At 38.6% G+C, this 57,671-nt stretch carries 55 protein-coding genes and 1 tRNA gene; 38 read left to right on the top strand and 18 right to left on the bottom strand.

The genetic code is table 11. The features are described 5' to 3' along the window. The first annotated feature begins 166 nt into the window (after window positions 1-166). Window positions 167-2,563: a penicillin-binding protein 1A gene (locus B3E92_RS09025; protein ID WP_286896327.1), complete on the top strand. Its 2,397-nt coding sequence runs from the start codon at window positions 167-169 to the stop codon at window positions 2,561-2,563. Between the two features lie 68 nt (window positions 2,564-2,631). Here the strand turns inward: B3E92_RS09025 and B3E92_RS09020 are convergent, their stop codons facing one another. After that, window positions 2,632-2,955 (bottom strand): GIY-YIG nuclease family protein, encoded by a 324-nt coding sequence (locus B3E92_RS09020; RefSeq protein WP_112376125.1) that lies wholly within the window; start codon window positions 2,953-2,955, stop codon window positions 2,632-2,634. 102 nt (window positions 2,956-3,057) lie between these two features. Between B3E92_RS09020 and B3E92_RS09015 the strand changes: the two genes are divergently transcribed. From B3E92_RS09015 to infB, 4 genes are all read left to right on the top strand, one after another. Further along, on the top strand, window positions 3,058-3,834 hold the full coding sequence (locus tag B3E92_RS09015) for an XRE family transcriptional regulator (RefSeq protein ID WP_070567758.1): 777 nt from the start codon (window positions 3,058-3,060) through the stop codon (window positions 3,832-3,834). A 237-nt stretch (window positions 3,835-4,071) separates the two neighbouring features. Next, a complete protein-coding gene (rimP, locus tag B3E92_RS09010; RefSeq protein ID WP_075993376.1) occupies window positions 4,072-4,536 on the top strand; it encodes a ribosome assembly cofactor RimP in 465 nt (154 codons plus the stop codon). A 5-nt stretch (window positions 4,537-4,541) separates the two neighbouring features. Next, window positions 4,542-5,783 (top strand): transcription termination factor NusA, encoded by a 1,242-nt coding sequence (gene nusA / locus B3E92_RS09005; protein WP_070567754.1) that lies wholly within the window; start codon window positions 4,542-4,544, stop codon window positions 5,781-5,783. 103 nt (window positions 5,784-5,886) lie between these two features. Next, a complete protein-coding gene (infB, locus tag B3E92_RS09000; RefSeq protein WP_070567751.1) occupies window positions 5,887-9,036 on the top strand; it encodes a translation initiation factor IF-2 in 3,150 nt (1,049 codons plus the stop codon). 65 nt (window positions 9,037-9,101) lie between these two features. Here infB and B3E92_RS08995 read toward each other — a convergent pair whose 3' ends face one another. The 4 genes from B3E92_RS08995 to B3E92_RS08980 form a co-directional block, all read right to left on the bottom strand. Beyond that, entirely contained in the window at window positions 9,102-9,494 is a 393-nt protein-coding gene (locus tag B3E92_RS08995; RefSeq protein WP_070567749.1) for a VOC family protein, read from the bottom strand. 89 nt (window positions 9,495-9,583) lie between these two features. Next, complete coding sequence (locus B3E92_RS08990; protein WP_286896325.1) at window positions 9,584-10,645, bottom strand: NADH:flavin oxidoreductase/NADH oxidase; 1,062 nt, start codon at window positions 10,643-10,645, stop codon at window positions 9,584-9,586. Between the two features lie 120 nt (window positions 10,646-10,765). Continuing rightward, entirely contained in the window at window positions 10,766-11,482 is a 717-nt protein-coding gene (locus tag B3E92_RS08985; RefSeq protein WP_286896324.1) for a 3-ketoacyl-ACP reductase, read from the bottom strand. Between the two features lie 58 nt (window positions 11,483-11,540). Further along, entirely contained in the window at window positions 11,541-12,128 is a 588-nt protein-coding gene (locus B3E92_RS08980) for an NUDIX domain-containing protein (protein WP_236560231.1), read from the bottom strand. Window positions 12,129-12,150: 22 nt separating this feature from the next. On the opposite strand from B3E92_RS08980, the gene pyrE reads away from it, so the two are divergent. Together pyrE and B3E92_RS08970 are read left to right on the top strand one after the other, a co-directional pair. Next, complete coding sequence (gene pyrE, locus B3E92_RS08975) at window positions 12,151-12,801, top strand: orotate phosphoribosyltransferase (protein WP_070567741.1); 651 nt, start codon at window positions 12,151-12,153, stop codon at window positions 12,799-12,801. Window positions 12,802-12,820: 19 nt separating this feature from the next. Then, window positions 12,821-13,219, top strand: a complete 399-nt coding sequence (locus B3E92_RS08970) for an SRPBCC family protein (RefSeq protein WP_070567739.1) — start codon at window positions 12,821-12,823, stop codon at window positions 13,217-13,219. A gap of 53 nt (window positions 13,220-13,272) precedes the next feature. On the opposite strand, the gene B3E92_RS08965 is transcribed toward B3E92_RS08970, so the two are convergent. Beyond that, a complete protein-coding gene (locus B3E92_RS08965; RefSeq protein WP_286896322.1) occupies window positions 13,273-13,989 on the bottom strand; it encodes a superoxide dismutase in 717 nt (238 codons plus the stop codon). Between the two features lie 261 nt (window positions 13,990-14,250). Between B3E92_RS08965 and B3E92_RS08960 the strand changes: the two genes are divergently transcribed. Continuing rightward, on the top strand, window positions 14,251-15,297 hold the full coding sequence (locus tag B3E92_RS08960) for a ferredoxin--NADP reductase (protein ID WP_115050681.1): 1,047 nt from the start codon (window positions 14,251-14,253) through the stop codon (window positions 15,295-15,297). A gap of 122 nt (window positions 15,298-15,419) precedes the next feature. Further along, window positions 15,420-17,348, top strand: coding sequence for an acetoacetate--CoA ligase (locus B3E92_RS08955; RefSeq protein WP_286768588.1), 1,929 nt, complete (start codon window positions 15,420-15,422; stop codon window positions 17,346-17,348). 86 nt (window positions 17,349-17,434) lie between these two features. Here B3E92_RS08955 and B3E92_RS08950 read toward each other — a convergent pair whose 3' ends face one another. After that, window positions 17,435-19,042: an acyl-CoA carboxylase subunit beta gene (locus B3E92_RS08950; protein ID WP_115050685.1), complete on the bottom strand. Its 1,608-nt coding sequence runs from the start codon at window positions 19,040-19,042 to the stop codon at window positions 17,435-17,437. 153 nt (window positions 19,043-19,195) lie between these two features. Here B3E92_RS08950 and B3E92_RS08945 point away from each other — a divergent pair, with 153 nt between their 5' ends. Genes B3E92_RS08945 through B3E92_RS08935 form a run of 3 tightly spaced genes read left to right on the top strand, consistent with a single transcriptional unit; the run spans window position 19,196 to window position 21,978 of the window. Further along, entirely contained in the window at window positions 19,196-20,344 is a 1,149-nt protein-coding gene (locus B3E92_RS08945; RefSeq protein ID WP_286896320.1) for an acyl-CoA dehydrogenase family protein, read from the top strand. A 3-nt stretch (window positions 20,345-20,347) separates the two neighbouring features. After that, entirely contained in the window at window positions 20,348-21,190 is an 843-nt protein-coding gene (locus tag B3E92_RS08940; RefSeq protein WP_286896317.1) for a hydroxymethylglutaryl-CoA lyase, read from the top strand. Between the two features lie 11 nt (window positions 21,191-21,201). Beyond that, window positions 21,202-21,978 (top strand): enoyl-CoA hydratase/isomerase family protein, encoded by a 777-nt coding sequence (locus tag B3E92_RS08935; protein ID WP_286896315.1) that lies wholly within the window; start codon window positions 21,202-21,204, stop codon window positions 21,976-21,978. On the opposite strand, the gene B3E92_RS08930 is transcribed toward B3E92_RS08935, so the two are convergent. Next, window positions 21,979-22,455, bottom strand: a complete 477-nt coding sequence (locus B3E92_RS08930) for a hypothetical protein (protein WP_201638988.1) — start codon at window positions 22,453-22,455, stop codon at window positions 21,979-21,981. It lies immediately after the preceding gene. A 782-nt stretch (window positions 22,456-23,237) separates the two neighbouring features. On the opposite strand from B3E92_RS08930, the gene B3E92_RS08925 reads away from it, so the two are divergent. Genes B3E92_RS08925 through B3E92_RS08910 form a run of 4 tightly spaced genes read left to right on the top strand, consistent with a single transcriptional unit; the run spans window position 23,238 to window position 26,049 of the window. Continuing rightward, the gene (locus B3E92_RS08925; RefSeq protein WP_286896313.1) at window positions 23,238-24,029 is read left to right on the top strand and encodes an ATP-binding cassette domain-containing protein; all 792 of its coding nucleotides are present in this window, start codon (window positions 23,238-23,240) and stop codon (window positions 24,027-24,029) included. After that, on the top strand, window positions 24,013-24,822 hold the full coding sequence (locus B3E92_RS08920) for a hypothetical protein (RefSeq protein ID WP_286768594.1): 810 nt from the start codon (window positions 24,013-24,015) through the stop codon (window positions 24,820-24,822). The genes B3E92_RS08925 and B3E92_RS08920 overlap by 17 nt, the downstream gene beginning before the upstream one ends. A 1-nt stretch (window position 24,823) precedes the next feature. Next, window positions 24,824-25,207, top strand: coding sequence for a GntR family transcriptional regulator (locus B3E92_RS08915; protein WP_070567719.1), 384 nt, complete (start codon window positions 24,824-24,826; stop codon window positions 25,205-25,207). Continuing rightward, window positions 25,204-26,049, top strand: a complete 846-nt coding sequence (locus tag B3E92_RS08910) for a hypothetical protein (RefSeq protein ID WP_286801267.1) — start codon at window positions 25,204-25,206, stop codon at window positions 26,047-26,049. The genes B3E92_RS08915 and B3E92_RS08910 overlap by 4 nt, the downstream gene beginning before the upstream one ends. A 95-nt stretch (window positions 26,050-26,144) precedes the next feature. On the opposite strand, the gene B3E92_RS08905 is transcribed toward B3E92_RS08910, so the two are convergent. The 3 genes from B3E92_RS08905 to prmC all read right to left on the bottom strand — a co-directional run bounded on the left by B3E92_RS08905 (window position 26,145) and on the right by prmC (window position 28,480). Further along, window positions 26,145-27,182: a LacI family DNA-binding transcriptional regulator gene (locus B3E92_RS08905; protein ID WP_112376135.1), complete on the bottom strand. Its 1,038-nt coding sequence runs from the start codon at window positions 27,180-27,182 to the stop codon at window positions 26,145-26,147. 247 nt (window positions 27,183-27,429) lie between these two features. After that, window positions 27,430-27,502 (bottom strand) — tRNA-Lys (locus B3E92_RS08900). A gap of 117 nt (window positions 27,503-27,619) precedes the next feature. Then, the gene (gene prmC, locus B3E92_RS08895) at window positions 27,620-28,480 is read right to left on the bottom strand and encodes a peptide chain release factor N(5)-glutamine methyltransferase (protein ID WP_070567713.1); all 861 of its coding nucleotides are present in this window, start codon (window positions 28,478-28,480) and stop codon (window positions 27,620-27,622) included. 34 nt (window positions 28,481-28,514) lie between these two features. Between prmC and ribD the strand changes: the two genes are divergently transcribed. Together ribD and B3E92_RS08885 are read left to right on the top strand one after the other, a co-directional pair. Continuing rightward, the gene (gene ribD / locus B3E92_RS08890) at window positions 28,515-29,561 is read left to right on the top strand and encodes a bifunctional diaminohydroxyphosphoribosylaminopyrimidine deaminase/5-amino-6-(5-phosphoribosylamino)uracil reductase RibD (RefSeq protein ID WP_286896309.1); all 1,047 of its coding nucleotides are present in this window, start codon (window positions 28,515-28,517) and stop codon (window positions 29,559-29,561) included. 64 nt (window positions 29,562-29,625) lie between these two features. Further along, window positions 29,626-30,909: a DUF2851 family protein gene (locus B3E92_RS08885; RefSeq protein ID WP_286896308.1), complete on the top strand. Its 1,284-nt coding sequence runs from the start codon at window positions 29,626-29,628 to the stop codon at window positions 30,907-30,909. Here the strand turns inward: B3E92_RS08885 and B3E92_RS08880 are convergent. Further along, on the bottom strand, window positions 30,906-31,556 hold the full coding sequence (locus tag B3E92_RS08880) for an ankyrin repeat domain-containing protein (protein ID WP_070567707.1): 651 nt from the start codon (window positions 31,554-31,556) through the stop codon (window positions 30,906-30,908). The two genes, B3E92_RS08885 and B3E92_RS08880, sit on opposite strands and share 4 nt — an antisense overlap. 349 nt (window positions 31,557-31,905) lie before the next feature. Between B3E92_RS08880 and B3E92_RS08875 the strand changes: the two genes are divergently transcribed. From B3E92_RS08875 to B3E92_RS08835, 9 genes are all read left to right on the top strand, one after another. Beyond that, a complete protein-coding gene (locus B3E92_RS08875) occupies window positions 31,906-32,475 on the top strand; it encodes a UbiX family flavin prenyltransferase (protein WP_070567704.1) in 570 nt (189 codons plus the stop codon). A 215-nt stretch (window positions 32,476-32,690) separates the two neighbouring features. After that, window positions 32,691-33,959, top strand: a complete 1,269-nt coding sequence (locus tag B3E92_RS08870) for a dihydroorotase (RefSeq protein WP_286896306.1) — start codon at window positions 32,691-32,693, stop codon at window positions 33,957-33,959. Between the two features lie 4 nt (window positions 33,960-33,963). Further along, on the top strand, window positions 33,964-34,638 hold the full coding sequence (locus B3E92_RS08865) for a hypothetical protein (RefSeq protein ID WP_286896303.1): 675 nt from the start codon (window positions 33,964-33,966) through the stop codon (window positions 34,636-34,638). A gap of 5 nt (window positions 34,639-34,643) precedes the next feature. Then, window positions 34,644-35,246, top strand: coding sequence for a DUF4199 domain-containing protein (locus tag B3E92_RS08860; RefSeq protein WP_112376141.1), 603 nt, complete (start codon window positions 34,644-34,646; stop codon window positions 35,244-35,246). A gap of 98 nt (window positions 35,247-35,344) precedes the next feature. Continuing rightward, entirely contained in the window at window positions 35,345-36,295 is a 951-nt protein-coding gene (locus B3E92_RS08855) for a glycosyltransferase family 2 protein (RefSeq protein WP_046674669.1), read from the top strand. Between the two features lie 6 nt (window positions 36,296-36,301). Continuing rightward, window positions 36,302-37,429 (top strand): glycosyltransferase, encoded by a 1,128-nt coding sequence (locus B3E92_RS08850; RefSeq protein WP_286896300.1) that lies wholly within the window; start codon window positions 36,302-36,304, stop codon window positions 37,427-37,429. Between the two features lie 86 nt (window positions 37,430-37,515). After that, window positions 37,516-37,788 (top strand): hypothetical protein, encoded by a 273-nt coding sequence (locus B3E92_RS08845; protein WP_070567695.1) that lies wholly within the window; start codon window positions 37,516-37,518, stop codon window positions 37,786-37,788. Continuing rightward, window positions 37,785-38,552: an MBL fold metallo-hydrolase gene (locus B3E92_RS08840; protein WP_070567693.1), complete on the top strand. Its 768-nt coding sequence runs from the start codon at window positions 37,785-37,787 to the stop codon at window positions 38,550-38,552. The genes B3E92_RS08845 and B3E92_RS08840 overlap by 4 nt, the downstream gene beginning before the upstream one ends. Window positions 38,553-38,630: 78 nt before the next feature. Next, the gene (locus B3E92_RS08835; protein WP_104382583.1) at window positions 38,631-38,786 is read left to right on the top strand and encodes a lmo0937 family membrane protein; all 156 of its coding nucleotides are present in this window, start codon (window positions 38,631-38,633) and stop codon (window positions 38,784-38,786) included. 4 nt (window positions 38,787-38,790) lie between these two features. Here the strand turns inward: B3E92_RS08835 and B3E92_RS08830 are convergent, their stop codons facing one another. Then, a complete protein-coding gene (locus tag B3E92_RS08830; protein WP_112376142.1) occupies window positions 38,791-39,474 on the bottom strand; it encodes a 2-C-methyl-D-erythritol 4-phosphate cytidylyltransferase in 684 nt (227 codons plus the stop codon). 84 nt (window positions 39,475-39,558) lie between these two features. After that, entirely contained in the window at window positions 39,559-40,608 is a 1,050-nt protein-coding gene (gene queA, locus B3E92_RS08825; RefSeq protein ID WP_070567689.1) for a tRNA preQ1(34) S-adenosylmethionine ribosyltransferase-isomerase QueA, read from the bottom strand. 185 nt (window positions 40,609-40,793) lie between these two features. On the opposite strand from queA, the gene B3E92_RS08820 reads away from it, so the two are divergent. The 3 genes from B3E92_RS08820 to B3E92_RS08810 are packed head-to-tail and all read left to right on the top strand — an operon-like array spanning window position 40,794 to window position 43,598. After that, entirely contained in the window at window positions 40,794-42,038 is a 1,245-nt protein-coding gene (locus B3E92_RS08820; RefSeq protein ID WP_175442026.1) for an ABC transporter permease, read from the top strand. A gap of 7 nt (window positions 42,039-42,045) precedes the next feature. Further along, complete coding sequence (locus tag B3E92_RS08815; protein WP_286896294.1) at window positions 42,046-42,687, top strand: DUF2306 domain-containing protein; 642 nt, start codon at window positions 42,046-42,048, stop codon at window positions 42,685-42,687. After that, window positions 42,684-43,598 carry a YARHG domain-containing protein gene (locus tag B3E92_RS08810; protein ID WP_286896291.1) on the top strand — a complete coding sequence of 305 codons (915 nt, stop codon included), beginning with the start codon at window positions 42,684-42,686 and terminating at the stop codon, window positions 43,596-43,598. The genes B3E92_RS08815 and B3E92_RS08810 overlap by 4 nt, the downstream gene beginning before the upstream one ends. Before the next feature lie 93 nt (window positions 43,599-43,691). Here the strand turns inward: B3E92_RS08810 and hisD are convergent, their stop codons facing one another. Together hisD and hisG are read right to left on the bottom strand one after the other, a co-directional pair. Next, entirely contained in the window at window positions 43,692-44,981 is a 1,290-nt protein-coding gene (hisD, locus tag B3E92_RS08805; protein ID WP_112376145.1) for a histidinol dehydrogenase, read from the bottom strand. 22 nt (window positions 44,982-45,003) lie between these two features. Further along, complete coding sequence (gene hisG / locus B3E92_RS08800) at window positions 45,004-45,855, bottom strand: ATP phosphoribosyltransferase (protein WP_070567679.1); 852 nt, start codon at window positions 45,853-45,855, stop codon at window positions 45,004-45,006. Window positions 45,856-46,434: 579 nt separating this feature from the next. Between hisG and B3E92_RS08795 the strand changes: the two genes are divergently transcribed. The 3 genes from B3E92_RS08795 to B3E92_RS08785 all read left to right on the top strand — a co-directional run bounded on the left by B3E92_RS08795 (window position 46,435) and on the right by B3E92_RS08785 (window position 49,503). Next, on the top strand, window positions 46,435-47,025 hold the full coding sequence (locus tag B3E92_RS08795; RefSeq protein ID WP_286896284.1) for a phosphatase PAP2 family protein: 591 nt from the start codon (window positions 46,435-46,437) through the stop codon (window positions 47,023-47,025). Between the two features lie 18 nt (window positions 47,026-47,043). Next, on the top strand, window positions 47,044-48,120 hold the full coding sequence (locus B3E92_RS08790; RefSeq protein WP_070567675.1) for a Gfo/Idh/MocA family protein: 1,077 nt from the start codon (window positions 47,044-47,046) through the stop codon (window positions 48,118-48,120). Window positions 48,121-48,255: 135 nt separating this feature from the next. Continuing rightward, window positions 48,256-49,503 (top strand): hypothetical protein, encoded by a 1,248-nt coding sequence (locus tag B3E92_RS08785; RefSeq protein WP_286896282.1) that lies wholly within the window; start codon window positions 48,256-48,258, stop codon window positions 49,501-49,503. Window positions 49,504-49,596: 93 nt separating this feature from the next. Here the strand turns inward: B3E92_RS08785 and B3E92_RS08780 are convergent, their stop codons facing one another. Beyond that, window positions 49,597-50,220, bottom strand: coding sequence for a 7-carboxy-7-deazaguanine synthase QueE (locus tag B3E92_RS08780; RefSeq protein ID WP_046674459.1), 624 nt, complete (start codon window positions 50,218-50,220; stop codon window positions 49,597-49,599). Between the two features lie 630 nt (window positions 50,221-50,850). Here B3E92_RS08780 and thrS point away from each other — a divergent pair. The 5 genes from thrS to B3E92_RS08755 all read left to right on the top strand — a co-directional run bounded on the left by thrS (window position 50,851) and on the right by B3E92_RS08755 (window position 54,731). Further along, a complete protein-coding gene (gene thrS / locus B3E92_RS08775; protein WP_070565657.1) occupies window positions 50,851-52,776 on the top strand; it encodes a threonine--tRNA ligase in 1,926 nt (641 codons plus the stop codon). Window positions 52,777-52,787: 11 nt separating this feature from the next. Then, window positions 52,788-53,348, top strand: a complete 561-nt coding sequence (gene infC / locus B3E92_RS08770) for a translation initiation factor IF-3 (RefSeq protein WP_083295912.1) — start codon at window positions 52,788-52,790, stop codon at window positions 53,346-53,348. 39 nt (window positions 53,349-53,387) lie between these two features. Further along, window positions 53,388-53,588, top strand: coding sequence for a 50S ribosomal protein L35 (rpmI, locus tag B3E92_RS08765; protein WP_002993964.1), 201 nt, complete (start codon window positions 53,388-53,390; stop codon window positions 53,586-53,588). Between the two features lie 98 nt (window positions 53,589-53,686). Next, entirely contained in the window at window positions 53,687-54,031 is a 345-nt protein-coding gene (rplT, locus tag B3E92_RS08760; RefSeq protein WP_046674462.1) for a 50S ribosomal protein L20, read from the top strand. 250 nt (window positions 54,032-54,281) lie between these two features. After that, window positions 54,282-54,731 carry a DUF3060 domain-containing protein gene (locus tag B3E92_RS08755; RefSeq protein ID WP_286896280.1) on the top strand — a complete coding sequence of 150 codons (450 nt, stop codon included), beginning with the start codon at window positions 54,282-54,284 and terminating at the stop codon, window positions 54,729-54,731. Window positions 54,732-54,801: 70 nt separating this feature from the next. On the opposite strand, the gene B3E92_RS08750 is transcribed toward B3E92_RS08755, so the two are convergent. Then, window positions 54,802-57,543 (bottom strand): DUF3857 domain-containing protein, encoded by a 2,742-nt coding sequence (locus B3E92_RS08750; protein ID WP_286896277.1) that lies wholly within the window; start codon window positions 57,541-57,543, stop codon window positions 54,802-54,804. Window positions 57,544-57,671 lie beyond the last annotated feature (128 nt).

Raw genomic sequence — 57,671 nt, 5'->3', positions numbered from 1 at the left:
ACAGTTGTTTGGCAGGTGTTTTTTATTGTTAAAAAATGTAAATAGTTGATTACAGCGATTTATTTAGTTGTATATTTAGCCCCTGAAAATAGATAAAAAGGCATATTGGACAGGTGTAAAACCTTTTGCTGGTCGGATGTGTTGAATATAAGATAAATTTCCATTTATGTTTAAACGTATTAAGAATAGGATTCTTCGTTATCTTGTTATAGCAGTATATTTTATCATTATATTGGTGTGTGCTATACAATTGAATTTTTTGTGGCTCTTTGGTTATTCTCCAACAAAAAAGGATATCGTTATGCCTAGTGTTAATATCTCTACGGAATTATACACGGCAGATAGTGTTTTAATTGGACGGTATTTCGACGAGGACAGAAATCCAATTCCATTTGATAGTATTCCGAAGTCTGTTACTAATGCGTTGATTGCAACTGAGGATGTTCGTTTTTATAGCCATAATGGTGTTGATTTTTTTGGTCTAGGATCAGGTATTATCTCTACATTAAAAGGGGATAAACGAGGCGCGAGTACAATTACGCAACAGTTAGCTAAAAATCTTTATCGTACTCGTTATAATAAGGCCGGTGGATTGTTGACGCGTCTTCCCGTGGCGGGTCTAGTGATCACGAAGTTTAAGGAGTGGATGACGGCTTATAAATTGGAGCAACGTTATTCCAAAAATCAGATATTGGAGATGTATTTAAATACAGTATCCTTCAGTAATAATGCCTATGGGATTGAGACTGCTGCAAAGCGCTATTTTTCGAAAGGAGCGAATCAATTGAATCAGACCGAAGCTGCTGTTTTGATTGGCATGTTAAAAGGTACGACTTTATATAGTCCTATTCGTAATCCCGAAAATGCTTTTGTGCGAAAAAACACCGTTTTAAGTCAAATGTATAAAGGTGGTTTTCTGAAAAAAGAAGAGTATGATAAACTGGTTAAGGAGAAGATTGTTTTGAATAAAAATAGTCAAGATCTTAATGCGGGTGGAGATTCTTACTTACGTGCTGCAGTAGCTAAATGGTTGGAAAAATGGTCTGAGGATAACAATTATGATATCTATACAGACGGTTTGAAAATTTACACGACGATAAATTCTAAACTTCAAAAGCATGCTGAAGAGGCTGTGGCGAAACAAATGATTGAATTACAGCAACGTCTAAATAACACCTGGGAGGGCCAGGAGCCTTGGCGTGATTTATCAGGTAAGGTTATACCCAACTTCTTGGATAATTTGGCAAAGAAAACTCCTTATTATGCTTTTTTGAGTAAAAAATATGCGAATACCCCTGATAGCATCAATTACTTCCTAAATAAAAAGAAGAAGATCGAAGTTTATAATTGGAAGGATGGTGGTAAGATCCAAAAGGATATGTCTACAATGGATTCTTTGAAATATTATGCCATGATGTTAAATGCAGGCATGATGTCTATGGATCCGTACTCGGGTGAAATTAAAGCATGGGTGGGTGGGATCAACCACCAATATTTTAAGTATGATCACGTGATGCAGGCGAAGCGACAAGCGGGGTCTACATTTAAACCTTTTGTATACTTGGCTGCTTTGGAGTCAGGGATGTCTCCGTGTGATAAGATTACGGATAAACCTGTTACGATCAAGATTGATAAAGGAGATTCTGTTGAGGTTTGGGAGCCTAAAAATGCAGATTGGAATTTTTCCTATCGTGAAATGTCGTTGCGTCATGCGATGGCGCGTTCCATTAATTCGGTTACGGTTCAGTTAACTGATATGGTTACGCCCGCGAAAGTTGTTGATGCGGCACATCGTTGTGGTATTACAAGTAAATTAAATCCTGTTGCCTCTGTGGGGTTAGGACCTAATGATGTTTCTGTTTTTGAAATGGTGAACGGGTACTCGACGATGATGAATCACGGTGAGCGTGTCTCACCTTTATTGGTGTCTAAGATCGAGGATCATGATGGTAATGTTATTGCCACTTTTCAGGCGGAGCGTAAACAAGTGGTGGATAAACAAGATGCCTGGTTGATGACGTATATGCTGCGGGGTGGTATGGAAGAACCTGGAGGTACATCTCAGGGATTGTGGGAATGGGATTTATTTGATAAGGAAAATGAAATCGGAGGAAAGACAGGTACTTCTTCCGAATATGTAGATGGTTGGTATATGGGAGTGACTAAAGATTTGGTGACAGGTGTTTGGGTTGGCTGTGACGAACGGAGTATTCACTTTAAAAATTCTCATTCGGGAGAAGGTTCTCGTACAGCATTACCAATATTTGGGGTGTATATGGAGTCTGTTTATAAAGACAAACAATTGGGGTATACGCAAGGTAAGTTTCCTAGTCCTACTGTTGAAATTACGAAATCTTACAAATGCGAAACTCCGCGTTATAGTGATCCGGAACCAGAGCAAAGTGATTCGACACAAGTAGAAGAGCCCGCTGATGAAGGATTTATCGGGCCTGAGGAAGAGGGAACGGAGCATCCTGTTGAGCGTAATCATACTGAAGGTGCTGATAGCGGAACGAGTAGCGTGGGGTCATCCTCGTTGGAGGAGCTTGGTAGTCAAAACTGATAATAGTTAAAGATATATCTAAAAAATAAAGATGGCCGCCTAGTTTAACTAAGGTGGCTTTTTTTATGCTAGGCTGCGTGGTTGGAATCTCTCTTGGTGAACGTTTGGTGTTGCTGAGGGAAAAGATTATTCCAATTAGGATTATATTTACGGATGAGCCTTTCGACTTGCATGGTTGTAAAATGTTGCAGTTCACTTATTCTCTTATTGGCGGTCTCCGAATTTGTGAAAGATTCTGTGTAGATTATTCGATTTAAGCTAGGGCCCTGGTTGAAAATAAAATTATTGGACTGCTGTAGTTCCATTACTGTACTAAAGATGTTGGAACTGAGACCGATTTTAAAGTGCTTCCGATTGTTGTCAGTTGATATATATACAATAAAATTGTTCATAATGCTAAATTATTTGGACGTTTAAAATATATTTACTAATTTTATTGGCACAATATTACTAATAAAATTAGTTTTTGCAAAATATTTTTTTGAAAAAATAATATGTCAAATATTTCGTCCAATCTGAAATTCCTTCGAAAAGGAAAAAAAATCACCCAGCAACAATTTGCTGATCTTATGGAAATTAAGCGTGCGTCTGTCGGTGCATACGAGGAAGATCGAGCAGAGCCTAAATATGAGTTATTAAAGAAGATTGCCGAATTCTATGGTTTGACTATGGATGAGTTGGCAAACGATGTTATTGATGACAAATGGAAGCCGGTTCCTAAAAGCAATGCCTCAAATTTAAGGGTGCTTAGTGTGACTGTGGATGCAGATGATCGTGAAAATATCGAACTTGTTCCGGTTAAGGCTAGTGCGGGGTATTTAAATGGATATGGTGATCCAGAATATGTTGCTGAGTTGCCAAAGTTTTCGCTACCTATGTTTGGTCAGGGGACATTTCGTGCTTTTGAAATAAAAGGGGATTCGATGTTGCCTTTACCTTCTGGTTCTATTATTGTGGCCGAATACGTAGAAAATTGGCATGATATTAAACCAGGAAGTACCTATATTGTCGTGTCGAAAGAAGATGGTGTGGTGTATAAACGCGTTGCTTTTAAATTTAAAGAGGATAAAGGTTTGAAGCTTGTTTCTGATAATAAGACCTATGAGCCTTATTGGGTAGAGACTGCTGATATTCTTGAAGTGTGGAAGGCTAAGGCTTTTATCAGTACACAGCTGCCCGAACCTACTCCGGAGCCAACCATAGAAACCCTGACAAGCATGATGGCGCAAATGCAGAAGACGATTAATGCAGTGGTGGATGGTTCTAAATAGTGGAGAATTATCTACGTATTTTTATTATTTAGTCACGCTGTGAAGATGATTGCAAGGACTGAGGAGCGATCGATAGCTTATTTTTATAGGGACTGTAGGTATATTGAATATAAAAACAATCTATCTGAGTTTGTTTTTTATTTTATAAAATGCTATATTTGCATATCTGAAAGGAAGGGGGCTCGTATAGCCCCCTTTTTTTAATTCAATTAATTTAGCATTTCTAGAAACAGAACAATGCAGCATATAGAAAAGAGAGTTATTGAACTCATCGCGGAAAAAATTGCAGATCGCGAGGATTTGTTTATCGTCAGTGTGAAGATGCGCCCAAATAAAATTCTCGAGATTCTTTTGGACGGAGATAATGGTGTGAATATTGATGATTGCGCACAGGTGAGCCGTCATGTTGGTTTCCACTTGGAGGAGGAAAATGTAATTGATGATGCTTACCGTTTAGAGGTTTCATCTCCAGGTATTGATGCTAATTTTGTTAATATCCGACAGTATCAAAAGAATATAGGTCGTACAGTTCAGGTAAAGTTGAACGATAATACAAAAGTTGAAGGTACATTATTGACCGTAGACGAGATGAAGATCAATGTTCTTCAAAAGATAAAAGAAAAAGGTAAAAAAGCACAAGAGGTAGAAAAAGAACTTCCTTTTGATCAAATAAAAGCAACAAAAGTGGTAATTTCATTTTAATAATAATGAGTAACAGCAACATCAATCTGATAGACTCTTTTCAAGAGTTTAAGGAGTTTAAGAATATCGATAGACCTACTGTTATTACAGTATTGGAAGAGGTTTTTCGTAGTATGATCCGTCGTCGTTTTGGTACGGATGAAAATGTGGATGTTATCGTGAATCCAGATAACGGAGATTTGGAGATTTGGAGGACGCGTGTCGTTGTTGAAGATGAGTTTTCAGAAGATGATGACCTTGAAATCGAATTAGCGGAAGCTAGAAAGCATGATGAAGATTTGGAAGTAGGTGATGATTTTATTGAACAGATCACATTGGAAAGCTTTGGTCGTCGTGCAATTTTAGCGGCACGTCAGACGCTTGTATCTAAGGTTTTGGAATTGGAAAAAGACGAGGTCTTTAAGAAATATAAAGATAGAGAAGGAGAGTTGGTCATTGGTGAGGTCTATCAGATTTGGAAAAAGGAGATCTTGGTATTGGATGAGGACGGGAATGAATTAATTCTTCCTAAATCAGAGCAAATCCCAGCTGACTATTTCAAAAAGGGAGATGGCATTCGCGCAGTTGTGCATAAAGTAGATATGATGAATAATAATCCGAAGATTATTATTTCACGTACTGCACCTGCGTTCTTACAACGTTTATTTGAACTTGAGGTTCCTGAGATTTTCGATGGTTTGATTACGATCAAGAAAATCGTTCGTGAGCCAGGGGAAAGAGCAAAGGTTGCTGTTGAGTCTTATGACGATCGTATTGATCCTGTAGGAGCTTGTGTTGGTATGAAGGGGTCTCGTATTCATGGTATCGTTCGTGAGCTGCGTAATGAGAATATTGATGTAATTAATTTTACAACAAATCATTCGTTGTACATCGCTCGTGCTTTGAGCCCTGCAAGAATTAGCTCAATCAAAATCGATGAAGAAAATAAGACTGCGGCTGTATATTTAAAATCGGATCAAGTTTCTTTAGCCATTGGACGTGGGGGACATAATATTAAATTGGCTGGTAAATTGACTGGTTATGAAATTGATGTTTATCGCGAAAATGACGAGTTTGATGAAGATGTCGATATCGAAGAATTCAGCGATGAGATTGAAAGCTGGGTTATTGATGAATTGAAACGTGTCGGCTTGGATTCAGCGAAGTCGGTGTTGTCTCTTAGCGAGGAAGAGCTGGTTAGACGTACCGATTTGGAAGAGGATACTGTTCGTGAGATTGTACGTATTTTACAAGCTGAATTTGAATAAAATTCAGCTCGTTAATTTTTTTCTATCTAACATTCGGAATAAATTGTTTATGGATGGAAAAAAACATATTTTTGTAATTATATTAAAATAGTTTATATTATAGATGACTGAAGGAAAAGGAACAAACTTGCTTAAAGCAGCAAAGGAACTCAACATCGGGATACATACCGCCGTGGAATGTTTAGTGAAAAAAGGATATGATGTAGAAGCAAAGCCTAACACTAAATTGAGCGGAGAGATGTATGGTGTGCTGTTAAAAGAGTTTCAGGGAGACAAATCACTGAAAGATGAAGCTAAACAAATTGTGATTGGCAAAATTCGTCGTGAGGAGTCGCCGTCCTCTTCTCCTAAGGAATCATCTAAGAATGAGGATTTCGAAGATCATGATGAATCCAAGGAAATCTTGGTCAAGAATACAGTAGAAATCCCTTCTGTTAAGGAAACTACTCCTGCAAAAGTGGAGGAGCCCGTTCATCAAGGTGGTATGAAGGTGGTTGGTAAGATTGATCTTGACGCATTGAATAGAGGCGGAAGTAAGGTCAAGAAGGAAGAACCTGTTAAGGAGGAACCAAAAACCATTAAAGAAACGCCTGTAGAGGCTAAAGCTGAAGCTAAGGTGGAAGAAAAGAAGGAAGCCGAAGTCAAAGCGCCTATTGTTGAAGCGAAAAAAGAAGAACCAAAGGTTATTGAAAAGAAGCCGGAAGTTGTTGTACCAAAAGCTGAAATAGAAAAACCCGAAGTAAATAAAACTGAAGTAAAAGCAACTCCGGTTGTAGAGACAAAAACTGAACCTGTGAAGGTAGAAGACAAGAAAAAAGAAGAAACAGCGCCGAAAGCTGTGCCAGTAACTCCAATAGTGGAGCCTGCGAAAAAACAAGGAGATGAAATTATTTCTGCTCGTGCGGAAAGATTGACAGGTCCTAAAGTCATTGGTAAAATTGAATTACCATCTGCTAGACCTTCCCACAAACCAGTGGCTTCATCTTCAAATGCTGGAAATAATAATGAGAAACGTAAGCGTAAGCGTACGAATCCAAATGGTCCAGTAAACCCAAATGCGGGGCAAGGTCAAGGTCATAATAATCAAAACCGTGGACCGCGCGATGGTAACAATCCCAACAACCGGGACCAACAAGGAGGTAACCGAGGTGGGAATCATGGTCCTAACAACAACCCGAACAATCGTCAAGGGCAAAACAACAACCAACACCCAGGTAGACCGGGACAAGGAGGTAACAACCAACACTCAGGTAGACCAGGACAAGGTACGAGACCGCAACACGGTAATCGTTTTGACAATAGAGGTAAGGGAAGACCTGTTGAGAATAAGGAAGAACCTACTGAAAAGGAAATCCAAGATCAAATCAAAGCAACACTTGCTCGTTTGAGTGGTGCAGGTAAATCTGGTAAATTTGCGCAACGTGCCAAATTGAGACGTCAGAAACGTGATGATGTTGCTCAACATGCGGAAGAAGCTGCAATGGAGCAAGAAATGATGGCAAAAGTATTGCGTGTTACAGAGTTCGTAACTGCAAACGAATTAGCTAATTTGATGGACGTTCAGGTAACCCAAATTATTGCAACTTGTATGAGTTTGGGTATGTTCGTGTCAATTAATCAGCGTTTAGATGCGGAAACTTTAACCATTGTAGCGGATGAATTTGGTTATCAGGTAGAGTTTATCAAACCTGAGGATGAGGAGACTGCTGAATTGGAAGAACCGGATACAGAAGAGAACTTGATTTCAAGAGCGCCTATTGTAACGGTCATGGGACACGTCGACCATGGTAAGACCTCTTTACTGGATTATATCCGTAAGGCGAACGTTACTTCTGGTGAGGCGGGTGGTATCACCCAACATATCGGTGCATACGCGGTGAAATTGGAGGATGGTCGGAAGATCACTTTCTTGGATACTCCTGGTCACGAGGCTTTTACAGCGATGCGTGCCCGTGGTGCCAAAGTAACAGATATTGTTATTATTGTTATCGCAGCTGACGACGCCGTCATGCCGCAAACAAAAGAAGCGATCAACCACGCGCAGGCAGCAGGAGTTCCAATCGTATTTGCATTTACTAAAGTAGATAAACCGGGAGCAAATCCTGATAGAATCCGTGAGCAGCTTTCTGCGATGAATATCTTAGTTGAAGACTGGGGCGGTAAGTTCCAAGCGCAAGAGATTTCAGCAAAAACGGGGGAAAATGTTGACCTATTATTAGAGAAAGTTCTATTGGAAGCTGAGATGTTAGATCTAAAAGCTGATCCGAAAAAACGTGCTGTTGGTTCAGTAATTGAAGCAGCTTTGGATAAAGGTCGTGGTATCGTGACAACGGTGTTGATACAAAGTGGTACATTACGTGTTGGAGACCCTATTTTAGCGGGATCGCATTCAGGTAAGGTGAAGGCTTTGACTAATGAAAGAGGTGAACGTGTTAAAGAGGCAGGACCTTCTGTTCCAGTGCAAATCTTGGGTATGGCCGGCGCACCAACAGCAGGGGATAAGCTTTATGTTCTTGAAAGCGAGTCTGAAGCTAGAACTGTAGCTAACAAACGTCTTCAGTTACAACGCGAGCAAGGCATGCGTGCAACTAAACATATTACCTTGGATGAAATCGGTCGTCGTTTGGCTATCGGTAACTTTAAAGAACTTAATATTATCGTTAAAGGTGATGTGGACGGTTCTATTGAAGCATTATCAGATTCATTATTGAAATTGTCTACTGACGAAATTCAGGTTAATATCATTCACAAATCAGTGGGTGCAATCTCTGAATCAGATGTATTGTTAGCTTCTGCTTCCGATGCGATTATCATAGGTTTCCAAGTACGTCCAACACAAAACGCACGTAAGTTGGCAGAGAACGAGCAAATTGATGTACGTTTATATTCGATCATCTATGATGCGATTGATGAAATCAAATCTGCGATGGAGGGTATGTTGGCGCCGAAATTTGAAGAGAAAATCGTTGCTGAGGTTGAAATCAGAGAAACCTTCAAAATTTCTAAAGTGGGTACGATTGCCGGATGTATGGTTAAAGAAGGTAAGATCAATAGAAATAATGATATCCGCATAATCAGAGATGGTGTTGTAATTCATACTGGTAAACTGGCATCGTTGAAACGTTTTAAAGACGATGTGAAAGAAGTTTCAATGGGTTATGAATGTGGTTTGAATATTGACCGTTTCAACGATATTCAAGTAGGAGATATTGTTGAAGCTTACGAACAAGTTGAAGTGAAACGTAAATTGTAATCACTTAGTGGTACACTAATAAAAACAGAAAGCGGCATTGATTTTAATCAATGCCGCTTTCTGTTTTAACGTTCGTATAGTTCTATTGGAACCTGATCAGGATCAAAGAAGAATGTAAAGCGTTTATTTGTTAACTCGTCTATTCTGATCCCTTCATGTGATACACCTGCTTTTTCGAGCTTATTTAATTCGATGTCGAGATTATCGACTTCGAATGCAAGATGTCTTAAACCGGCAGCTTCTGGAAAGCTGAGCCGATTAGGCGGTGATGGGAACGAAAAAAGTTCTATAATGTAATGATCGTTGAGTTTGAGGTCCAGTTTGTAAGAATCACGTTCCGCACGATAATATTCTCTAGCAATCTCCAGGCCCAGTATGCCCGTGTAGAATTTCTTTGAACGTTCATAATTGCTACAGATAATGGCAATATGATGTATCTTGTTGAGGTTTAATTTCATCTTTAAATACTTATCTCATGGCATTTGTTATATCTTTTGTCCGTTTAGGATATGGAGCATATACAGACTATTTTACCATGTCTCTCCTATTATTTTGCTCTTTCATATTGTTTAGGCCAAGGAATTTCAGCGTCTAATTCTTTGGCAAAATGTAATGGAAGGTGTGGATCATCAAGAAATCCCCGTGCGATTAAGATTAAATCTGCTTGCTTTCGCGTAATGATCTCGGATGCTTCAATAGCAGTTTTAATTAAACCTACAGTGGCAACGTTATTCTTGGTATTCTCCTTAATAGCGGTGGCGAAAGGGAGCTGATATGCTGGTCCTACATCTATTTTTTGATAGGAGACCAATCCTCCACTTGAAACATCAATCAGGTCTACCCCCAATGCATATAGCTGTTGTGATAAGGCTATGGATTGCTTTAAGTCCCAGCCGGCTTCGGCCCAGTCAGTTGCTGAAATACGTACCCATAAACTTTGGCTTGTTATTTCTTGTTTTACTCTTTTCACAATTTCAATAAGAAAGCGTATTCTATTTTCAAAGATCCCGCCGAAAGTGTCTTTTCGTAAGTTGCTCAGTGGTGAAAGAAATTGATGGATCAGATATCCATGTGCTGCATGGAGTTCAATAATTTCATAGCCGGCTTGGATTGCTCTTTTCGTCGCTGTTCCAAATTGTTCAATCAGATTTTCAATGGCGGAAACATCAAGTTCCTGTGGTTCATAATCTCCTGCATGGAAAGCTATTGCAGATGGAGCAACTGTTTGCCAGCCCTGAAGGTCCGTTGGTGAAAATTGATTCCTGCCAAGCCAAGGTTTATTGCTGCTTGCTTTGCGGCCTGCATGGGCAAGTTGTATGCCAGGTATGGAATTATTTGCTTTAATGAACTCGGTTATTTCTTTTAATTTTTCGATATGCTGGTCGTCCCATAAACCAAGGTCTCCATCACTGATTCGACCGTCAGGGCTAACTGCTGTTGCTTCTTGTATTACTGCTGCAGCTCCGCCGATTGCAAATTGGCCCAAATGAACCAAATGCCAGTTATTTGCAAAACCATCTTTTGCCGAGTATTGACACATTGGGGATACAACCAAACGATTTTTCAATTGTAAATTTCCGATGTTTACTGATGAAAATAATTGACTCATAATTGCTTGTTTATAGAAGATAGGAGCAATGAAAGCTCCTATCTTAATCAATTTCTTTGTATCATAAAAGAAAGCTATTAAAAGGGCTGTATTTGATCCTGATGAATAGCTATTCGATTATTAGGGATTTGTAGACCATAAAGAAGCTGATTTTAACATGGCTCTTCTTGGTAGTTTTAAATTAGCAATGATCAGCTCCGCGAAATCTTCAGGCTGAAGAACTTTTTCTGGATCACCATCGGTAAGTCCAAGATCTTTGGACATATCCGAGGCAATCGTACTAGGCATAAGTGTACATACCCGAATATTGTTTTTCCGTACTTCACGCATTAAAGAATCGGCGAAGCCGATGACGCCAAACTTTGATGCACTATAAGCGGAAGTGGTGGCTGCGCCATTTAATCCGGCAGTCGAAGATACCATAATGATATCGCCTTGATTTTTTTCAATCAGTTGCGGAAGAATAGTTTTTGTAACAAAATATGTACCCAGGAGATTCGTTTGAATGATCGATGTCCAATCGGCAACATCCATGTCGAGCACAGTGGAAAACGATGCTACTCCCGCATTGTTAACTAATATGTCAAAGCTACCGAAGGTATTTTTCAATCGCTCGATCTCCTCCTGTACTGCACTATAATTTGATACGTCAAAGACGGCATAAGTGACCTCAGTGCCCAGCTCGGCAAGTTCCGTGGCCGTATCCTCTAAAGCAGCTTCATTTCTACCGGTAATCGCGATATGAACACCTTCTTTCGCTAATGCATAGGCAATCGCTTTCCCCAATCCTCGCGCACCACCCGTAATTAAGGCTCTTTTTCCTGTTATATTTTCCATAATATAAAAATAGGCATGATCTTTTTTATTCCTGTCAGATGATCCTAAGAAAGGCAATTTATTTTGCCTTTTTTAGGATATTTTCGATAATGGGGTAAGTATTGTTGCGTATGTCTTCAAATTGGTCCACATGACGCCATTCTGCTTTTGTGATATCTTCTGCAGTTTGCGGAATCAATTTAGGGACTTTGTTGACTCCCATTTCATACCAGTTCGTTGCTTTTAAGACGAATTCTCCATTTCGCAAAAAATAGGTATGGTATGATGTGGTGATTTTTTTTCCTAAGTAGTTGATTTTGATGCCACATTCCTCTTCAACTTCGCGTACAGCTGCTTCCCGCATTTTTTCATTTTCTTCCACTTTACCTTTCGGAAGATCCCATTTTCCTAATCGGTAGATAAAAAGATAGTCTCCATCACCATTTTTCACCAGCCCACCTGCAGCTTTAATGAGCTTAATTTTATTTTTTAAGTTTTGAAATACGGTTTCAAAATCCTTGTTGATGTAGAGATATGTTTTTGGAACTTTATCAATTTCAGATTGTTTGAAAAGTTTTTGGAGGTCAATCTCTTGAAAACTAATTGTTTGTGGGTTTTTGATTTTCGATGGAACAAAATCTGCTAAAATTAGCACGGTTTCGTTCATATAAATTTTATAAATTTGCGCCATGAATAATTTAAATGAGGTTGAACAAAAAGTTGCTGAATCCTTATTGCAAATTAAAGCAATAAAATTGCAACCTAAAAGTCCTTTTACATGGGCGTCGGGTTGGAAGTCTCCAATTTACTGTGATAACCGTATCACTTTATCTCATCCTGCGATTCGTACATACATTCGTCAAAAGCTTTCTAAGCTTATTCAAGAAGAGTTTGGATCAGTGGATATGATTTCTGGAGTTGCTACGGCAGGTATTCCACAAGGCGTTTTGGTAGCACAGGATTTGGGACTACCATTTTCTTATGTCAGAAGCTCAGCTAAGGATCATGGTCGTCAGAATTTAATTGAAGGTGAAGTAGTTAGCGGTCAACGCGTAGTTGTAATTGAGGATCTAATTTCGACAGGTAAGAGTAGTTTAGTGGCTGTAAAGGCGTTACGTGAGGCTGGCTGCAATGTTGTTGGCTTGGTGTCTATTTTTACTTATGGATTGCAACAAGCTACTGATAATTTTGCTGATGCAAAATGTCCTTATTTCAGTCTATGTAATTATGATGCTTTGATTCAGGTCGCTGCTGAAAATAGTTATGTATTGGAAGAGGATATTGAGATCTTGAAAAAGTGGCGATTGAACCCGGCTACTTGGGGCGACAATTTTCAATAAAGAGGATTAATTTATCGTTATGACTACTATTCAGAATACAACAGAAATCAACAAAAATGTCGGCGAGGTGTATGCGTTTTTGGCGGATCTCAACAATCATGAGCAGTTGATGCCTGAAAATATCTACAATTGGTCTTCGACTACGGACGAGGCGCGATTTACAATACAGAATATGGCGAAATTGGCTCTTCGCGTAGAAGAGCGTGTTGAGAATCATCTTATTAAGTTGACTCCTTTAGAGAAGGCACCTTTTGACGTAACTCTTCGTTGGGAATTGCAAGTTATTGCTGATACAGTGACAAAGGCGACCTTTATCATAGATGCTGATCTCAACATGATGATGAAAATGATCGCTTCTGGGCCGCTTCAAAAATTGGTTGACTTTCAGGTCAACAAATTAAAAGAAAAGCTAGGGTAGGTTGGTTCATAGCGAATATAAAAAAAGCTCGATTAGTAATAATCGAGTTTTTTTTATGCTAGTCTTTCATTGACTTTTTTCCAATTCACAATATTCCACCAATTTTTAATATAATCAGCTCTTTTGTTTTGATAGTGCAGGTAATAAGCATGCTCCCATACATCAAGACCTAAAATGGGAATACCTTTTACCTCTGCAACATCCATTAAAGGATTGTCTTGGTTTGGAGTAGAGCTAATTTTTAAGTTACCTGAGTCATCCAAAAGCAACCAGGCCCATCCCGAACCGAATCGTGAGGTTGCTGCAGCGGCAAACTGTTCTTTGAATTTGTCTAGAGAACCAAATGTCTTATTGATCATAGTCAATAATTTTTCGGATGGCTGGCTCGGCTTATCAGACAGACTTTCCCAAAAAAAGTTATGGTTCCAGGCTCCTCCAGCATTATTCCTTGCTTTTGGAGAGTACTTAGATATGTTTGCTAGAAGTTGCTCCTCTGAGGCTTCCTTGATGTTTTCAGCAAGAATGGCTTCGTTAACGGCATTAATATAGGCCATATGGTGCTTTGTATAATGGATTTCCATCGTCAACGCATCAATATTAGGCTCCAAAGCGGCATAACTGAATGGTAATTTTACTTGGGAAAACTTTAAGGTAGCGGCATGTAATTCAGTAGCTTTCGCGGAAGCAATATCTTGTAATATTGATCCACATACAGCGATGCCTAGCGTAGCTTTTGCTGCATTTTGAAGGAAGTTTCTGCGTGTTTGCATATAATCTTATTGTGATTAGTTTTGATATAAATATAACGTGAAATTTTGCAAATATTGTCCAAGAATTGTCTGTTAATTGTAATACAACAAAATTGTTATAAATTCATCTGTAGAGCAGCATGCTTTGTTTCGAATTTTGATGTACGGTAATTTCGCTACCCCTAATTTCTATTGTTTTAAAGGCATTTCATGGCAGTTATAGGACAGGTTGGCTAAAGAATTATAATTGTTTATAAAATCAAATTTAGCTAAGTTTGATCTATGTATACATTAAGGATTTCAAAAATCATCCCCCAACCTAATAATAACCTTACTTTTCAGCTTGAGTCTATAGCAGGAGACTATCCTTCCTATAAAGCTGGGCAGTTTATTACGCTTTCTTTTGTGTTTGGTGACCGTGAGGTACGTCGTTCTTATTCTTTTAATAGTTCGCCGGATAATAATGAGCCCTTAAGCATCACTGTTAAGCGTGTCGAAAATGGGGAAATATCTCGACTGCTCCACCATACTATTGTGGAGGGGGATATCGTCAACGCGATGGAACCTCAGGGTTTGTTTGTATATGAACCTGAACCGGAAAAGATTCGGACCTTATTTTTGTTTGCTGCTGGAATTGGCATCACACCCTTGTACGCTATTCTTAAAACAGCGCTTCTCGCAGAAAGTAAGTCTAAAATAGTGTTAATTTACAGTAATAGTACGCTGGAATTAACACCGTTTCGATCCGAATTGGAGGGTTGGGCAGACCGATTTCCTGATCGTTTAACAATTGTGTGGATTTACTCCAATAGTAAAAACTTGATGAAGGCCAGGTTGAATAGAGATTATATACATGCTATTGTTAACGATCATTTGTTTGGAAATAAGGAAGATGCCTTGTTTTATACCTGCGGTCCTGTGATTTATATGGATCTATGTCGTTTTACCCTTTTGGGGATGGGATTTGATTCCAATCAGATAAAACGAGAGACATTTCTATTGCCCGAAAATGAAGAGGATGATGATGACGAGACCGAAAAGGAAGTTGATACAACGACCTATGCTATCGAATTATATTTTCAAGGCAAAACCTATAATCTTGAAGTGCCATATAACAAATCTATTTTGGACATCGGGCTGGAACATAAAATTAAGTTGCCGTATTCTTGTAAATCCGGTATGTGTAGTACCTGTATTTCACAGTGTACAAGAGGTAAAGTAAGAATGGATTATAATGAGGTTTTAACAGATCGCGAAGTTGAACAAGGAAGGATACTTTTGTGCACGGGGCATCCGGTAGAAATGAATACGGCTATTGAAGTATTATAATTTAACATCTGTATTTAATCCGAAAATACAGTGTGTTGTTATAGGGCGTTATAGCTATTTAAAATTGCATATACACGTAAATTTACCTAAGTTTGAATATAACCGTTTTATAGCTAACTATTATGGGAAAATTACTCTGGAGCCCAACAGAAGAGCAAAAATCTCTAGCTGAGATCAATAAGTTTAAACAATATGTGGAGAATGAGCATGGCTTATTCTTTCCATCCTATCAGGACCTTTGGGCATGGTCAACGACGGAACTGGCTAATTTTTGGAAGAGTATAGCCGCCTATTTTAATTTAAAATTTCATTCAGCTCCTACAAACATTGTCGAGTTACCGGCAGATTCCACAAGCTTTATTGGGACAAAGTGGTTTAGTGGGGCTACTTTGAATTATGCTGAACACGTATTTCGGAACACAACGGAAAAGCGTCCTGCATTAATCTTTCAATCTGAACAGCATGCTAAAAGAGAGGTGTCATGGACTGAGTTGGAATCCATGGTTCTCAAACTCCAAGTCTATTTGAAAGAATTAGGTGTACAAAGTGGAGATCGTGTAGCTGGTGTATTGATTAATGGCATCGAAGCAGTTGCGTTATTTTTGGCTGCTAATTCCATCGGTGCGGTTTGGTCCTGTTGTTCGCCCGACTTTGGGGAGGCAAGTATTCAGGAACGTTTTGAGCAGATTGAACCCAAAGTACTCTTCGCAAATTCCAGTTATTACTATAATGGACGTCTTTTTGAAAAGGCGGAAAGTATTCAGCAACTTTCGCAGCGGCTACCATCATTAGTGGCTTGTGTTTTGATTGATGATCCTATTTGGGAAGAGATTCTGAAAAAGGATCTTACACAAGTTAAGCTCCAATTTACGGCAATGCCTTTTGATGCTCCAATATGGATTTTGTATTCTTCGGGAACTACCGGGAAGCCTAAAGCCATTACACATGGAGTTGGTGGTATGCTGCTGGAACATATGAAAGCACTTGGACTGCATCAAAATGTGCAAGACGGCGATCGATTTATGTGGTATTCTACTACAGGATGGATGATGTGGAATTATGCGCTTTCGGCCCTTTTAATGGGAAATACATTGTGTATATATGATGGAGCTACGAATTATCCCGACAAATTGAGTTTATGGAGGTTTGCACAAGAAAGTAAGGTGGATCATTTTGGCGTTGGGGCTGCTTATCTCATCTCCTGTCAAGATCAAGATTTAAAATCCATGGCTTATCAGCCGAAAACAATAGGGTCAACAGGCTCACCACTTCCGCCAGATGTGTTTGAATGGCTAAATGTACAGTTTCCAAAAAGTCAAATTGTCTCATTAAGTGGTGGTACAGACGTTTGCAGCGCCTTTCTTTCGGGGTGCACTTTGCGTGATGTTTATGCAGGAGAGATTCAATGCCGCACCTTAGGAGCTAAGATAGAAGCATTTGATGAGAATGGTCATCCACTTTATGGGGAGGTTGGAGAACTCGTTATTTTAGCTCCCATGCCCTGCATGCCCATCTATTTTTGGAACGATGGGGCGAATAAAAAATACTTCGATAGTTATTTTGATAAATATAGCGGTGTTTGGAGTCATGGTGACTGGATTAAGATTACTGACCATGATGGAGTAATTATGTACGGGCGTTCAGATGCCACTCTGAACCGTGGCGGCGTACGTATTGGTACTGCGGAGATCTATAATGTTTTAAATAGAACCGAGGGGGTCTTGGATAGTTTGGTTATTTGCGTAGATCATGAAAATGGATCATCTGATATGTTGCTTTTTGTTCAATTGGACACTGGCTTATTGAATGACATGTTAAAAGGTGAGATTAAACGGGTGCTTCGGCAGCAATATAGTCCGCGACATGTGCCTGACGATATTTTTCAAGTAGCGGCTATTCCTTATACGTTAAGCGGCAAAAAACTGGAGCTGCCTATTAAGAAAATCTTTTCGGGGATACCCGTAGAAAAAGCGGTGTCAGTAGACATTATGCGGAATCGAGAATCTTTGTTGGACTTTGAAGCGATTAGCAAAATCTGGAGAAGATCCTAAATATAGCTATAAAATAGCTAATTTAAAAACCCCTCAGATGACGAAGTTTGCCGTTTGAGGGGTTTTCGAATTTAACTTTACTCCACTCAGACCTGTATAACACCTACATTATACCGGTCTAAGATAGGTTTTTCGTTGGCAGCTTCAATTCCCATGCTGATAACTTTTCGTGTTTCTTCAGGTGCTATAATTCCATCAACCCATAGTCTTGCAGCAGCGTAATATGGGCTCAATTGCTCGTTGTACCGGTCTTCGATGGATTTAAGGAGGTCGTTTTTCTCTTCTTCATTAATTTCTTGACCTTTGGCCTTTAAAGCTGATTCTTGGATTTGAAACAGTGTTTTGCCTGCTGCGGCACCGCTCATGACTGCCATTTGGGCGGTAGGCCAAGCGTAGATTAGTCGTGGGTCATACGCTTTTCCACACATTGCATAATTTCCTGCGCCATAACTGTTTCCGACAATAAATGTAAATTTTGGGACTACGGAGTTGGCCATTGCATTGACCATTTTTGCGCCGTCTTTGATAATCCCCCCTTGTTCAGATCGGCTCCCTACCATAAAACCAGTGACGTCCTGAAAAAAAACAAGTGGAATGCGCTGTTGGTTGCAATTCATGATGAAGCGCGCCGCTTTATCTGCTGAATCACTATAGATGACTCCGCCCATCTGCATTTCCATGGTGTTGCCAGGTTTTTTGGCTTTAATGATCTCGCGTTGATTAGCAACGATCCCGACAGCCCAGCCATCTATGCGGGCGAGGCCGCATACAATGGTTTTCCCATAATCTGGCTTGTATTCTTCTAAAGTCTCTGCGTCTACAATTGCATTCAGGATATCCTGCATGCGATAAGGTTTTGTCCTGTCTTCGGGAAGAATCTCTACTATTTTACTCGGATCAGTTTTTGGGGGTAGGCTTATCTTTCTATCGAAATTAGCTTTTGGATTTCCACCGATTTTATCGATAACATTTTTTATAGCATCTAAACAACTTTGGTCGTCGGGAAATTTATTGTCTGTTACGCCGGATATCTCCGAATGGGTAGAAGCTCCGCCGAGTGTTTCTGCATCTACAGTTTCACCTATCGCAGATTTGACCAAGTAAGGGCCGGCTAAAAATACAGATCCCGTTCCTTCGACGATAAAGGCGTAGTCGGACATAATAGGTAAATAAGCGCCACCTGCTACGCAACTTCCCATAATTGCTGCAATTTGAGGTATCCCCATGGAGGACATTCGGGCATTGTTACGGAATATACGTCCAAAATGTTCTTTGTCTGGAAAGATTTCATCTTGTAGCGGTAAAAATACACCGGCGGAATCTACTAAATAGATAATTGGCAAGTTGTTTTCCATAGCAATTTCTTGTGCGCGTAGATTTTTCTTGGCAGAAATTGGGAACCAAGCCCCAGCTTTGACAGTCGCGTCGTTGGAGACAATGACGCATAGTTTGGATTTTACATAACCCAGTACCGCTGCGCATCCTGCGTTTATGCATCCACCATGTTCTTTGTACATTCCTTCGCCGGCAAACATGCCTATTTCAAGATACTCACGGTCTGGGTCCAGTAGATATTCTATTCTTTCCCAGGCTGACATTTTGCCTTTTTCTTTCAGTTTTTTTATTTTATCGATGCCGCCACCGAATTTTAAATTTTCTCTTTTTTGGCGAAGTAATGCGAGTAGCTCCTTCATAATTTATAATCTTGGTTTTAAAAACTGTTAAATTAAGAATTTCTTATTTTTAGATAAATTTAAAATAAAATTTTAAAATATTTGCAATTTTATTCCTAAATATTTTGATATATTTGAATTGAATTACCGATTGTAAATTTAATATTCATGCTTATGTTTATTGAAAATAAACAACAAATGGATATGATCAGACAAAGTGCACGAGATTTTGCACAGTATCATATCAAACCTTATGTGATGGAATGGGACGAAGCCCAAATATTTCCAATAGAAGTTTTTAAAAAGTTAGGCGAACACGGTTTCATGGGAGTAATCGTTCCTGAAGAATATGGCGGATCAGGGCTCGGGTATCAGGAATACATTACCGTTTTGGATGAAATCTCCAAGGTATGTGGTTCAATCGGGCTTTCTGTGGCGGCGCATAATTCCTTGTGCACAAATCATATATTAAGCTTTGCCAGTGAAGAACAGAAGAAACGTTATCTTCCAAAGTTGGCGACAGCTGAATGGATCGGTGCCTGGGGGCTTACAGAAACCGGTTCCGGTTCTGACGCCGGCGGAATGACGACATTTGCGGAGAGAGATGGTGATCATTACATGTTAAATGGTTCTAAAAATTTTATCACGCATGCCATCAGTTCTAGTGTTGCTGTCGTTATTGCACGAACTGGGGCTAAGGGGGATAAAAAAGGGATGTCGGCTTTCATTGTTGAGAAAGGTACACCTGGATTTACTGCGGGAAAGAAAGAAAATAAATTGGGGATGCGTGCCTCAGAAACTGCCTGTCTTTTTTTTGATAATTGTCGGATTCATCGGGATCAACTCATCGGTGAGGAAGGACAGGGCTTTGTACAGGCTTTAAAATTATTGGATGGCGGACGTATTTCGATTGCGGCACTTTCTTTGGGTATTGCCCGCGGAGCTTACGAGTGTGCGCTGAAATATGCACACGAGCGTGAGCAATTTGGGAAAAAGATTTACGAATTTCAGGCAGTTTCTTTTGCACTTGCAGATATGGCTACACAAGTAGAGGCAAGCGAATTGTTAACGAGGCAGGCGGGCTATTTAAAGGATCATGGGGACCGTGTTTCTAAAATTGGAGCGATGGCTAAACTTTATGCGTCGGAGGCTGCTGTTAGTGTCTCGAATGAATCTGTGCAGATCTTTGGTGGTTATGGATTTACAAAGGACTATCCTGCCGAGAAGTTTTTTAGAGATGCTAAACTATGTACCATAGGTGAAGGGACTTCAAGTATTCAGAAAATGGTGATCGCCAGAGAGATTGAGAAAGATATTTTATAGCATATGATGAGGGATCAAGTTGTATTGGTTGATTGCCCAAGAGACGCTGTTCAAGGGCTTCATAACTTTATTGAGACAGATAAGAAAATTAAACATATCAATACGTTAATCGAAAGTGAGCTGTTTGATGTTATTGATTTTGGATCTTTCGTTTCGCCGAAAGCAGTTCCGCAGTTGGCGGATACAAAAGCAGTCCTGGAAGGAATCAGAAAGAATGAAAAAGTGAAGTTATTGGCGATTGTCGCCAATCTTCGGGGAGTAGAAGAAGCCGTTCTAGAGGAAAAAATCGACTTTTTAGGGTATCCATTTTCAATATCGGAAACATTTCAACGTCGAAATACCAATATGGGCTTGGCGGCTTCTTATCAGCAAGTAAAAGAAATGAAACTTTTGGCAGACGCTAATCATAAATCTTTAGTTATTTATATTAGCATGGCTTTTGGGAACCCATACAAGGATCAGTGGTCCCCACTTTTGGTAGAAGAATGGATTGGGAAATTATACGATCTGGGTATCCGGGAATTTTCTTTGGCAGACACAACTTCAGAAGCCGATGCGAATCAGATTTCAGCATTATTCACTTTTGTTAAAGCCAGTTTTCCAAAACTGGAAATAGGTGCACATTTTCATGCGAGGCAAGCGGAGAGTCTTGCTAAGATTGAAGCCGCTTATCTCGCAGGTTGCCGTAAATTTGAAGGCGCATTGCTTGGTTATGGCGGTTGTCCATTTGCAAAAGATGATTTGGTTGGCAATATACCTTCAGAACTCTTGTTGCGTTATTTTGGACGAGGAACTGATGCTGAAATACTCGGATTGGAGCATAGCTTCAGGCAAATGATTTTGTAGGGATTTTTGAGATGGAAAAACTGAATTTTATAAAGGTGCACGTTGAGCAGCATGTGTTCAATTTGACGCTAGCTCGTTCGGATAAAAGAAATGCTTTTAGTCCGACTATGGTGAACGAAATTGCCTATGCATTGAATCTGGCAAATAGCAATCCCGATATTCGTTTAGTACAAATAGAGGCTGAAGGTCCGGTGTTCTGTGCGGGTATGGATCTTAAAGCTTTTGAGGATCCTACAGTAGATATTGGTAATCCGGCAATTCCAAAGGTTGAAAAGTCTTTGGCAGAAATATTTGCCTGTTTAGATAAGCCTTCAATCTGTGTTATTAGGGGAGATGTTATTGCAGGTGGTTTTTTGATTGCATTATCTTGCACTTATTTGTTTGCACTGCCACATGTACGTTTTTCTTTGCCAGAAGTAAAAATCGGACTCTTTCCATTTCAGGTGTTGGCCTTGCTAATGGAATATATGCCTGAAAGAAAAGCGATGGATCTTTGTATCAGGGGAGATTCTTTTTCTGCGGGAGATGCGCTGGATAAGGGTATTCTGTCCGGAATTTTGGATGTTGAAGAAACTGCCTTGGTTGAATTGAGAGAAACTATTCTTAAAAATGCTCCTTTGGCTATATCGAGAGGTTTTGTTGCACTGCGAAGGCTAAAAGAGCAAGATTATGATGATAAGTATAACTTTCTCTTAGAGAGCTTGGCAGATTTGCGTAAAACCAATGATTTCAAGGAGGGAATGGATGCCATGCGTAATAAAAGAAAAGCCAACTGGAAAAATAGCTAATTAAAATGATCGAAAACTCGGTCTGCTTGTCAAGGGAGAGAATTCCCAAGGAATAGAACTAAGGATAATCAGTAAAGCTAGTCCAAACCAGATTAATAATGTTTTAAAACGTCGATCGTTTGTATCGGCGTTTTTGCTTTTATGGGCACCCAATGTCAGGCAAATTGCAGCCATAATCATCATGCTACTGTGCTCCATACCGAAGAAGCGAATTTGCCTCAGGTGGACTGCTTCGTCGAAATGTCGTAGGAAGTACTGTGTGATGGGGCTCAGTATATAGAGATTAATACCTAAAACTAGCTGAATATAGAAAGAAATAACCGTGGTTTTTACAAGAAATTGATCGATAGGGGAGAATAGAAGCTGCTGTTTTTTCTTATAAAAAAAGGTTGAAAGACTAATTGCTAGTATAATCAGTACTTCCCATCTCCATAAAGAATGCATCGCTAGAATGAAGGGATAAATGTAATTCATCATGAAAACAAAGATGGTAATAAAATAGATTTAAAGCTATCTTAAACTATACCAGCTTATAGAATAGATGCTGGTTTTTCATTAATTGTCTACGTCTTCTGATCAAAGGGACTTGTATTTATATGTATTTTTACTTTATATAAGCACTTTATTGTTTTGGTTATTAGGTAGCTTTGTATTGTTTTTAACTCTTGGTTAATGCTGTTGTTATGTGTAATTCGCCGTTTATCTATCAGGCGGAGAATAACGATTAGCTGGACCAAATAGGCCGTCCAAATGATCGAGAACGAAGGTATTCGCTTGTGAATAACTAAAGATCGCTTGTATGCCTTATTTTTAGTTGTTTTTAGCCTCTCTGAGGTGATGTTTGTCATTCCCGAAGGGTTTGTGTGGTTTTGATTTGTTTTAGCTGAGAATGCGGCTATTCCGGGTTTTTGAAGGTGGTTGCGATTTGCGTGTTGTTTTTAAGGATAACGCACATCGATAAAAATGATGTTTTATTTGATTACGAATTTCATAATTTATTATAATAACAATTTGTTTATCATAGTATTATGTTTGTTATATAAATTGAATGTATATGTTTTATTATGTCCGATCTGCGCTATTAAATTAAAATAATGCCTGAGCGTAAGTAAACCTCTGCCTGTATTTTTTTTTAAATATTTTTGGAATTATACAAAATCCGTTTCTATATTAGTGTATTAATTAAATAATACAGTAGTATGGTTACTATCCAAAATCTAAATTTCAGCTATAGTAAATCAAGGCCCCTTTTTCTTCATATGGATCTTGAATTCAAGCAGGGGCATATCTATGGCCTATTGGGAAAGAATGGTGCTGGCAAATCAACTTTGCTTAAGAATATTGCCGGTTTGGTATATCCTGTTTCGGGGCAAGTTGATGTGCTGGGGCATAACCCTAATCGAAGGGAACCTTCCTTGTTAAGGGAGATTAGTTTTATTCCGGAAGAGTTTTATCTCCCTGCCGTAACATCAGAACAGTTTCTGAAGGCTAATGCAGGGTTCTACCCCAACTTCGATCAGGTATATTTTGATCAGCTTATTCGTGAGTTCGATATTCCCATTGAGCAAAAATTAGCAAGCATGAGTTATGGACAGAAAAAGAAATATATTATTTCTTTCGGTTTAGCGTCCAACACAAAAGTGATCATCATGGATGAGCCAACGAATGGTTTGGATATTCCTTCTAAGGTTCAGTTTCGAAAGATCATGGCTTCTGCCATTACTGATGATCGATGTGTAATTATCTCCACACATCAGGTGCGTGATCTGGATAATCTTATTGATGCTGTTATTTTACTTGATGATCATAAGGTTGCACTCAACGCTCCGATGCATGTGATTACTGATCGCTTATGCTTTAAAAAAGTAAGAGAGTTGCCTTTGGATACCCTCTATTCCGAAGAAGGAGTAGGCGGTTTTAATGTTATTCTCCCAAACTCGGCGGCAGAAGATTCGAAACTGGATTTGGAGTTGCTATTTAATGCAGTGTTACAGTGCAAGGAAAAAATTACGGACCTTATTAAACATGATGAATATGTCAAATCTATTTAATGCTACGCGTTTTTTTGGACTGATTCGAAGACAATGGATTGGTTTTGGGCGAATTTATCTGATGTCAATAGGGATTATTGCCGGGGTAATTTTTGGTTTTTATGCAGTTAATTTGGGATCAAATTATGATGATATCAAAAAGAATACTGTTTATTCGTTGCTAAATTTCAGAGCACCGTTGTTTTGTATCTTGGGACTCTTTTTTGTAACGGTTATCTCGAGCAGTTATTTTGCTGATTTAGGGAAGAAGACCCGGGCGATTTTTGAGCTGATGATCCCAGCGTCACAATTGGAAAAGTTTCTGGTCAGCTTATTCTATACGGTTGTCGTGAGTATTGGTTCATATTTATTGGTCTTTTATTTGATCGATTTGGCATTTGTTTCTTATTTGAGGAGCGTTGGTTCTGTGGTTGTAAATGAAGTACAGCCATCAGGAGAGACGGTCAGTGTGGATCTATGGCAGTACTTTTTCAAGGTTCAATATCCTGAACCGGCTTATTATTTTTGTTTTGTACCAATTCTTCTGAATGCAATTTTCTTACTTGGTGGGATCGTCTACCAAAACTATCAATATGTAAAGACGGCTATTTTTCTTGTGCTTTACTGTGTAGTTTGGATGTGTCTTTTTGTTTACTTAATGAAGACTCAGACCCAGGATACCGTAGGTACAATGGATAATAACTATTGGTCTGATTCAAATCATATTTTTGCATTGATCGGCGCTGTAGGAGTGTTGCTTGCCATAATGATTTGGGCGGTTGCTTTTTTAAGGTTGAAAGAAAAGGAGATTTAATATGGAGTTCAATGCAAATAAAGCCATTTACCTTCAGATTGCTGAGTACGTATGTGATCATATTTTGCTAGCGACCTGGAAAGTGGATGAAAAACTCCCCTCAGTAAGGGAATTGGCAGTTCAGATGGAGGTTAACCCCAATACTGTTATGCGGACCTATGATATGTTGCAGCAAAAAGAAATCATAGCTAATAAGCGCGGGATCGGTTTTTTTCTGACACAAGAATCGGTGAAGAATGTGAAGTTATATAGAAAGGCAATTTTTCTAGAAGAAGATCTTCCCTTGTTTTTTCGTAATATTTATTTATTGGAAATCGGTCTGGATGAGTTAGAGCAACGTTATAGACGGTTTGTAAGTCAGAATTTTAATCAAAATGAGTCATGAAATTAAGTACAAAAATAATAATGGGATTAGCAATAGGCTTATTCGCGGTTCCGATGCTTGTCGCGTCCTACCTTGTTCGTATAAATCGAGTGGATGCGAAAAAATATAATGCTGATGTTGAGCAGGAGGTATCCAAGCCAGGTGCAAAGGATGTTTATTACCGGTCGTTCCCCTTGGCAGCTTTCGATAAGCTTTATATTGTAGGTACCAATGCAAGCGGTGTAGGGTTGTATTGGGTGAAAAGCGATAAGTTTATGGTTAAAGTTAATAAAAGTCAAGCCGACTTTGTGAAAGCGAATGTCGATCAATCTGGCAATCTTACCTTAGATCTTTTATCAGGAGGAGAGGGGGGGTATAAGTCAATCTATATTTTTTCACCTGATCTTAGGGTTTTAAAATTAAAAAATGCGGGTATTAACGAGTTGTCCGCCAGGTTGAACGAATTGACTGTCGTAGGTGATAGCGTTGAGGTATTTTCCCTTGCGGAGAAATCCGTTATAAATACATTGAATCTGAACCTGACAAATTCCACTATTGATGATCTTGGCGGGACGGACAGTAAGGGGAATTCTCTTGTCGGTCGTTTATTTGTTAACACAACGAATAGTGTTTTGGGACTTCCGCGTACGAATTATCAAAGTGCAGATATTGTGGCAAACAATTCAGAAGTTTATTTCAATAGGAAGGGACCTGAAGCCAAAGTAGGTCTTCTGAATATCAAAACTGAAGGAAAATCATCTGTCCGTTTAGATAGTTTGCAATGGGGAACATTGAACGGGAATCTATCCAATGATACTAAAATAGATTTGCCTGTCCATGCATTGCGATCATTGATTAAGTAAGGTTTAATTGGTGGATGTTGCAGTCGATCGTTAATAGTAGAGATCGGTATTTTCTGAAAAGGTCAAAATTCCTTAGTGGGGTTTTGACCTTTTCTTTAAAGGGATGATGTAGATTTTCGGTGTTCGATACTGCAGTCCAAAAAATACGTCTCGAATTCGAAATAATTCTTTTTGTTTTTTTTCTTTAACATCTGCAAGAGAAGTTCTACCGATTTTTCTGCCATAAGCTGTGTTGGCTGGGTGATTGTTGTTAAAGATGGGTTGAGACTGTTGGCAAAAGGGGTGTTGCTAAAGCCAATTAAGTTCATGTCATCAGGAATTTTCACCTCTAATTTATTTAATATGTGCAAAACTTTTAGCGACAAGGTGTCTGTCGTTGAGAGGAGTGCATTTGGAGCGGAGGGCTTATTTAATAACGTGTTTATTTTGCTTTCCAGTTCGTCATCGATATTATCTTTGGGGCTTGAGTAGGATATTTCAACAATATTTTCTTCTTTAAAAGGAATAGAGGCATTAAAGAGGGCATCTTTATATCCTTTTATTCTGCTTACATTTCCACCGATATCTTTGCATAATAAAAGAATGATATTTTCGCGTTTGTTTTTGATCATTTCTTCTGTTGCCTGATAGATGACTTTGTTGTTTTGGATTCCGATTTTAAAGGTGTCGAGTTGATGGTTTATCCGGTCAAAAATAATCACAGGGCAGATCTGTTCCATGATATAAAACAAGAGTGATAAACTTGAATCATTTTTTACAGGAGAAATGATTATTCCTTCGATATTGCTTTGTATGCAAAGTTCCAGTGCTTCCTTTTCTTTTTTCTCATCGTTAAAAGTCTGCAAGAGGATGAGTTTATAATTCGTCTGCGATAGAATGAGGGAGATGTCTTCGTAAAAATCAAAGAAAAAAGAGCTTGAGATAAATGGAACAATGATCGCTAGGGTGTTTGATCGCCCCGTTTTTAAGCTTTTTGCGGAGAAATTTGGTATATAATTAATTTTCTGCGTGAAATCTAAAATTAACTTTTTTGTTTCTGCGCTTATTTCATGGCTATCGTTTAGTGCTTTGGAAATGGTTCCTGGAGATAGGTTTAACTGTTGGCCAATCTCTTTTAACGTAAATCTCTTCATGTGCTCGATCCTCTTTCATTGATTGTAATTTGTTCTAGCGTCAATACGATGGTAGGTAGCGCTAGAATTATTATTATATTATCGGTTAGTGTTTTTAATGTATTAAGCCCGAAAATTCTTGAAATTATAAAGATAAGATAAAAAACATGTTTTCAAATGGAGATCAAGAAAAGCGTTGTTGATGAAAAAGAAGTTTTCCGCAAGTGTTAAACAAAAAAAGCTAATCCTGCGATTAGCTTTTCTTTAGTGATCCCGCTGGGATTCGAACCCAGGACCCATACATTAAAAGTGTATTGCTCTACCAGCTGAGCTACGGAATCCTTTCTGTTTTTGAAAGTGATACAAAGGTAGAATTTCTTTTGATATATGCCAAATTATAGCATGCAAATTTTGACGAAAAGGCCTTAACTGCTTAATAAATAAACGGATTATTTTTTTTATCGCGCTTTTTTTGCATGGATTATTCGGTCTGCTCCATTGATATCTTTTATGAGTTTGACCTGTTCAAATCCTTTTTTGACCATAAGTTCCTTCATTTCTGGACCGAGATATTGATTGATTTCAAAATATAGATCTCCATCTGGGGTTAAATGTTTCAAAGCAAAGGATGAAATAACATCATAAAAAATCAATGGAGCGCTTTCTTCAATGAATAATGCGAGCTCAGGTTCATAAGCCAATACGTTTTGATTCATGTGCTGCTTTTCTCCCGGGGTTATATAGGGCGGATTGGATACAATGATATTATAATGTTGGTCGGAGAAAATGTATTCCCATTCAAATATATCCGCATTGATAAATTGAACCTGAGTTTTTAAATTCTTAGCATTTTCTTGTGCTGTTTTTATCGCCTCTTTTGAGATGTCTATCGTTGTTACTAGGGCATTATTGAGATGCTTTGATAGGGTGATCGGGATGCAGCCAGAGCCAGTTCCGATATCTATAATTTTTAGGTTTTGAGAAGATTTGTGGTTTTTGATGATCAGATCGACAAGTTCTTCAGTTTCCTGGCGTGGAATGAGGACCGATTCATTGACCTGGAAAACTTCACCATAAAAATCTGCTTTATTGAGTATGTACTGTATAGGTCTATGCTTTTTTAGATTCTGAAGGATGCTAAGTACTTCAGCCTTATCCGCCTCCTTGACGATATCTGTTTTTCTCAATTGATAATTGGTTCTATTTAACCCAAACTTTTCGGCAACAACCACTAAGAATATTGCTTTTATTTCATCCTCATCATATAACCCCTGAAGCTCATGTTGAAATAATAATTCGAAATCTTGAAGTATTTTCATGTGTCAAAGGTACGATTTTCATAGATTTGTATCCATGGATATGCACAAGCAATATATGCATCGTTGTTTGGAACTGGCCCAAATGGGCGCAGGTTCAGTGAGTCCCAATCCAATGGTTGGGGCTGTCATTGTTTTGGACGGTAAAATTATCGGTGAAGGATATACTTCTCCATATGGTGGACCACACGCTGAGGTCAATGCGGTACAGCAGGTTGTGCAAAAGTATGGGGAAAAAGCAAAACGGCTTATCGAGGGAAGTATTTTTTATGTTAGCCTTGAGCCTTGCGCGCATTATGGAAAGACACCGCCATGTGCCAATATGATTGCAGAGCTAAAACCCTTAAAAGTCTATATCGCTTGTTTGGACCCTTTCGCCAAGGTGAATGGCAAGGGAGTTGAGATACTACGCGAAGCAGGTATTGAAGTTGAAATTGGTTTACTGGAAAAAGAGGCAGTATGGCTCAACCGTCGGTTTTTTACACGTATTGGTCAATTCCGCCCCTATGTTATTCTAAAATGGGCGCAGTCGAAGGACGGTTTTATGGGGATGCAAAATAAACAAATTTGGTTAAGCAATGCTGCTGGCCGACAGTTGGTTCACCGCTGGAGATCAGAGGAAGATGCTATTTTGGTCGGTACAAATACCGCAGTTGTAGATAATCCCAGTCTGACCGTAAGAGAATGGCAGGGTAACAACCCATTGCGTATTCTTTTAGATAGAGATCTTGCCATTCCACTAGATGCCAATATTCTAAATGATCAAGCTGATACAATCGTCTTCAATGCTAAAAAGACAGATTGGACAGCAAATGTTAAGTATATTGAGCTTGAAAATTACGGGTTGTATCTGCCGCAGAATATTCTTTATCAACTATATTTAATGGATGTTCAGTCAATCATCATAGAAGGAGGACGTGCTACGCTGCAAATGTTTATCGATGCGGATCTCTGGGATGAGGCGAGGGTGTTTGAAACCGAAACAAAGCTATTTAATGGAATTACAGCTCCACAATTTAGTGGACAATTGCTTGAAAGTAAATTGGTTTCCAATGATCTTTTAAAGATCTATAAGAAACAGTGATTATTAAATTGTATATTTAGGGAATTAAGCCATAGCCGGTTAATTTAATTCTTAAATTACAATTATGTTAGTTACAGAAAACTTAATGCAGTTTATCTGGAAACTTCGGCTATTCCGTGCAAATGGGTTGCATTCTACGGATGGTGAACCCTTGGCCGTTGTTCATGTGGGGCAATACAATACAGATTCGGGCCCCGATTTCCTCATGTCACATATTAGGTGTAAAGATAATGATTGGTTTGGTCATGTCGAGATGCATATCCAATCTTCGGATTGGGATCGACATTGTCATCAAGAAGATGCCGTTTATAATAACGTTATCTTACATGTGGTTTGGAGAAACGATAAAGTTATTTACCGAAATGACGGTACATCAATACCGACATTGGTGCTTTCGGAATATGTCGAACAGCATCTGTTGGAACGGTATTCAACGATGATGAACGCAAAAAGTTCGATACCTTGTGAGTTTCAGCTTGGTTCAATTGATCTTTTAAAAAAATCCATGTGGCTGAGTACTTTAGCTGTTGAACGCCTAGAAATGAAGGTTCAACAAGTTTTGGTGATTTTAGATCAATTTAATACGGATTGGGAAAAAACGTTATGGGTATGGATTTGCAGATGTATAGGATTAAAAGTTAATGCCGATACATTTCAGGAGCTTGGGGAGAAATTACCTTGGAACATTTTACAAAAATATCGTTCAAACCTATTTAAAATAGAAGCTCTTTTCTTTGGTGTTAGTGGGTTGTTAATTCAGGAGTCAGGAAGCGAGTATATGAAGCAGTTAGCCGGTGAATTTGAGTATCAAAAGCATATACACGATATAGAGGTTGTTTATGGGGTTTGGAAGAGGATGAGAATGAGACCTTATAATTTTCCCGAACGGCGAATTGCTCAATTAGCTGTCTTGTTTAGCAAGAACGAGTTGGGCGTTGCTAAGATTTTGGCTGTCGATGATTTGGAAAGAGCTCGAAAATTATTTAAGATAGCGTCTCTAAGTGATTATTTTGACGGACATTTTTCCTTTGGTACAAAAACGAAGATAAAAGAAACACTTCGGTTGGGTAATGAAACTATTGACACGCTTGTTATTAATGTGATTATTGTTTTTCTTTTTTCATACGGTAAATATTTCAGTATTCAGACCTATATTGATAGGGCCCTAACTCTTTTGGAGCAGCTTCCTTCAGAAAAAAATATGGTTGTGAGACAGTTTGCCCAATATGATTGGCAAGTTCAAAGCGCATTGCAAAGTCAGGGGATTTTACAATTAAAGAGATTTTACTGTGATCGGAAACGCTGCCTTCATTGCAGAATCGGATGCGAAATTTTAAAAAGAAATTAATTTTTTAAGATCTCTGCGATCTCTTTATGGCCTTTTTCAAAGGCCAGGTCCATTGGAGCTAACCCTGAAATATTGATGATTCTGGTGTCGGCTCCATTTTCGAGTAAGGCAACAATAAAATCGATATTACCATATTGGGCAGCGAAATGAAGTGGGGTTTCGCCAGTCGCTTGAATGGCATTGACATTAGCATTGGCCTCGATTAGCAACTTACCGATCTCTTCATTGTTGTTTGCAGCGGCAATATGTAGCGCAGTGGTGAGTTGTTCATTTTTGGTTACGACATTCGGATTGACTTTTTTGGACAGTAAAAGACGTACAATATCTGTTTTGTTGAAATATGTTGCTAAAGTTAATGGCGTAAAGCCCTGTGACGACCATTCATTGACAACAGATGGTGCTTGCGAAATAATGGCCTCCAAGTATGAAGTTAACCCAGCCGCGCAAGCCTCATGGATAGTCATGGATTTGGTGTGTTGTAAAAGTATCCGTATGATCTGGGGTTTGTTGTAATAGCAAGCCAATAGTAGGGGAGAAATTCCATGACTCGTTGTTTCTTGTAAAAGTTCGGGATTCCCAATCAATAATAAGTCGATATCATGGCTTTTGCCTTCTTCAATATATTGTTCTAAAACGGAAAGGTTCATGTCTTAACAAATTGTCTAACGTTGTTACTAAAATAGACTTTATTGATGAGAATAAGCGTTTGATTTGCGAAAATATTTGTATTTAATTTTCCTTTGGATTGAACTGAAATTTGGAAGAAGTTTTTTTTTGCGGGGTGAATTGGATCTTAAAATCTGGGAAAAAGGAATTTTTAGGGTATTTTATATACACAAATGTGTAGTAATGCGCATAATGTTTTTGTAAATTAAAAAGTAGATGTACTTTTGTTAAGCCCCTCCCAAGGGCATGTTTTTCATAGGTAGATGTAGGGTCGGGTGTTTCTCACTACGACCCTTTTTTTATAGCTTTGTTTTTATTATTTTAAAAGAGATGTCTAAGAGAAAAATTGTTGTTGCCATTACTGGAGCTAGCGGCTCAATCTATGCTAAAGTTTTACTTAAAAAACTATTGGTATTAAAAACACAGATCGCAGAGGTTGGGATTGTGATGTCGAATAATGCGAAGGATGTATGGCGTGCGGAGTTGGGCGATGAGAGTTATCAGGATGTGCCGTTCAAGTTTTATGACAAGGGTGATTTCTTTGCTCCTTTTGCATCAGGATCGGCTCGCTATGATACGATGATTGTCTGTCCGTGTTCAATGGGGACATTATCAAGGATAGCCCACGGTGTGTCTTCTGATTTGACAACCCGAGCGGCCGATGTCGTGTTAAAAGAGCGACGAAGATTGATTTTGGTTACCCGTGAGACACCACTAAGTATTATACATATCCAGAACATGAAATTGGTGACAGAGGCCGGAGGTATCATTTGTCCGGCATCACCTTCATTCTATAGCTTACCAAAGACTTTGGACGAAGTCGCAGAAACCGTGGTTGATCGGATTTTGAGTCTTGCTGGGTTTGAATTTAAACATTATCAGTGGGGAGAAAATGCCTAGTTATTCCTCGTTGAAATCTATTTTTAATGTTCTATAATAAATTTGTATTTTGTAACTTTGTTTCTCGAAATGAAGCAATCACGAGCATCACGCGAAAAAGTTATTTATAGCTATATGATTTATAGTGATAAAGCCACTGTCTGTCCATTCTTACTGCGCACGCTACCCGCTTCGATAAATAAGTTGTATCCTTTTAATTTCAATCACATTCATATATGAAAAGCTTATTGATTACTTCTGTTAAAGTAATTTTACCTGGTAACGAATTTCATCAGCAGCAAGTTGATGTATTTATCGAAAAGGGAAAGATTGCACAGATTGGAAAATCTGTCAAAGTAGCTGATAAAAACATAGAAACCTTAGATGGTGCCGGAAAAGTTTTAGCGCCAGGTTTTTTTGACCTACATGCCAATTTTGGAGAACCTGGATTAGAAACCAAAGAAGACATCGTTAGTGGAAGCGCAGCAGCTGCTGCTGGTGGATTTACTGGAGTAGCCGTAATGCCTAATACCGAACCGGTGATTCAAAGCCGTTCCGAGGTTGCACTTATTGTCAATACAGCGAAAGGAAATATTGTTGATGTACATCCAATTGGAGCGATCAGTAAAAAGAGAGAAGGGAAAGAACTGGCCGAGCTATTTGATATGAAGCAAACGGGTGCTGTCGCTTTTAGTGATGGAAACAGGAGTGTACAGCAGGCGGGATTAATGAGCAGAGCGTTGTTATACGCTAAGGGATTCGATGGATTGATTTTTTCACATGCTGAAGATGAGTCTATGGCAGGTGGAAACAAAATGAATGAAGGTGCGATGAGTACTTATTTGGGAATGAAAGGTATTCCTAACCTGGCCGAATCGTTAATGGTTTCTCGTGATCTGTATTTAGCGGAATATACTGGAGCTCCAATTCATTTTGCATCCATCAGCACTCCAGAAGCTGTCGATCTGATAAAAAAAGCGAAAGCAAAAGGTCTTCCAGTAACATGTGATGTTGCTGCACATCAATTGGTGTTTACTGATGATGATATTGTCGGTTTTGATAGTAATTATAAGGTAAGCCCCCCATTACGCACAAAGGCAGATCTGAAGGTATTACTTAAAGGCGTTAAGGACGGTACTATCGATGCTGTCGTTTCGCAACACACACCGCATGAAATAGAATTTAAGAATGTTGAATTCCATATTGCAAAAAATGGAATTATTGGACTGCAGACCGTATTACCACTCTTGGTTCGTGCTGGATTAAATGAAGAACAAATTGTCAATAGTCTTTCAGTTAGACCCCGGCAGATTCTAGGACTTGAAGTTCCTCTTATTGAGGAGGGAGCAATAGCCAATCTTGTCGTATTTGACCCTGTGAAGACTTGGAACTTCGATGAAACAACAAATAGATCTAAATCTAAAAATTCTCCATTATTTGGACAGACTTTAAAAGGTGCTGTCGAATTGATCATCAATAATAATCAAATCATAAAAAACGATTAAAACCATGGAAGCAAATATTAAAGCAGCCGTTGAGGCAGGTATATTAAATTATGGCAAGGTTGATGGGATCTCGACTGCCCCGGAATTTCTTGAAAAGATTATTGCCGTATTCAATACGGAAGCAAATTATTTAGAGAAATTAGAACTGTTGGATCAATCTTTTGATGATTATCCACTTTTTGATGAGTTGCGTGAGGTTTATGTAGACCTTTTACTCATGAACTTTTTCTCCAATGATGTTTTAAAGCTTGAAGATGACTATTTGGATTCCGAGGAATGGGAGGCTATAGAAGATGAAACTATAGATAGGGGAACAGAATTGTTGAATATTTTTCTTTATTTAGGGGAATGCAAGGACGATGAGATTGAACCTGAATTGGATGATTTCTTAAAGGAATTTTTATTAGTTGATGAAGATGAATTTCAGGATGAGCATGAAATTTATGAAGATATCATTGCCAATCAAATTGTAGTAGATAGCCCGTATGCTGAAATTGCAAAAGTAGGAAAAGGATTGAATCCGAGAAGTGAAGTCTACGAACTTTTTTATCCTATTATGAGCTTCTTTAGTGAGTTGAAACCATCTGAAAAACAATTTGAAGAGTATGCAGAAGCGTCTTCCAATAAGGCATTTGATATTGCACTTTACCAAATAATTAGTACTTACTATAACAAATAATTTTTATGGCAGATTCAATCAACCAAAGTAATGTAGGATTTGATGCGGTAATTGACAAAAAGAAAAGTATTATCTACGGTGTTATCCTGGGAATAATTTCTTTCATTCTCGGATTAGTCGTCTTGTTTGTTGTCAAAGACTTAAATTCCTTTTGGGGGGTAATGTCGATGTCATTTATTGTTAATACTGGTCTTTTTGTTATTATTTCTGCGCTTTTCGCTTTCTCTCTTAGGAAAGCAAATGGCGGATACTGGAATTTTTCTATAGCATTAAAATCCATATTTATGATGCTTGCTATTTCCACTATTATTTCAACAATTGGGACACAGGCGTATGTTAATTTCATTAATCCAACTTTACAAGAAAAGGTGGTGACACATACAATTAATGTTACAATTGAGTATATGGAGAAGAACAATGTGCCGGATGAGGTTATCGATTCAAAAATCGCGGAACTTGAAAAGCAAGTTGATGCTATTGGAAAGATAACGTTAGGGCAGGTGCTCAAAGGGTTGGCCATCACGCTGATGTTTCAATTTGTTTTTGCATTACTATTATCAGCCTTGACAAAACGAGAAAAATTGGTGATCAAACAAGAGACCAATTAGTGTTTAATAAAATAAAATTGACCCTATAAGGTATTACTGAAAAAGTAATACCTTTGTTGGTATTATAATACTACATTTTTAGCATGATTAACATTCACATGGATATTTCTGTTGTTGTTCCTTTATTTAATGAAGAAGAATCCTTACCCGAATTGACAGCTTGGATCGACCGCGTTATGGCGGCCAATCATTTTTCCTATGAAATTATTTTAGTTGATGATGGGAGTAAAGATAATTCTTGGAAAGTTATCGAAGAGTTGAAGTTAAAGAACACGAATATTTCTGCGATAAAGTTCCGACGCAATTACGGAAAATCTGCGGCTTTAAATGTAGGCTTTGCTGCTGCACAGGGAGATGTGGTTATTACAATGGATGCAGATCTACAGGATAGTCCAGATGAGATTCCTGAACTGTATGATCGGATCGTGAATAAGGGAGCGGATTTAGTATCGGGTTGGAAGCAAAAACGCTATGACCCATTGACCAAAACAATCCCAACCAAATTATTCAATGGGGTGACAAGATCGATGTCTGGAATTTATAACCTGCATGATTTTAATTGTGGTCTTAAAGCTTATAAGAAAGATGTTGTCAAAAACATCGAAGTTTATGGCGAGATGCATCGTTACATCCCTGTTATTGCAAAATGGGCAGGATTTACCAATATACAGGAACAGGTAGTACAGCATTACCCACGTAAATATGGTACCACCAAATTTGGCCCGGGTCGTTTTGTGAAAGGTTTCTTAGATTTATTATCCATATTTTTTGTCGGGAAATTTTCGAAAAGACCGATGCACTTTTTTGGTGTTATGGGCGTGATTAGTTTTCTTGCAGGTTTATTTATCTCCATTTATTTAATTTGCCACAAATTGATGAGTATCGCCAGCGGCACACCATTTAGAGATATAACAGATCAACCTTTATTTTTCTTTGCGCTGACAGCGATTATTTTGGGAACACAATTATTTCTGACTGGTTTTTTGGCTGAGTTAGTGTCTAGAAGCAGCTCCGATCGGAATGATTATCAAATTGAGAAAGTCATTTAATTAATTATGCGAATTGTGATTTTAGGGTCCGCTTATCCGTTAAGGGGCGGTGGGATAGCATCTTTTAATGAACGATTGGCATTTCACTTTCAGGAAGCAGGGCATGAAGTGGACATCTATTCTTTCAGCTTACAGTATCCTAATTTCCTTTTTCCCGGAAAGTCTCAATATTCGGATGAGCCAGCACCAGCTGGCCTTCATATTAAGACCACGGTCAATTCCATTAATCCATTTAATTGGATTAAGGTAGGTAAAGAACTAAAAAAGGCAAATTATGATTTGCTTATTGTACGATTTTGGATGCCGTTTTTTGGACCTTGTTTGGGAACAATTCAACGACAAGTTCGAAAAAATAAACATACTAAGATTGTATGCATCGCTGATAATATCATTCCTCATGAACAACGGATAGGGGATAGCTTATTGATTCGTTATTTTTTAAAGTCTGTTGATGCTTGTCTCACCATGAGTAAAAGTGTGCTGGCAGATCTGAAAATGTTAAGCCCGAAAATGCCAGCGGTATATACGCCGCATCCACTCTATGATAACTATGGTGTACATCAGAGTAAAAAGGAAGCACGTCGATTACTTAAGATTGCCGAGGGGGATAAAGTCGTATTGTTTTTTGGTTTTATTCGTCAATACAAGGGTTTGGATATCCTCCTGGAGGCATTGGCTGATCCCAGAATACGTACCCTTGGGGTGAAATTGCTGCTCGCAGGAGAATTTTATGGTGACCCTGCTCCTTATTTGAACCTTATAAAAAAGTATAAACTGGAAGAGTTTATTTTTATGCATACTGATTTTATTCCTAATCAGGAGGTCGGAAGGTATTTTTCAGCGGCAGATTGTGTGGTCTTGCCCTATCGGAGTGCTACACAGAGTGGAATTACGCAGGTTGCTTATCATTTTGATTTACCGATGATTGTCAGTAACGTTGGGGGATTGCCTGAATTAGTTCAGCATGAGTATGTTGGTTATGTCGTGGAACCTGATGCCCGTCAAATGGCCGACGGTATTTTTTCATTTTACCACTACAATAAAGAAGAGCAATTTAGAACAAATATTATTGACGAGAAAAAGAAATATAGCTGGGATACTTTTGGCAATGAACTCCTTAAGTTGGTCGATTGATTGACATTCGTGATTTTATTTGTATATAAAATCAAATTTATCTAAGTTTGGGAGACTGAGGTAGAAATTTAAAAGGAGGAGAGATTTTGTTACCGTTTACACAAAGCAGTTTAACGAAAATAGAGGAGTTTTTCAAAGAGCAGGGGTATAAAGTGAGGTACGAGAAAGGTTCCTTTCGTACCGGTGCCTGTATGTTGCAGACGACAAAAGTGGTCGTAGTCAATAAGTTTTCGAATCTTGAAATAAAAATCCAGTCACTGTGGAATATATTACTGGATATTGATATTGATTCGGAGGTTATTTCTGAAAAATTTCTTCCACTATATGAAGATGTGTTGAAATCAAAAATTGTAGCTTGAGAATAACATTTTTAGGAACCGGAACATCACAAGGGGTGCCAGTAATAGCATGCCAATGTCAGGTCTGTCAATCTGAAGACAAACGTGATAAGAGATTACGTTCTTCTATTCTTATTGAATACAATCAGCATACATTGGTTGTCGATACCGGTCCTGATTTTAGATACCAGATGCTGCGCGAGAAAGTTATGCATTTGGACGCCGTATTAATGACGCACTCACATAAAGATCATATTGCGGGACTGGACGATGTTAGAGCGTTTAATTATCAGCAGCATAGTTCTATTTCAATTTATGGCACCGAAGCACTTCATGAAGCACTAAAGCGTGAATTTTATTATGCATTTACGGAAATTAAATACCCAGGAGCGCCTAGACTGGATTTGGAAGAGATAAAGGCTGGTGTGCCATTGTCTTTATTCGGAAAGGAAATTATGCCTATCGAGGTCCTGCATTATAAAATGCCTGTGTTGGGCTTTAGAATTGGAGATTTCGCCTATATTACTGATGCGAAGTTCATTTCTGACGAATCAAGAAAATTATTGGAAGGAGTAAAGATTCTTGTCGTAAATGCTTTACAGAAGGAATCTCATATTTCACATTTAACGTTGGAAGAGGCGATTGAATTTGCCGATGATATTCATGCCGACAAAACCTATTTTACACATATTGGGCATCGAATGGGATTGCATGAAGTTGTTTCAGGAGAATTGCCCGAAAATATGTTTCTAGCCTATGACAGATTACAGTTGGATATAACCTAATCTATTTAATATAAAACTATAGTCCTTTTTTCGTTGTTATACCTATAAAAAATAAATTAGGTATTAAATTATAAGGAAATGGGAAATTTACTGTACATCATCGCCGTTATTTTAGTTATCATTTGGGCGATAAGCTTTTTTGGAGGTTATGCGGCTGGAAATAATATCATCCACATTCTTTTGGTGATTGCAATTATCGTTGTATTACTACGTGTTATTCGTGGCAATGCTTAACCATTTAAATTAGTTTTAAATAAAGTTGGGCAATTTGTAAGTCTTGGGGATAGGTGATTTTTATATTCTTAGAATCACCTTCAACAATATAAATACTTTTGCCCGTTTTTTCGACCACTGAAGCATCATCTGTAAAAAGTGGATCTTCATCTTGTTGGTAGGATTTTAACAACAATGTTCCGAGGAAGACTTGTGGAGTTTGTATCAGCCAAATCTGATTTCTATCTGTGGCGGTATTTGTGGATATATTTCCTAAACGCACCGATTCAACACTCTTTTGTGCCAATACAATTGCTTGGTGTTCGTAAGCTCCCTGAAAAGCCTTTCTAATTAAATCGTCCGAAATAATCGGACGAGCTCCATCGTGTACGGCGATGTAATCTTTAGGACCAATGTCGAAGTTTTGTTTAATGTAGTCTATACCGTTCTTTACGCTTTCGAAACGAGTTTTTCCGCCAAATGCAATATGTATTGGTCTGTCAAACTGATACTTTACACATAACTGGTTCCAATAGCTTTCCATTGCTTCACTGATTACCAAGATAACTTCTGAAATGGTGTTGGATTGATAGAAGCGATCAATAGTATGCATCACGATCGGCAGCCCATCCAAGTTAAGAAACTGCTTTGGAAGATCGCTTTTCATCCTGTTTCCGATTCCTGCAGCAACGATTATGGCAAAATTCATGGTATTATTGAAGGGTTTTTATTTAAAAAAAACGTGGATAGTTATGAAGCCATCCACGTTTTCTGTTTTTGTTATATCAAATCATTAGATAATTAACATGGCATCACCATAGCTATAGAATCTGTATTTTTCTTTTACTGCAACTTCGTATGCATTCATGACGTTTTCGTAACCAGCGAAAGCAGCAATCATCACCAAAAGTGTAGATTCTGGCGTGTGGAAGTTTGTAATCATCGAGTTTGCAATACTGAAATCGTAAGGAGGGTAGATGAACTTACTGGTCCAGTCAGAAGCCGCTTTTAAGTGATGGTCTGCAGAAACAGAAGATTCTATTGCACGCATAGAAGTCGTTCCTACAGCACACACACGACGTTTGTTATCGATAGCTTTATTAACAACGCGCGCAGCCTCATCAGTGATGATAAACTGTTCGGAATCCATCTTATGTTTGGTTAAATCTTCGACTTCAACGGTACGGAAAGTTCCAAGCCCAACGTGAAGAGTAACTTCTGCAAAATCAACGCCTTTTAGTTCCAAGCGTTTCATTAACTCTCTGGAGAAGTGAAGTCCCGCTGTAGGTGCAGCGACAGCCCCTTCATTTTTTGCATAGATTGTTTGATAACGGAATTTATCTTCCGGTGTAGCTTTACGCTTGATATATTTAGGAAGCGGAGTTTCACCTAAGATTTCGATATTACGGCGGAACTCTTCATCGGTACCGTCAAATAAAAATCTAATTGTACGACCACGAGAAGTTGTATTGTCAACCACTTCGGCAACCAATAAATCATCATCACCGAAATATAATTTGTTGCCTACACGGATTTTACGCGCAGGGTCTACCAATACATCCCAAAGACGAAGTTCATTGTTCAATTCACGCAACAAGAAAACTTCAATCGTCGCTCCAGTTTTTTCTTTATTACCGTAAAGGCGCGCTGGAAAAACTTTAGTATTGTTTAAGATCATGACATCCTTGTCATCGAAATAATCCAATACATCTTTGAAAATTTTGTGTTCAATTTTACCAGTATCTCTATGTAGGACCATCAAGCGTGATTCGTCACGATTTTCAGAAGGTTCAGAAGCAAGTAATGATTCTGGTAAGTTGAATTTAAATTGAGATAACTTCATCTTTAATAATAGTATATATTAATATCTGCCTTTCAGTGCATTACAGTGCACCAAATACCAGGCTGCCAAAAGCATACAAAGTTATAACTTTTTCGGGTATGGAAGAGCCATATTTCTAATTAATGTATATATTTTTGGGGATTTTGACATTAAATCAAAACTATATTGTATTTTAGAATACAATTATGCTATTTTTTAGATTGATATTGGAGAGTTGTCAGTTTGCTTTTTCGGCATTGAAAGACAATCGTACTCGCACCTTACTTTCGCTGCTGGGTGTGACCATCGGTATTTTTACGATTATTGGTGTATTTTCTGCAGTAGATACCCTACGGAATAATATAGAGGAATCAGTCAAGAAGATTGGCAGCAAAACACTGTATATCGAAAAATGGCCCTGGGATGGCGGCCCAAATTTCCCTTGGTGGAAATACTTGAATAGACCCGAACCCACATACAATAATTACCTGGATTTAAAAAGCCGGATGACGACGGCTGAGTATATGGCGTATATGATCAATATCGGCAATACGACTATTAAATATAAAAATAATTCGGCCCAAGGCTCATCGGTTAATGCTGCGACTTACGAAAATCTTTACATTCAAAATTTGAATATTATAGATGGTCGTTACTTTGCTGAAAGTGAGTCGAGGGGTGGAGCTCTTGTAACTGTGTTGGGCGCAAATATTGCAGAGGGGCTTTTTCCTAATGAGGAACCAGTTGGCAAATATATCAATATGTTAGGCCGAAAAATTCAGGTTATTGGTGTATTAAAGAAAGAAGGAAATGGTGTATTGATTAATACCTCTCCGGATGATACAGCCTTTATTCCGTTTGAGCTGGCTCGGAATTTGGTCAACTATGATAATTTCTCACCGAGTATAGCGATGGTTATTAAATCGAACTACACGCTTGGCGAGGCTGAGAGCGAAGCGAAAACACTTATGCGGTCGATTCGTCGTATATCACCACAACGGGAGGAGAATTTTTCCATTAACCAGACAACAATGATCACAGGTGCATTGGATCAGCTTTTTGGTATCATTAATCTGGCGGGTTTTTCAATTGGTATTTTTTCAATTTTAGTCGGCGGTTTTGGCATTGCCAATATTATGTTCGTAAGTGTCAAAGAACGTACACATATCATCGGAATTCAGAAAGCGCTAGGAGCTAAAAATTTCTTTATTCTTTCACAATTTTTAGTAGAGTCTATTGTACTTTGTTTGTTGGGTGGAGGGATTGGTCTCGTTGTCGTCTATTTTTTGGCTTTTGTGGTACAAGCTGCGACTGGCGTTGCTATTGTGGTCAGTTTGAAAATGGTAATGCTTACTGTTTCACTTTCTACTTTTATTGGGTTAATATCGGGCATTGTTCCAGCTTTAATGGCTTCTCGACTGGATCCGGTAGAAGCGATTCGGAGTAAATAAAAAAGGTATGTTTAAAAGGGCTCAATTTTCGATATTACATGGATTTTGGCTTTTAATCTTTGCTTACAGCTGCCTGTTGATGGCTGAAATTACTTTTCGCTATCGCGGCTTCTCTCTCGATGCTAATTTCTTGATGATTAAGCAGACCGAAATAGAATCACTTTGGTGGTATCGCTACGTGTTTTATATCCATGTTTGCACGGCTATCTTTGCCTTGCCTGCCGGCTTTACGCAGTTTAATACTTATCTATTGAATAAATATCCGCGAGTCCATCGAAGTATCGGGTATTTATATGTATTCGCCATTTTGGTTTTTGCCGCTCCTTCAGGTTTGCTTATTGGATCCGTGGCGAATGGCGGGTTAACCGCTATTATTGCCTTTGAATTATTGGGGCTTGGATGGTGCTATTTTACATGGCGGGCAGTTCGTTTGGCGAGTCAGCGAAAATTTGATAAACACCGTGATTTTATGATCCGTAGTTTTGCATTAACCTGCTCGGCATTGACCCTACGTTTTTGGAAGGTTGCTTTAGTATACTTCTTTCAGCCCAATCCCATGGATGTTTATCAAATTATTGCATGGCTGGGATGGATACCTAATTTGTTGCTGGCGGAATTTATTATTTATCAAAAAAATCATAAATTATGAAGAAAAACCTTTGTTTACTGTTATTGCTTGGAGCAGTCCTTGGTTGTAAGGATGGGAAAAGTAAAAAGAATGAAACTGCCGAAATAAAAGATACTGTTGCCGTCGAGCGTGAGGCCCATCAGGAACTTTACGGTAATTGGGTTGGCGACTTTGTCGTTGATGAAAGTACACTTGGAGAAGATGAGGGTTTGCCAACAACGGATTACGCTCCGAAGATAAATCTGACGATAAAGAAAATTACCGATAAAGGAGGTGTTTATGGACAGAATGTTGTAAAGGGGAATCTGCGCTCTTTTGTGGGGAAGTTGGAAGAAAACGGTGCTGATATTCGCTTATTATTGGATGAACCTGGAGACAGAAAATCCGACGGGCGTTTTGAAATTAAGCTTAATCATGACACGCTAATTGGTAACTGGTCTGCGTATGACCAGGGTGTAAAGATCAAAAAGCGAAACTTTAAATTGTTGAAAAAACAATTTGCCTATAATCCAAATCTGATGCTTAAAAATCAGGATGGAGAGGAGGGGACGTTGGTTGACTGGATTAATGAAAAAAGAAAAGAGGAAACTGACGTGGATGGTGACTCAACGTATACATACATTATACAATATTATAGATCTGCATCTCCCGCAGTCTTTACTGTAAATGCGTCTAAGCAAAAGTTGACAGAGAAAGATCTGAAAAACCTCAAGAAATTAGATTTGGAAATTATTCGGAATACCATTTTCGCCCGACATGGCTATGCGTTTACTAAACCCAGCATTCGCCAATTTTTTGAGCCTGTAGATTGGTATGTACCTATTTCAAAAGATGTGAGTGCAGACTTAAGTCAACTGGAAAAAGATAATATAGCCTTGCTGACTAGGTTTGAAAGATATGCAACAGATAATTATGACACCTTTGGAAGATAATCCAGTTGGCATTACGAGACAATATTTATGCGATCAATCACACAAAAAAGGCTTTACATTGTAAAGCCTTTTTTGTGTTTTCAATAGGGATTTTTATCCTTTCTTCCGAATGGAAATCGCATTTTTATGCGCCTGTAGTCCCTCGAGTTCAGCGAGTATTTCAACCACTGATCCGATTTGTTGAAGTCCGGTTTCGTTTATATGTTGAAAGGTAACTTTTTTAACAAAAGAATCTACCGATACGCCTGAATAGGAGCGTGCATAACCTGATGTCGGTAGTGTGTGATTTGTACCTGAGGCATAATCTCCTGCGCTTTCAGGTGTTAAGTGTCCTAAAAAAACAGAACCAGCATTGCTGATATAGCGTGTTAAGGATTCCCATTGGTCCGTCTCCAAAATAAGGTGTTCTGGTGCATAATCGTTTGAAAACTGTATGGCCTCCTGAAGCGTCTCAACAGTTACTGCATAGGAATTTTCAATCGCTTTTGAAGCGAGTTCCTTGCGTGGCAAAACCGCTAACTGGGCTACAAGGGCTGTGTTGACTGCATCAACTAGCGCATTGGATGTTGCAACCAGGACTGCTTGACTGTCGGCTCCATGTTCAGCCTGTGCCAAAAGATCTGCTGCCACAAATGCTGGGCTTGCCGATTCATCCGCGACGACCAGCACTTCGGATGGTCCTGCAGGCATATCAATACTGACATTTGCTAGCCCCTGTATGATGGATTTTGCTTTTGTGACAAATTGATTGCCCGGGCCAAAGATCTTATCCACTTTTGGTATGGTCTCCGTTCCAAAACCCATCGCTGCAACAGCCTGAGCACCTCCAACTAAGTATATTCTGTTTATCTTAAGTAATTTTAAACAAAAAGCGACAAAGCCATTGATTTTTCCATTGGATTGAGGTGGAGAACAAACGACGATCTCTTTGCATCCAGCTATCCTTGCCGGGACACCAAGCATTAAAAGCGTGCTTGGTAAAACTGCTGACCCGCCAGGGATGTAAAGTCCAACTTTTTCAATCGGACGGACTTCTCGCCAGCATTTTACACCGGGCATTGTTTCAACCGTACGCTCTCTTTTTAGCTGTGTACTATGGAATTTATGGATATTTTGAAAAGCGATTTCAAGTGCTCTCTGTTGATCACGGCCTATGGTAGACGCCAAAGCGTCGATATCTTCCTCGTCTAAATATAATCTGTCAAGTTCAACTTTATCAAATTTGGCGGCATATTCGCGCAGAACCACATCACCTTGTTGACGTACTTGTTGAATAATCTCCTGAACAACATCCTGAATTGCATTGTTGGGGTCCATATTTCGGGCAACTAATTGTTGTATTTCCTCTTTCCCTAGGGTCTTGTAATCATATTTTTTTAACATAGTCGTACCTCGCGTGTCAAGTTTAAAGGATGATTTTTTCAATTGGCATTACAACGATACCTTGGGCACCTTCAGCTTTTAACTTATTGATCTTATCCCAAAAGTCATCTTCCGTGATAACAGTGTGTACAGCAACCCAACCTTCTTCTGCCAGTGGAACAACCGTAGGACTCTTAACACCGTGTAATAAAGAAGTAATAGCCGGCAAATTTTTCTTTTCGACATTCAATACCACATATTTAGTTTCTTTTGCTAAAAGAACAGATTCGATACGTTGCACTAATTCCGCCAAAACTTCATTGCCTTCCAATCCCTTTCTTCCGACCAATATGGCTTCTGAATTTTTAACATCAGCAAAAGGCTTCAAACCATTACTTTTTAGTGTTCCACCGGTCGATACGATATCACAGATCGCATCACTAAGGCCCAAACCGGGAGAAATTTCAACTGAGCCAGATATCAAACGGATATCTGCATTGATCTTATACTCGTCTAGAAAATTCTTTAGGATATTTGGATAAGAGGTTGCGATTGCTTTGCCGTTAAGGTCTTTAACGTCTTGGATGGTGCTATCTTTGGGAATAGCCAGTTTCAACGTACATTTTCCAAAACCAAGCCTCTTGATGTATTCTACTTTGGATTCGGTCTCATCAATGATGTTTTCACCGACGATGCCCAGGTCGGCTATACCTTGTTCCACATATCCCGGAATATCATCATCTCTCAGAAATAATATTTCGAGTGGGAAATTCCCAACCGTGGTGATTAAAGAACTTTTGTAGTTCTCGAAGTCTAAACCACAATTTTTCAGTAATTGAACAGATTTTTCGTTTAACCTACCCGATTTTTGGATAGCAATTTTAAGATTTTTCAACGCTTTATAAATGTTAGCAGTAAATTATTAATAATAAGAAATCAAACAAGAGGGAAGGTATTCTACGTAAGAACACATTAAATTAACATATCGCCACAATGGCGATGATGAAAATGAAAATGATGTACGCAAGTATAGACCATGTTTGTATTAATAACTGCAAGCAAATGTATAGTAAATTAATGGGAAATGCAAGACTATCATTTTAAAATTCTTATCCTAATGGACTTGTTGTTGAAATGAATTCAATTTTCTTGAAAAAATTGTAAAAACTAGGTCATTGATTGGGGAATACACTATAATTTAGACAAAAGACAATGCTGATTTCCTATCCTATAGTAAGCTGTTTGAATTACTCCAATAGTGAGCTGTGAAATTTTGTCCAATCGAAATGTTTCTTGATAGGGTGACAACTCTCATAAATTTCCTTATTTTTAAGGATTGGGGAGTGACTTATTAAGTTAATAGCGGATAAAAGTGACAATAGTGGGGGGAGAAGTTGTTGTTTAATAAATTGGAGTAGTGTGTTTAGTGGTACCTAATTCAAGGGAATGGTAAATTAGATCAATTATTTGTTAGATGAAAAGATTAGCTTTTATTTTTATTTGTTGCGTTAACTGTCTTTATGGCCCTGTTCTAGGACAAGAAAGTCCAGCGTCTACGTTAGATATCCGGATATTGGAGTCCATAGCTGAGACTCGGACAGCGCCACAAACACAAACATTTAAAGTGCTTTCTGATATCAATAACTATGTTCAGATAGCTGTTCCTGTTGGTTTACTGGTGGCAGGTGCGGTCAACGATGATAAGGCAATGCGTCAGAATGCCCTGTATGTCGCCAGTAGTACGGCTGTAACAGCGCTAGTGAATGTTGGTTTAAAACATATCTTTAAACGAAGTAGACCATTTAAAAAATATCCTAATTTCATATCGGTTCGTACAGCCGGTGGGTATTCCTTTCCCTCTGGTCATACGTCATCTGCTTTTGCTACGGCTTCTGCTTTGTCTCGAGCCTACTCGAAGTGGTACGTCGTTGCGCCATCCCTTTTATGGGCGAGTAGCGTGGGATATTCAAGGATTTATTTGGGCGTACATTTTCCCTCCGATGTATTAGCAGGAGCTGTACTAGGAACGGGAGCGGCCTTTGCTTTGGATGGATTAAAGAAATAATATAGCAATAGAAAAAAAATGATACAAGAGGTTATTAAAATATTGGTTGTTGGATGTGGAAATATGGGCGCATCTCATGCGAAGGCATATCACGATTTAGATGGCTTTCAAATTGTGGGTCTAGTAGCTCGCGGGGAGAGCAAAAGTAAACTGAATGAGCAATTGGGAGGTAACTATAAACTGTTTGAATCTTATGAGGATGCACTTCAGGAAACGAAACCGGATGCCGTTTGTATTGCGACCTATCCTGATACACATAAAGCGTATGCTATAAAAGCCTTTCAGGCTGGCGCTCATGTTTTTATTGAAAAGCCTTTAGCTGAAGACGTGATTTCGGCGCAGGAAGTCGTCGATGCAGCGCTGCAATACGATAAAAAATTGGTTGTTGGATATATTTTGAGGTATCATCCCTCCTGGATCAAATTTATTGAAATATCCAAAACAATGGGAAAGCCACTTGTTATGCGTATGAACCTGAATCAGCAGAGCCATGGGTATATGTGGGATGTGCATAAAAATCTGATGTCTAGTTTAAGTCCCATTGTTGACTGCGGAGTTCATTATATTGATGTCATGTGTCAAATGGTGGGGGCGAAGCCATTGTATGTATCTGCAATAGGTGCACGGTTAACCGATGAGATTCCTGCCTGGAACTACAACTACGGACAATTGCAGCTGCATTTTGAAGATGGGTCCGTAGGATGGTATGAAGCCGGATGGGGACCAATGGTCAGTCAAAACGCTTTCTTTGTAAAGGACGTTTTTGGACCTAAGGGCGCCGTTTCCATTATCGCAAACAAAGCAAGCGATGAAGGTAAATCGGATTCGGTAGCATCCCATACACAAACAGAAAGCCTTCGCGTACATTACGCCGATTTAGATTCGGCAAACGAATTTACGAAGGTCGATGAGTGGGTCAACTTATCTGATGAGCCTGATCATCAAGAATTATGTAATCGGGAGCAATTATTCTTTCTGCAGGCGATTGTAGATAATTTGGACCTTTCTGATTCGATGGAAGATGCTGTTAATAGTCTACGGATTGCTTTGGCATGTGACGAAGCGGTGAAAACAAAACAGATGATAAAATTGTAGTTCATTTTGCTTAGCGATCACGTTTTTACATTTTATGGAAATATGAAGAGAAAAAAGTAAATAAATAAAAAAATAGCGTAAAAGATAGGCTTTTTGGTCTGTCTTTTGTTATTTAGCTACATATTTATCACTCTTATGAATAATTTACTCAACGTTGCACTATTATTTGGATTATCAATTTCGACAACCTATGCACAAGATAAGCAATGGCAGATGGAGTTGGTGTTTAAAGGTGAAGTTTCCCCTGAAAAATTTGAAAATGAAGTTCCCGAATTTGCAAAAGAGTTTTATGAGCCATTTTTGAAAGGAAAAATGGCTTATCGGAATGTGGAGATTTTAGCTGATGCCGATTATTCTTCCACTGTAGTGAATCAAAAAGCACATGCTATTTTAAATCGAAAATTAGCAAAAACATATTCGTATTCGGTCGGCGATGATATTGTTACTGCCGAAGCATACAATCCAGCCTATAAGATTGTCAGTGCGAAGTTAGGGGAGTCGGAAGGTCCCTATGTGCATCTGCAAGATATGGGCGAGATCGAATCGATAGCGGGAATTACCTGTAAGAAAGCAAAGTTATTTATAAAAAACAATGCCGATTCTGCAGTAGCAACGGTATGGTATTCGGAAGCGATGCCTACTTATTATTTGACGGCATTTTCATTTATCAATGATTTGCCTGGAGGTGTGCTCAAATTGTCTTTGGGTGAGAACAATGATCTTGGTTTTGAAACAACGAAAGTCACCAATGTATCTTCTGCGGCAGATTTCGAGCTTCCCAAAAATGCAAAGGTGATTGATATCTCGGGGGGAGGTAATACGAGTGAGGGGGAAGATGTGAGTTTATTTGAAGATACTTTCCCATTGGATAAGTCACTTAAATGGACCATGGTCAAGGATAAAGATACCAATGATGAATATTATGGTATAAAAAACATGGCGGGAGAAGATGTGCTGCCATGCTCTCTTTTCTCTTTAGCGTATTTTAATGAGCAGACTGCTATTGTTTCAGATAAGGATAATTATTTTTGGTTGTTGGATAAGAAGGGGGGGAAGGTAAATAAGGAAGGGTTTGACTGGCTTACGCCAGCAAATCAAAAACTTGCTATTTTTCAGAAGGATGGTAATTTTGGATTGGTTACACAGGAAGGGAAAGTTCTGCTTGACAAGAAGGAAAATATCAGTAAATTTTTAGACAATTATTTGATGTTCTCTGAAAATGGTAAAGTTGGATTGTTGGATGAAAATGGAAAGATTTTATTAAAGGCGACCTTATTATTTCTAGATGCTGATAATGCTGGAAATGTGCTGGTCCGGGAGAAGGAAGGTGAAGAAACGAAGACGCTAGACCTGGACACTTTTTTAAAAACCTATGTGAAGTGATTTAAATGACATGCATTAATATAGATTGATAAAAAAAGGCTTTCGATACTGTCGAAAGCCTTTTTTGTGTCTATTTAATCGTGCATTTCACTATTAAGGAATGTTTAAAAACTTATGTGTTTGTAGTGAAATATCCCATTTAGGGTTTTCTTTTACGTAATCAATAATAGAAGGCGTCATTTCTTTAGATTTCGACCATTCAGGTTGAAGGTATAATCTGCAGTTTGGCCCTACAAGTTGTGCATATTCTTCTCCCCAAGCGAAATCGCTTTTATTGAAAACGATAACTTTAAGTTCACCAGCAGCTTCTAACACATCTTTGCGTGGTGCTTTGAATTTTTTTGGAGATAAACATATCCAGTCCCATTCACCACTCAGAGGATATGCACCAGAGGTTTCAATAAACGTTTTAATCCCTGCCTCATGAAGCCCTTTTGTTAGGTAATCCAAATTATAAATAAGCGGTTCGCCACCCGTAATGACAACAGTTTTTGCCGGATATTTCTTTGCATTTTCGATAATCGAATCTGCGGCTGTAAGGGGGTGGATAGATGCATCCCAGCTTTCCTTTACATCGCACCAATGGCAGCCAACATCGCAACCACCCAATCGTATGAAATAAGCAGCAGTCCCGGTATGGTAGCCTTCTCCCTGAATCGTGTAAAATTCTTCCATTAGGGGTAATAGTGTTCCGTCTTCTGGTACTTGATTTGACATAGTTAAAATTTCAGTCTGCAAAGGTAGCAAATATTAATGAGATGCTCAATTTGTCCTGTTGCTTTTAAGTAGCTGCCCTGTCATTTTTTTATATATAGTACCTGGTAATAATCTGCTTTTATCCCTTTGTTTTTTGGTTCATGTTTAAACAAAGCACATAGTTTACCCCTACCATGCTATCAGGTCTATACTATGTTTTCTATTAACAGTGAAACAACACTCTTTTTGTAGAGGTATAACAGGGGGTTAATAGGGGTTTATCCCTATTAACCCCCTGTTATTACCCTGTTAATATATAACCTGATTTTCATTAATTGTTGGGATGTACCTCGGTACCATAGAGCGACATTGCTGGTCAATAAGATCAGATTATCAATCCGTTTTAAACTGCAATGATGAGGGGGGAGTGTGTAATGCAAATGAAATCGGCGTGTTTGAAGAGTGGAGAGGTGGGGAGCCTGTAAATGCACTGTAAAATGCGTTGAATAGCGCAAAAAACCTGTTATTTTATCAGAATTTTTACTAAATTTGTGTCACAATTTATTTATTGAAAACGTAAGTGTAATAACATAATTGTACATGTTGTTTTATGTTTTCTATTTTTTAACAATTTAAAGATCATAGTTGTAAATGATTAAAATTACACTACCGGATGGTTCCGTAAGAGAGTATCAAAAAGGAATCACTGCTGCAGAGATTGCGTTATCCATCTCAGAGGGGCTTGCAAGAAACGTTCTTGCTGCCGAAGTAAATGGCGAAGTGTGGGATTCTGCCCGTGCTATTGAAAATGATGCTACTGTTAAGTTATTAACCTGGAATGATACCAAAGGTAAATCCACTTTTTGGCATTCTTCAGCCCACTTACTGGCTGAGGCTTTGGAGGCATTGTATCCGGGGATTAAATTTGGTATTGGTCCCGCGATTGAAACCGGATTTTACTACGATGTTGATTTTGGTGATCGTGAATTCTCGTCTGATGACTTTAAAGCCATCGAAGACAAGATGTTGGAGCTGGCTAAACGGAAAGAAACATTTGAACGTAAAGCTGTTTCGAAATCGGATGCATTGGCTTACTTTACTGAAAAAGGAGATGAGTATAAGCTAGATTTAATCAAAGACTTGGAAGATGGAAAGATTACTTTCTACACGCAAGGGGAATTTACAGATTTATGTCGTGGCCCTCATATTCCAAATACTGGGTTTATCAAAGCGATTAAATTGACTAATGTTGCCGGTGCTTACTGGAGGGGTGATGAGTCTCGCAAACAGTTGACACGTATTTATGGTGTTACGTTCCCTAAGGCATCGGAGCTTACAGAGTATTTGAAATTTATAGAAGAGGCGAAAAAACGCGATCACCGTAAACTTGGGAAAGAGTTGGAACTTTTTGCTTTTTCTGAAAAAGTTGGTGCAGGTTTGCCACTTTGGTTGCCTAAAGGAGCTGCATTACGTCAAAAGCTGATAGACTTTTTGCAGAAAGCACAGTTAAACTCTGGGTATGAGCCTGTTGTTACGCCGCATATCGGGCATAAGCAGTTATATGTGACTTCTGGACACTATGAGAAATATGGCGCGGATTCATTTCAACCAATAAAGACTCCGATCGAAGGAGAAGAGTTTTTGTTAAAACCAATGAACTGTCCGCATCATTGTGAAATTTATAAAGTAAAACCACGCTCGTATAAGGACTTACCGGTTCGCTTTGCTGAGTTTGGTACTGTATATCGTTACGAGCAATCTGGTGAGCTTCACGGTTTGACAAGGGTTCGTGGGTTTACGCAAGATGATGCACATTTGTTTTGCCGTCCTGATCAGGTTAAAGATGAATTCAAAAAGGTAATAGACTTGGTTCTTTATGTATTTGGAGCGTTAGGCTTTAATGATTATACAGCACAAGTGTCATTACGTGATCCTGAAAACCGTACAAAATATATTGGTACTGACGAAAATTGGGCTTTGGCTGAGTCTGCGATTATTGAGGCTGCTGAAGAGAAAGGTTTACCGACAGTCGTGGAATATGGAGAGGCGGCTTTCTATGGTCCTAAGTTAGACTTTATGGTGAAGGATGCTTTAGGACGGAAGTGGCAATTGGGTACAATACAGGTCGATTATAATTTACCTGAGCGTTTTGAATTGGAATATACTGGAAGTGATAATATGAAACATCGTCCAGTAATGATTCACCGTGCACCTTTTGGATCTTTGGAGCGTTTTGTAGCTGTACTGATCGAACATTGTGCGGGGCAATTCCCGTTATGGCTTGCACCTGAGCAATTTATCGTCTTGCCAGTGTCAGAAAAATACGAAGAATATGCGCAAAATGTTTTGAATTCGCTAAATAATTCCGATATTCGCGGACTGATAGACTTACGTGACGAGAAAGTGGGCAGAAAAATCAGAGACGCCGAAGTGAAAAAGCTTCCTTATATGTTGATTGTAGGGGAAAAAGAGGTGGAAAATGGCACAGTTTCTGTACGTAAACATGGCTCAGTGGAATTGGGAACAATGACTGCTGAGGCATTTAGAGATATATTAATTAAGGAAATAACCGTTTAATTTTTAAACATTTGGCATTAAAAAGACCCGGTGGTCCAAGACCACCAATGAGAAAGAAAGAACCAGATCACCGCATTAATGAGTTAATCAAGGTACCGGAGGTGCGCTTGGTAGGAGATAATGTGGAACAAGGAGTTTACCCTACGCGCAAAGCGTTAGAGTTGGCTGATGAGTTGGAACTTGATTTAGTGGAGATTTCGCCAAATGCTGTACCGCCGGTTTGTAAGATTATCGACTACAGTAAGTTTGTTTACGAACAGAAGAAGAAACAAAAGGAAATCAAAGCTAATGCAAAACAGACTGTTATTAAAGAAATCCGTTTCGGACCTAACTCTGGTGAGCATGATTTTGAGTTCAAATTGAAACATGCTATTAAGTTTCTAGAAAGTGGAGAGAAAGTTCGTGCTTATGTACACTTCAAAGGTCGTGCTATTGTACACAAGGATCAAGGTGAGATCTTGTTGTTACGCTTTGCTCAGGCTTTAGAGGATTACGGTAAGGTAGAGCTTTTACCGAAATTAGAAGGTAAACGCATGTTTTTAACAGTAGCTCCAAAGGCTCCTAAAAAATAATAAGAATTCTAACAGATTGATATAAAATTTATAAGTATTATGCCAAAAGTTAAAACCAATTCCAGCGCAAAGAAACGTTTCAAATTGACTGGAACAGGTAAAATTGCAAGAAAAAACGCTTTCAAAAGCCACATCTTGACAAAAAAGAGCACAAAACGTAAACGTAACTTAACACAAACAAGTTATGTATCTGATGGCGATATGGGCAACGTAAAACGTATGCTTGCTATCGGTAAATAAGTTTTATTCGATTTTATTAATAATAATTTTTTAACCGGGTACAAGGTTGTAAGTTCATTGAAATACATGACACCTTCTACCAAACTAATTTTAAAAATATGCCACGTTCGGTTAACGCAGTAGCTTCTAGAAGAAGACGCAAAAAAATCCTAGGCCTTGCAAAAGGTTACTTTGGATCACGTAGCAAAGTTTATACTATTGCTAAAAATACAGTAGAAAAAGGTTTACAATACGCTTACCGCGATCGTAAAACCAAAAAACGCGAGTTTAGAGCTTTATGGATTCAACGTATCAACGCTGGAGCTCGTCAACACGGAATTTCTTATTCCCAATTGATCGGTAAATTAAACGCTAAGAATATTGGTTTGAACCGTAAGGTTTTAGCTGACTTAGCTTTAAATAACCCAGAAGCTTTTAAAGCAGTTGTAGACGCAGTAAAATAGAGTTTTTAATCCGCTGTCAATTTGTTAGAGATATTAAAGGAGCCTGTTAGGCTCCTTTTTTTGTTGTAACGGATGCTGTATCTTTTTTGGGACGTTATGTTTCAAGTAAACCCAATACATGCTGTATTTCATTTTATTTCTTATTCCACAATTATACTTTTGAGGCATTGACGTAGTATATTACAGCTCATATCCCTTTTAAATCTGAAATTAGGTTTGATTTTTGTTGAACTGTAGAAAATAGAGCATTATGAAACTAAGAACAATTACATTTGGATTTTCGCTTCTTTTAATCGGAAGCTTGGTTATAGCGGCCAAAGAGCCATTTTCCAAGGCTCTAACGAACGATGTGGTTAATCAACAGGGAAAAGTTATCTCGATTGAAGGGGTAAACAATAACCGTACATTAGAGGCCAAAGGAGGAGAGATCGTACAAATAGAAGAAGCTGACAATAAAGTTGTGATTCGTGGCAATGTGAGCAAATTGATTATTGAGGGGAAGGGGAATACAGTAACAGGCAATGACATCGCAACGGTAACGATAGAGGGAGCAGACAATATGGTCAATATTGGCTCAGTAGAGTCCGTTCAGATTGAGGGAGTCAAAAACCATGTCCATTATAAGTCTACGAAGAACAAATCTGGTCAGGTAAAAGTGTCTACTGAAGGCGCGGATAATATGGTGATGAAGATGAAATAATGTAAATCATATTTTCATAAAAAATGGTTTCGTATATTATTTACGAAACCATTTTTACGCGAGGTGGCAACTATGGTTTATCTGGATGATCCTCGGGATGACTGCTATTGGCTCTATCACCCTGGGATTGAAATTCCGCCTCAGCTTCGTTTTCTCTTTGTTTTGTAATTGAATAAGGCTTTAGAAAATCTTGATCAAAAGGATGAACTGTCGCAGCCTTCTGAATAATCTCATCGTTCTGATACGTCCGAATACAGGTGCCTTTTACACGTTCCGATTTATAGACGTAAGTTCCCCAAATACAGAAGAAAAAAATTGATTTTATAGTATCTTTATAATGTGTGAACAAGTCTTCTGTTTTATCAAAATAACTTTTGAACATAAGATGGGATACAATTCCATCAATAGTACAGAATACGGCCATAAATAGTGCAACCATAAAGAAGGTCTGAGCGAAAATATCGCGTTTCTTGACCAGCAAGATGCAGCTATAAATCAAACCCGCTAGTACCAATATATTACCGATTATTTCTAATAATAGTAAAGTTCTGTATAAAAAGGGGGAAACACCTTCCAGCTGATCTGCCGCCTGCCAAGTATTTAAATTAAAGAAGGACTGCTGGAAGAAAAATATACCGGATAGGGTCACTATATTTATAAATAGTACAATAAGCAGCACGATCATCCATCCGCCGATCTGATCGTGATAGATCTCGTCATAGGGTTTGATGATAAAAGCTCTGGTTTTATTATACTTTTTAACAATATACCAGATGATGGCTGGCACCAGAAGAACGAATAGGATTAATGAAAACCAATTAATTTCATTGACTGAAGAAGGGGTTCCTAAGCGAGGTATCCCATCTGTTACATATCCGTCATTGTCAAGATAAAAGCCATTATAAAAGATATCATCACGATCTGCAAAATCTGTATAATACTGTTTCAGGTCTTTTTGTTCGACAAAGGGTTCGTGGAAACTTAACGTGTATGCGAGCTTAATACTATCTTGATTTACTTCCAGTGTTTTACCGAAGACATACGCAGTCCTGTCAAAATAACTATTGTCCCTGTAATTACCAAATTCCTTTTTGCCTTTGTTGACAATATACATTTCGTAGGTTAGATCTGTTGGAAAAGAAAGGCTTAGGGGAGCAATACGATCCTCCATAATCTCTGGAAGCTTTTCATTGATATTTGTTCCCAACAAAGGAATATATTTTTTTGTAGATCCGCTTTCCTTCTTTCCAATGTTCTTTATTTTATACTTTTCGATGACCTCCACAATATTGTTCTCCATATCATCTTTGTATTGTATATGACCAGTTTTATTGATCTTGGGGTAGATCTTTGTATAATACTCTAAGTATTGCTTCTGTATGTCATTTTTGGCGCTACTTTGAAAATAACTGCGCATATCGTCCGCCTCATTTCCAACATAAGTTGTGTGGACATCCAGGGTAGCCTCAAATTTGCCTTCCAGTGTCAAGGTTTCCTTGACTTTAATATTGCCGGTAACATGCTGCGGTACGTCTGTAAGCTTTCCACTACCCATGGTGGAGAGTACTTTCCCATAAGCTGGGAAATACCTGTTTTTGATATCTCCACCCTGCTGAGTTATGGTGGGGTCAATATATTGGGAACGTCCACCAATATTAACTTCAATAACCATATGGTTGAAAGCATAGGGCGAGGGGAGCTCTTCCTGCAGGCCTCTATTCTTATAGGTATTGGCTAATACGAGTCCTACATCAATATTCTTGTTTTTGAGCATTGTAGCCAGCAGCATTGATTTATCCTTGCAATCGCCGTAGCGCTGGGAAAATACTTTTTCTGGAACATTTGCCCGGTGCGAATATTCTCCCATCTCAATACCCATATAACGTATCTCATTTTGTACAAAGTCGCAGGCTTTTTTCAGGTATGTATAGGGCTGTCCTTTGGACTCTTTCCAAAGTTGGTTGACGAAGGTTTGCAGTGTACTTGTCGTTGCTATTTGCGGGATGGGATTAATTTTACGGTTCCATTGATCAACTTCCTGCCAGGTATTAAATTCCGTGCATTGGATATATTTTAAAGGGTTGTACCATGACGGGCTATAATCTTCGTATTGAACCGTTTTGTCCGCCGTCAGCTCCCAGAAGAAATTTGTTGTATTTCCTGTTGACTGTTGCTGCACCTCAGGAGCGCCATTGAAACTCTTAAACTGAAGTTTGCGACCATTGGGTACAATATAGTTGAGATGGACCAGACCTGTAGGTTCATATCCCTGTAAGTAGTAGCTGTCGAAAAATTTCTGTTCAAATACTGGGTTTACACCTATTATTGAATAAGCAAATACAATCTTGTCGTCTTTACGTAAATCCTCCAAAACATAATGGGCCATTTGACTTCCGTTGTAGATAGATCTCGAAAGCTCTGTTTCGGAGGCAAGGAGCTTAAATTTTGCTTGCGGTAGTAGATTAATATCCTTGCCGTTGCGAATAACCTTTAGCTCATGTAGTTGAAGTTTTTGAAAATGCGGGTCAAAGGTTACCTGAATTTGCCCCAGATTTTCGATTCCAGTCTGATCAAATAGAACTTTTATGTCCTTATAATATTTTGTTTGGGTAGCCAAGTTTATTTGATGTTCGATTAGCTCATAGTAATATCCATCACTAATATCATCCAAATTTGGCTTTATGGCCTTTTTTGTAGTGGGCCGGAGCCAAGTTGGCGATGCCGTCTTTTGGATAGTTGTTTGGCTAAAAGACCAGGAAAATGCAGCTAGTACGAGTACAAAGGCAAATAGAAGATGGCTAAATCTTTTCATTAATTCATAATTTAGCCTAAGATAAGTAAAAATTGGAAGCAACGGTAGGCGAATTTAAGGAGTATTGGAAATTCGGCTTTAGTTGAGTCTAGGTTATCTAGCAACTAAAAGAAGCTGTCTCAAATTTA

It is taken from the genome of Sphingobacterium sp. UBA6317, assembly GCF_002440385.1.
Lineage (GTDB): Bacteria > Bacteroidota > Bacteroidia > Sphingobacteriales > Sphingobacteriaceae > Sphingobacterium > Sphingobacterium multivorum.
The sequence above is the reverse complement of the archived record's forward strand: the minus strand, read 5'-3'. Positions and strand labels throughout refer to the sequence as shown.

Coding starts and splice junctions, on each gene's coding strand:
- B3E92_RS09025 (WP_286896327.1), top strand. CDS start 167: ATGTTTAAACGTATTAAGAATAGGATTCTTCGTTATCTTGTTATAGCA.
- B3E92_RS09020 (WP_112376125.1), bottom strand. CDS start 2,955: ATGAACAATTTTATTGTATATATATCAACTGACAACAATCGGAAGCAC.
- B3E92_RS09015 (WP_070567758.1), top strand. CDS start 3,058: ATGTCAAATATTTCGTCCAATCTGAAATTCCTTCGAAAAGGAAAAAAA.
- rimP (WP_075993376.1), top strand. CDS start 4,072: ATGCAGCATATAGAAAAGAGAGTTATTGAACTCATCGCGGAAAAAATT.
- nusA (WP_070567754.1), top strand. CDS start 4,542: ATGAGTAACAGCAACATCAATCTGATAGACTCTTTTCAAGAGTTTAAG.
- infB (WP_070567751.1), top strand. CDS start 5,887: ATGACTGAAGGAAAAGGAACAAACTTGCTTAAAGCAGCAAAGGAACTC.
- B3E92_RS08995 (WP_070567749.1), bottom strand. CDS start 9,494: ATGAAATTAAACCTCAACAAGATACATCATATTGCCATTATCTGTAGC.
- B3E92_RS08990 (WP_286896325.1), bottom strand. CDS start 10,645: ATGAGTCAATTATTTTCATCAGTAAACATCGGAAATTTACAATTGAAA.
- B3E92_RS08985 (WP_286896324.1), bottom strand. CDS start 11,482: ATGGAAAATATAACAGGAAAAAGAGCCTTAATTACGGGTGGTGCGCGA.
- B3E92_RS08980 (WP_236560231.1), bottom strand. CDS start 12,128: ATGAACGAAACCGTGCTAATTTTAGCAGATTTTGTTCCATCGAAAATC.
- pyrE (WP_070567741.1), top strand. CDS start 12,151: ATGAATAATTTAAATGAGGTTGAACAAAAAGTTGCTGAATCCTTATTG.
- B3E92_RS08970 (WP_070567739.1), top strand. CDS start 12,821: ATGACTACTATTCAGAATACAACAGAAATCAACAAAAATGTCGGCGAG.
- B3E92_RS08965 (WP_286896322.1), bottom strand. CDS start 13,989: ATGCAAACACGCAGAAACTTCCTTCAAAATGCAGCAAAAGCTACGCTA.
- B3E92_RS08960 (WP_115050681.1), top strand. CDS start 14,251: ATGTATACATTAAGGATTTCAAAAATCATCCCCCAACCTAATAATAAC.
- B3E92_RS08955 (WP_286768588.1), top strand. CDS start 15,420: ATGGGAAAATTACTCTGGAGCCCAACAGAAGAGCAAAAATCTCTAGCT.
- B3E92_RS08950 (WP_115050685.1), bottom strand. CDS start 19,042: ATGAAGGAGCTACTCGCATTACTTCGCCAAAAAAGAGAAAATTTAAAA.
- B3E92_RS08945 (WP_286896320.1), top strand. CDS start 19,196: ATGTTTATTGAAAATAAACAACAAATGGATATGATCAGACAAAGTGCA.
- B3E92_RS08940 (WP_286896317.1), top strand. CDS start 20,348: ATGATGAGGGATCAAGTTGTATTGGTTGATTGCCCAAGAGACGCTGTT.
- B3E92_RS08935 (WP_286896315.1), top strand. CDS start 21,202: ATGGAAAAACTGAATTTTATAAAGGTGCACGTTGAGCAGCATGTGTTC.
- B3E92_RS08930 (WP_201638988.1), bottom strand. CDS start 22,455: ATGATGAATTACATTTATCCCTTCATTCTAGCGATGCATTCTTTATGG.
- B3E92_RS08925 (WP_286896313.1), top strand. CDS start 23,238: ATGGATCTTGAATTCAAGCAGGGGCATATCTATGGCCTATTGGGAAAG.
- B3E92_RS08920 (WP_286768594.1), top strand. CDS start 24,013: ATGTCAAATCTATTTAATGCTACGCGTTTTTTTGGACTGATTCGAAGA.
- B3E92_RS08915 (WP_070567719.1), top strand. CDS start 24,824: ATGGAGTTCAATGCAAATAAAGCCATTTACCTTCAGATTGCTGAGTAC.
- B3E92_RS08910 (WP_286801267.1), top strand. CDS start 25,204: ATGAAATTAAGTACAAAAATAATAATGGGATTAGCAATAGGCTTATTC.
- B3E92_RS08905 (WP_112376135.1), bottom strand. CDS start 27,182: ATGAAGAGATTTACGTTAAAAGAGATTGGCCAACAGTTAAACCTATCT.
- prmC (WP_070567713.1), bottom strand. CDS start 28,480: ATGAAAATACTTCAAGATTTCGAATTATTATTTCAACATGAGCTTCAG.
- ribD (WP_286896309.1), top strand. CDS start 28,515: ATGGATATGCACAAGCAATATATGCATCGTTGTTTGGAACTGGCCCAA.
- B3E92_RS08885 (WP_286896308.1), top strand. CDS start 29,626: ATGTTAGTTACAGAAAACTTAATGCAGTTTATCTGGAAACTTCGGCTA.
- B3E92_RS08880 (WP_070567707.1), bottom strand. CDS start 31,556: ATGAACCTTTCCGTTTTAGAACAATATATTGAAGAAGGCAAAAGCCAT.
- B3E92_RS08875 (WP_070567704.1), top strand. CDS start 31,906: ATGTCTAAGAGAAAAATTGTTGTTGCCATTACTGGAGCTAGCGGCTCA.
- B3E92_RS08870 (WP_286896306.1), top strand. CDS start 32,691: ATGAAAAGCTTATTGATTACTTCTGTTAAAGTAATTTTACCTGGTAAC.
- B3E92_RS08865 (WP_286896303.1), top strand. CDS start 33,964: ATGGAAGCAAATATTAAAGCAGCCGTTGAGGCAGGTATATTAAATTAT.
- B3E92_RS08860 (WP_112376141.1), top strand. CDS start 34,644: ATGGCAGATTCAATCAACCAAAGTAATGTAGGATTTGATGCGGTAATT.
- B3E92_RS08855 (WP_046674669.1), top strand. CDS start 35,345: ATGGATATTTCTGTTGTTGTTCCTTTATTTAATGAAGAAGAATCCTTA.
- B3E92_RS08850 (WP_286896300.1), top strand. CDS start 36,302: ATGCGAATTGTGATTTTAGGGTCCGCTTATCCGTTAAGGGGCGGTGGG.
- B3E92_RS08835 (WP_104382583.1), top strand. CDS start 38,631: ATGGGAAATTTACTGTACATCATCGCCGTTATTTTAGTTATCATTTGG.
- B3E92_RS08830 (WP_112376142.1), bottom strand. CDS start 39,474: ATGAATTTTGCCATAATCGTTGCTGCAGGAATCGGAAACAGGATGAAA.
- queA (WP_070567689.1), bottom strand. CDS start 40,608: ATGAAGTTATCTCAATTTAAATTCAACTTACCAGAATCATTACTTGCT.
- B3E92_RS08820 (WP_175442026.1), top strand. CDS start 40,794: ATGCTATTTTTTAGATTGATATTGGAGAGTTGTCAGTTTGCTTTTTCG.
- B3E92_RS08815 (WP_286896294.1), top strand. CDS start 42,046: ATGTTTAAAAGGGCTCAATTTTCGATATTACATGGATTTTGGCTTTTA.
- B3E92_RS08810 (WP_286896291.1), top strand. CDS start 42,684: ATGAAGAAAAACCTTTGTTTACTGTTATTGCTTGGAGCAGTCCTTGGT.
- hisD (WP_112376145.1), bottom strand. CDS start 44,981: ATGTTAAAAAAATATGATTACAAGACCCTAGGGAAAGAGGAAATACAA.
- B3E92_RS08795 (WP_286896284.1), top strand. CDS start 46,435: ATGAAAAGATTAGCTTTTATTTTTATTTGTTGCGTTAACTGTCTTTAT.
- B3E92_RS08790 (WP_070567675.1), top strand. CDS start 47,044: ATGATACAAGAGGTTATTAAAATATTGGTTGTTGGATGTGGAAATATG.
- B3E92_RS08785 (WP_286896282.1), top strand. CDS start 48,256: ATGAATAATTTACTCAACGTTGCACTATTATTTGGATTATCAATTTCG.
- B3E92_RS08780 (WP_046674459.1), bottom strand. CDS start 50,220: ATGTCAAATCAAGTACCAGAAGACGGAACACTATTACCCCTAATGGAA.
- thrS (WP_070565657.1), top strand. CDS start 50,851: ATGATTAAAATTACACTACCGGATGGTTCCGTAAGAGAGTATCAAAAA.
- rpmI (WP_002993964.1), top strand. CDS start 53,388: ATGCCAAAAGTTAAAACCAATTCCAGCGCAAAGAAACGTTTCAAATTG.
- rplT (WP_046674462.1), top strand. CDS start 53,687: ATGCCACGTTCGGTTAACGCAGTAGCTTCTAGAAGAAGACGCAAAAAA.
- B3E92_RS08755 (WP_286896280.1), top strand. CDS start 54,282: ATGAAACTAAGAACAATTACATTTGGATTTTCGCTTCTTTTAATCGGA.
- B3E92_RS08750 (WP_286896277.1), bottom strand. CDS start 57,543: ATGAAAAGATTTAGCCATCTTCTATTTGCCTTTGTACTCGTACTAGCT.